The 56,474-nt window shown below is 69.1% G+C and carries 49 protein-coding genes (1 of these 49 running past the window's edge); 22 read left to right on the top strand and 27 right to left on the bottom strand.

Going from position 1 to position 56,474, the window contains the following annotated elements:
* The 11 genes in view from M0L44_RS05315 to M0L44_RS05260 are tightly spaced (at most 17 nt apart) and all read right to left on the bottom strand, a layout consistent with a single transcriptional unit that may run on beyond the window.
* Window positions 1-195, bottom strand: the 5' portion of a protein-coding gene (locus tag M0L44_RS05315) for a tetratricopeptide repeat protein (protein WP_252768626.1). It extends 3,000 nt beyond the left edge of the window; 195 of the gene's 3,195 nt are visible here — the first part of the coding sequence; the start codon lies at window positions 193-195; its stop codon lies off the left edge, out of view.
* Window positions 179-2,224: a hypothetical protein gene (locus M0L44_RS05310; protein WP_252768625.1), complete on the bottom strand. Its 2,046-nt coding sequence runs from the start codon at window positions 2,222-2,224 to the stop codon at window positions 179-181. Before M0L44_RS05310 ends, M0L44_RS05315 begins: the two co-directional genes overlap by 17 nt.
* A gap of 17 nt (window positions 2,225-2,241) precedes the next feature.
* Entirely contained in the window at window positions 2,242-2,838 is a 597-nt protein-coding gene (locus M0L44_RS05305) for an AraC family transcriptional regulator (RefSeq protein ID WP_252768624.1), read from the bottom strand.
* Window positions 2,838-3,989: a DUF3570 domain-containing protein gene (locus M0L44_RS05300; RefSeq protein ID WP_252768623.1), complete on the bottom strand. Its 1,152-nt coding sequence runs from the start codon at window positions 3,987-3,989 to the stop codon at window positions 2,838-2,840. Before M0L44_RS05300 ends, M0L44_RS05305 begins: the two co-directional genes overlap by 1 nt.
* On the bottom strand, window positions 3,976-4,221 hold the full coding sequence (locus M0L44_RS05295; protein ID WP_252768622.1) for a DUF4266 domain-containing protein: 246 nt from the start codon (window positions 4,219-4,221) through the stop codon (window positions 3,976-3,978). The genes M0L44_RS05300 and M0L44_RS05295 overlap by 14 nt, the downstream gene beginning before the upstream one ends.
* Window positions 4,222-4,224: 3 nt before the next feature.
* Window positions 4,225-4,731: a peroxiredoxin family protein gene (locus M0L44_RS05290; protein ID WP_151123926.1), complete on the bottom strand. Its 507-nt coding sequence runs from the start codon at window positions 4,729-4,731 to the stop codon at window positions 4,225-4,227.
* Window positions 4,732-4,734: 3 nt separating this feature from the next.
* Window positions 4,735-5,367 carry an outer membrane beta-barrel domain-containing protein gene (locus M0L44_RS05285; protein WP_252768621.1) on the bottom strand — a complete coding sequence of 211 codons (633 nt, stop codon included), beginning with the start codon at window positions 5,365-5,367 and terminating at the stop codon, window positions 4,735-4,737.
* 12 nt (window positions 5,368-5,379) lie between these two features.
* On the bottom strand, window positions 5,380-6,210 hold the full coding sequence (locus tag M0L44_RS05280; protein WP_252768620.1) for an SH3 domain-containing protein: 831 nt from the start codon (window positions 6,208-6,210) through the stop codon (window positions 5,380-5,382).
* Between the two features lie 5 nt (window positions 6,211-6,215).
* Window positions 6,216-6,815, bottom strand: a complete 600-nt coding sequence (locus M0L44_RS05275) for a hypothetical protein (RefSeq protein WP_252768619.1) — start codon at window positions 6,813-6,815, stop codon at window positions 6,216-6,218.
* Window positions 6,812-9,811 (bottom strand): HzsA-related protein, encoded by a 3,000-nt coding sequence (locus M0L44_RS22075; RefSeq protein ID WP_290429038.1) that lies wholly within the window; start codon window positions 9,809-9,811, stop codon window positions 6,812-6,814. The genes M0L44_RS05275 and M0L44_RS22075 overlap by 4 nt, the downstream gene beginning before the upstream one ends.
* A complete protein-coding gene (locus tag M0L44_RS05260; protein ID WP_252768618.1) occupies window positions 9,808-10,839 on the bottom strand; it encodes an FAD:protein FMN transferase in 1,032 nt (343 codons plus the stop codon). Before M0L44_RS05260 ends, M0L44_RS22075 begins: the two co-directional genes overlap by 4 nt.
* A 517-nt stretch (window positions 10,840-11,356) precedes the next feature.
* Here M0L44_RS05260 and alaS point away from each other — a divergent pair.
* On the top strand, window positions 11,357-13,996 hold the full coding sequence (gene alaS / locus M0L44_RS05255; RefSeq protein WP_252768617.1) for an alanine--tRNA ligase: 2,640 nt from the start codon (window positions 11,357-11,359) through the stop codon (window positions 13,994-13,996).
* Between the two features lie 92 nt (window positions 13,997-14,088).
* Complete coding sequence (locus M0L44_RS05250) at window positions 14,089-14,607, top strand: DUF1993 domain-containing protein (protein WP_252768616.1); 519 nt, start codon at window positions 14,089-14,091, stop codon at window positions 14,605-14,607.
* Window positions 14,608-14,619: 12 nt separating this feature from the next.
* Here the strand turns inward: M0L44_RS05250 and M0L44_RS05245 are convergent, their stop codons facing one another.
* Both M0L44_RS05245 and M0L44_RS05240 read right to left on the bottom strand, forming a co-directional pair.
* Window positions 14,620-15,900 carry an NAD(P)/FAD-dependent oxidoreductase gene (locus M0L44_RS05245; protein WP_252768615.1) on the bottom strand — a complete coding sequence of 427 codons (1,281 nt, stop codon included), beginning with the start codon at window positions 15,898-15,900 and terminating at the stop codon, window positions 14,620-14,622.
* Between the two features lie 62 nt (window positions 15,901-15,962).
* Entirely contained in the window at window positions 15,963-17,060 is a 1,098-nt protein-coding gene (locus M0L44_RS05240) for a mechanosensitive ion channel family protein (RefSeq protein ID WP_252768614.1), read from the bottom strand.
* 171 nt (window positions 17,061-17,231) lie between these two features.
* On the opposite strand from M0L44_RS05240, the gene M0L44_RS05235 reads away from it, so the two are divergent.
* The 3 genes from M0L44_RS05235 to dut are packed head-to-tail and all read left to right on the top strand — an operon-like array spanning window position 17,232 to window position 19,701.
* The gene (locus M0L44_RS05235; RefSeq protein ID WP_252768613.1) at window positions 17,232-17,990 is read left to right on the top strand and encodes a YecA/YgfB family protein; all 759 of its coding nucleotides are present in this window, start codon (window positions 17,232-17,234) and stop codon (window positions 17,988-17,990) included.
* Between the two features lie 44 nt (window positions 17,991-18,034).
* Entirely contained in the window at window positions 18,035-19,255 is a 1,221-nt protein-coding gene (gene coaBC / locus M0L44_RS05230) for a bifunctional phosphopantothenoylcysteine decarboxylase/phosphopantothenate--cysteine ligase CoaBC (protein WP_252768612.1), read from the top strand.
* Window positions 19,252-19,701 (top strand): dUTP diphosphatase, encoded by a 450-nt coding sequence (gene dut, locus M0L44_RS05225; protein WP_252768611.1) that lies wholly within the window; start codon window positions 19,252-19,254, stop codon window positions 19,699-19,701. The genes coaBC and dut overlap by 4 nt, the downstream gene beginning before the upstream one ends.
* Window positions 19,702-19,725: 24 nt before the next feature.
* On the opposite strand, the gene M0L44_RS05220 is transcribed toward dut, so the two are convergent.
* Complete coding sequence (locus tag M0L44_RS05220) at window positions 19,726-20,247, bottom strand: FKBP-type peptidyl-prolyl cis-trans isomerase (RefSeq protein WP_252768610.1); 522 nt, start codon at window positions 20,245-20,247, stop codon at window positions 19,726-19,728.
* A gap of 39 nt (window positions 20,248-20,286) precedes the next feature.
* On the opposite strand from M0L44_RS05220, the gene M0L44_RS05215 reads away from it, so the two are divergent.
* Window positions 20,287-21,414, top strand: a complete 1,128-nt coding sequence (locus tag M0L44_RS05215) for a JmjC domain-containing protein (RefSeq protein ID WP_252768609.1) — start codon at window positions 20,287-20,289, stop codon at window positions 21,412-21,414.
* A gap of 257 nt (window positions 21,415-21,671) precedes the next feature.
* Entirely contained in the window at window positions 21,672-21,863 is a 192-nt protein-coding gene (locus tag M0L44_RS05210) for a hypothetical protein (RefSeq protein WP_252768608.1), read from the top strand.
* A gap of 142 nt (window positions 21,864-22,005) precedes the next feature.
* Here the strand turns inward: M0L44_RS05210 and bamC are convergent, their stop codons facing one another.
* The 5 genes from bamC to M0L44_RS05185 all read right to left on the bottom strand — a co-directional run bounded on the left by bamC (window position 22,006) and on the right by M0L44_RS05185 (window position 26,135).
* Complete coding sequence (gene bamC, locus M0L44_RS05205) at window positions 22,006-23,166, bottom strand: NlpB/DapX family lipoprotein (protein WP_252768607.1); 1,161 nt, start codon at window positions 23,164-23,166, stop codon at window positions 22,006-22,008.
* 89 nt (window positions 23,167-23,255) lie between these two features.
* A complete protein-coding gene (gene dapA / locus M0L44_RS05200) occupies window positions 23,256-24,137 on the bottom strand; it encodes a 4-hydroxy-tetrahydrodipicolinate synthase (protein ID WP_252768606.1) in 882 nt (293 codons plus the stop codon).
* Window positions 24,138-24,165: 28 nt separating this feature from the next.
* The gene (locus M0L44_RS05195; RefSeq protein WP_252768605.1) at window positions 24,166-24,723 is read right to left on the bottom strand and encodes a class I SAM-dependent methyltransferase; all 558 of its coding nucleotides are present in this window, start codon (window positions 24,721-24,723) and stop codon (window positions 24,166-24,168) included.
* Between the two features lie 14 nt (window positions 24,724-24,737).
* Window positions 24,738-24,893: a hypothetical protein gene (locus M0L44_RS05190; protein ID WP_252768920.1), complete on the bottom strand. Its 156-nt coding sequence runs from the start codon at window positions 24,891-24,893 to the stop codon at window positions 24,738-24,740.
* A gap of 15 nt (window positions 24,894-24,908) precedes the next feature.
* Window positions 24,909-26,135: an MFS transporter gene (locus tag M0L44_RS05185; RefSeq protein ID WP_252768604.1), complete on the bottom strand. Its 1,227-nt coding sequence runs from the start codon at window positions 26,133-26,135 to the stop codon at window positions 24,909-24,911.
* Window positions 26,136-26,249: 114 nt separating this feature from the next.
* Here M0L44_RS05185 and M0L44_RS05180 point away from each other — a divergent pair, with 114 nt between their 5' ends.
* From M0L44_RS05180 to parC, 3 genes are all read left to right on the top strand, one after another.
* Window positions 26,250-28,244 carry a DNA topoisomerase IV subunit B gene (locus M0L44_RS05180; RefSeq protein ID WP_252768603.1) on the top strand — a complete coding sequence of 665 codons (1,995 nt, stop codon included), beginning with the start codon at window positions 26,250-26,252 and terminating at the stop codon, window positions 28,242-28,244.
* A 109-nt stretch (window positions 28,245-28,353) separates the two neighbouring features.
* Window positions 28,354-29,094: a lytic transglycosylase domain-containing protein gene (locus M0L44_RS05175; RefSeq protein ID WP_252768602.1), complete on the top strand. Its 741-nt coding sequence runs from the start codon at window positions 28,354-28,356 to the stop codon at window positions 29,092-29,094.
* Window positions 29,095-29,109: 15 nt separating this feature from the next.
* Window positions 29,110-31,425, top strand: coding sequence for a DNA topoisomerase IV subunit A (gene parC / locus M0L44_RS05170; protein ID WP_252768601.1), 2,316 nt, complete (start codon window positions 29,110-29,112; stop codon window positions 31,423-31,425).
* Window positions 31,426-31,443: 18 nt separating this feature from the next.
* Here the strand turns inward: parC and ubiM are convergent, their stop codons facing one another.
* The 3 genes from ubiM to M0L44_RS05155 all read right to left on the bottom strand — a co-directional run bounded on the left by ubiM (window position 31,444) and on the right by M0L44_RS05155 (window position 33,808).
* Window positions 31,444-32,778, bottom strand: coding sequence for a 5-demethoxyubiquinol-8 5-hydroxylase UbiM (ubiM, locus tag M0L44_RS05165; RefSeq protein WP_252768600.1), 1,335 nt, complete (start codon window positions 32,776-32,778; stop codon window positions 31,444-31,446).
* 80 nt (window positions 32,779-32,858) lie between these two features.
* Complete coding sequence (locus M0L44_RS05160) at window positions 32,859-33,350, bottom strand: disulfide bond formation protein B (RefSeq protein WP_252768599.1); 492 nt, start codon at window positions 33,348-33,350, stop codon at window positions 32,859-32,861.
* On the bottom strand, window positions 33,347-33,808 hold the full coding sequence (locus tag M0L44_RS05155; RefSeq protein ID WP_252768598.1) for a RidA family protein: 462 nt from the start codon (window positions 33,806-33,808) through the stop codon (window positions 33,347-33,349). The genes M0L44_RS05160 and M0L44_RS05155 overlap by 4 nt, the downstream gene beginning before the upstream one ends.
* A 58-nt stretch (window positions 33,809-33,866) precedes the next feature.
* Here M0L44_RS05155 and M0L44_RS05150 point away from each other — a divergent pair, with 58 nt between their 5' ends.
* From M0L44_RS05150 to M0L44_RS05120, 7 genes are all read left to right on the top strand, one after another.
* Window positions 33,867-36,374 (top strand): DNA internalization-related competence protein ComEC/Rec2, encoded by a 2,508-nt coding sequence (locus M0L44_RS05150; RefSeq protein ID WP_252768597.1) that lies wholly within the window; start codon window positions 33,867-33,869, stop codon window positions 36,372-36,374.
* Window positions 36,371-37,804, top strand: coding sequence for a circularly permuted type 2 ATP-grasp protein (locus tag M0L44_RS05145; RefSeq protein WP_252768596.1), 1,434 nt, complete (start codon window positions 36,371-36,373; stop codon window positions 37,802-37,804). Before M0L44_RS05150 ends, M0L44_RS05145 begins: the two co-directional genes overlap by 4 nt.
* A gap of 23 nt (window positions 37,805-37,827) precedes the next feature.
* Window positions 37,828-38,784, top strand: a complete 957-nt coding sequence (locus M0L44_RS05140) for an alpha-E domain-containing protein (RefSeq protein WP_252768595.1) — start codon at window positions 37,828-37,830, stop codon at window positions 38,782-38,784.
* Between the two features lie 120 nt (window positions 38,785-38,904).
* Window positions 38,905-42,396, top strand: a complete 3,492-nt coding sequence (locus tag M0L44_RS05135; protein ID WP_252768594.1) for a transglutaminase family protein — start codon at window positions 38,905-38,907, stop codon at window positions 42,394-42,396.
* A 91-nt stretch (window positions 42,397-42,487) separates the two neighbouring features.
* Window positions 42,488-45,121, top strand: a complete 2,634-nt coding sequence (locus M0L44_RS05130; protein ID WP_252768593.1) for a circularly permuted type 2 ATP-grasp protein — start codon at window positions 42,488-42,490, stop codon at window positions 45,119-45,121.
* A complete protein-coding gene (locus M0L44_RS05125; protein ID WP_252768592.1) occupies window positions 45,118-46,113 on the top strand; it encodes a transglutaminase family protein in 996 nt (331 codons plus the stop codon). Before M0L44_RS05130 ends, M0L44_RS05125 begins: the two co-directional genes overlap by 4 nt.
* Window positions 46,110-46,742, top strand: coding sequence for a hypothetical protein (locus tag M0L44_RS05120; RefSeq protein ID WP_252768591.1), 633 nt, complete (start codon window positions 46,110-46,112; stop codon window positions 46,740-46,742). The genes M0L44_RS05125 and M0L44_RS05120 overlap by 4 nt, the downstream gene beginning before the upstream one ends.
* A 15-nt stretch (window positions 46,743-46,757) precedes the next feature.
* On the opposite strand, the gene M0L44_RS05115 is transcribed toward M0L44_RS05120, so the two are convergent.
* On the bottom strand, window positions 46,758-47,744 hold the full coding sequence (locus M0L44_RS05115; protein ID WP_252768590.1) for a helix-turn-helix domain-containing protein: 987 nt from the start codon (window positions 47,742-47,744) through the stop codon (window positions 46,758-46,760).
* A 165-nt stretch (window positions 47,745-47,909) separates the two neighbouring features.
* Here M0L44_RS05115 and eat point away from each other — a divergent pair, with 165 nt between their 5' ends.
* The 4 genes from eat (at window position 47,910) to M0L44_RS05095 (ending at window position 51,922) form a co-directional block, all read left to right on the top strand.
* On the top strand, window positions 47,910-49,304 hold the full coding sequence (gene eat, locus M0L44_RS05110) for an ethanolamine permease (RefSeq protein ID WP_252768589.1): 1,395 nt from the start codon (window positions 47,910-47,912) through the stop codon (window positions 49,302-49,304).
* Window positions 49,305-49,320: 16 nt separating this feature from the next.
* Window positions 49,321-50,712, top strand: coding sequence for an ethanolamine ammonia-lyase subunit EutB (locus M0L44_RS05105; protein WP_252768588.1), 1,392 nt, complete (start codon window positions 49,321-49,323; stop codon window positions 50,710-50,712).
* 1 nt (window position 50,713) lies between these two features.
* Window positions 50,714-51,490, top strand: a complete 777-nt coding sequence (gene eutC / locus M0L44_RS05100; RefSeq protein ID WP_252768587.1) for an ethanolamine ammonia-lyase subunit EutC — start codon at window positions 50,714-50,716, stop codon at window positions 51,488-51,490.
* Between the two features lie 102 nt (window positions 51,491-51,592).
* Entirely contained in the window at window positions 51,593-51,922 is a 330-nt protein-coding gene (locus tag M0L44_RS05095; RefSeq protein WP_252768586.1) for a hypothetical protein, read from the top strand.
* On the opposite strand, the gene M0L44_RS05090 is transcribed toward M0L44_RS05095, so the two are convergent.
* Window positions 51,923-52,513: a GNAT family N-acetyltransferase gene (locus M0L44_RS05090; protein WP_252768585.1), complete on the bottom strand. Its 591-nt coding sequence runs from the start codon at window positions 52,511-52,513 to the stop codon at window positions 51,923-51,925.
* Between the two features lie 28 nt (window positions 52,514-52,541).
* Entirely contained in the window at window positions 52,542-52,886 is a 345-nt protein-coding gene (locus M0L44_RS05085) for a hypothetical protein (protein ID WP_252768584.1), read from the bottom strand.
* Between the two features lie 139 nt (window positions 52,887-53,025).
* Here M0L44_RS05085 and M0L44_RS05080 point away from each other — a divergent pair, with 139 nt between their 5' ends.
* A complete protein-coding gene (locus M0L44_RS05080) occupies window positions 53,026-54,102 on the top strand; it encodes an acyltransferase family protein (protein ID WP_252768583.1) in 1,077 nt (358 codons plus the stop codon).
* Between the two features lie 12 nt (window positions 54,103-54,114).
* Here the strand turns inward: M0L44_RS05080 and M0L44_RS05075 are convergent, their stop codons facing one another.
* Both M0L44_RS05075 and M0L44_RS05070 read right to left on the bottom strand, forming a co-directional pair.
* Window positions 54,115-56,241: an FUSC family protein gene (locus M0L44_RS05075; RefSeq protein WP_252768582.1), complete on the bottom strand. Its 2,127-nt coding sequence runs from the start codon at window positions 56,239-56,241 to the stop codon at window positions 54,115-54,117.
* Window positions 56,242-56,308: 67 nt separating this feature from the next.
* Window positions 56,309-56,474, bottom strand: a 166-nt coding sequence (locus M0L44_RS05070; protein ID WP_252768903.1) for a 4Fe-4S dicluster domain-containing protein, incomplete at its 5' end; no start/stop codon positions are given.

Below are 56,474 nucleotides of genomic sequence, written 5' to 3'. Positions count from 1 at the left end.
GGCCAGGGCCTGGTCCTCGGTGCTGCGCAGCTTCCCGGTCTGGATGGCCGGGGGCGTGCGCTCGGCCAGGGTGCGCAGGGTGGGCTCGTCGTCACCCGCCGGGCGGGACGACCACAGGCTGCAGCCGCCCAGCCAGGCCACCGAGACGGCAGCCGCCAGGACAGTCAGGTGGCGGGGCTCAGGGCGTCGGGGCATGCTCGGGTTCCGTCGATGCGTCACGGCCGCGGTCCAGCAACTGGGCCAGGGCGTAGCGGGCCTGCTGGGCGTAGCCGGCCAGGCGTTCCTGCTGTTGCCGCAGGCCGTCCTGGGCCAGCCGGCTCAGGGCTTGAGCCTGCTGGGTGCTGGCCGTGGCCAGCGGGGCCTGCAGGGCCTGGATGCGGCGGGACAGTTCGTCGATGCGCTGCTGGAACTGCACGAAGCGCTGGGCCTCGTCGCGCGCGGCCTGGTCCAGGGCCTGGCGGGCGGCCTGGGCCTGTTGCAGCCCCTGGGCGCTGTCCCCCAGGGCCTTGCGGGCGGCCCAGCGGCGTTCCGGGTAGGCCTGGCTCAGGTCCCAGGCCAGCAGGCCCTGCAGGATGCGCAGGCGCTCGGCGGCGTCCTGCAGTGTGGCGGTGGGCACGTCCTGGCCGGCGGGCGCGGCCTGCAGCCGGGCCAGGGTGTCGCGGGCGCGGTCGGCACGCTGCAGCAAGGCGCGCTGGGCCGGGTCGGCAAAGGCGCGGCCATCGGCGTCCGCCTCGGCCTGGGCCAGTTCGCCGTCGAGCTGCTGCTGGCGCGGCAGCAGCGCGGCCGAGTCCAGTTGCTGGCGCTGGCTGGCCACGTCGGGCAGGCGCTCCTGGAAGGCCTTGCGGCGTTCATCCAGCATGGTGCGGTAGACGGCCAGGGTCTCCTGCCAGGCGGCCAGGTTGTCCTGCAGGAAGCGCAGGTCGCGCCAGGTCTTGAAGCTCTCCTGGAAGGCGTGGCCGGCCAGGGCCGGGGCCAGCAGACGCAGGTGCGGCAGGTGGGGCACGTCCTCGGCGTCGCGGAACCAGGCCATCTCCACGCCCGGGTTGCGGGCCAGCAGCTCGTCCAGCCAGGCCGGGTCCTCCAGCGCGGCGATGGCCTCGCCCAGGCGCTGGTCCTCGTCCTGGTAGCTGCCCAGGGCCGACTGGTAGCCGTCGCGGGCCTGGGTGTCAGCCCCCAGCTCGGCCAGGGCGTAGGACACCGCCAGGCGGGCCTCCTGCACGGCAGGCTGGGACGGGTCGCGCTGGGCCAGTTCGGTCCACGAGACGAGCGCCAGCTTGGGCTGCTTCAGGCCCAGGGCGGCCCAGCCGTAGCCCAGCAGGGCCTTGTCCGAGCTGGGGCCCTTCAGGCGGATGCGTTCCAGGTACTGGCGGGCCTGCTCGGGCGCCTCGCGCTGCAGGGCGGCGTAGCCCAGGGCCAGGTTGGCCTGGTCGCGCAGGGCACGCTGCTCCTCGTTGGCCGCGGGCATCTGGCCCAGCGCGTCCAGCCAGCGGGTGCCGCCGGTCGCGTCGCCCTGGCGGATCAGGGCGATGCCCAGGTTGTAGCGGGCGAACAGCCGGGCGTCGGCATCGTTGGCGGCCAGCGGGTCCGGGCCGCTGAAGGGGGCCAGCACCAGAGATTTGAGGCGGGCCAGCAGGCCCGGGCGCGGCGGCGGGTTGTCCTCGTCCACCGGCGCGGGCGCTGGCGGGCGGGGTTGATCGGCGCTGGCCAGCGGGGTCAGGGCCTCGGCCGCCAGGGCGGGTTGGGCCAGGGCCAGCTTGACCTGGGCCTGCAGCAGGCGCCGGTCGTCGTCGAGTGCGCCGGGCAGTTCGCCCTGGATATGGGCCAGGGCGGCATCGGCGGCCTGCGGCTCACCCCGGGTGTAGCGCACCCGGGCCAGGTAGTACCAGGCGCGGTTGCGCACTTCGGGCGTGGCGCCGTGGTCGATCAGGCGCTCGAAGACCTGGCCGGCCTCGCGGTGCATGCCGTAGGACAGCAGCAGGCCGCCGCGCAGCACCTCGGCCTCGTCGGCGTGCACGCCCAGGCGGTCGAACTGCTGCGAGACCATCAGCGAGGTGAGCGCGGTGAAGGTCTGATCCTGGTGGAAGTGGAACAGCACTTCGCCATAGTGCGGGGCCCGCACCACGTGTTCGGGCTCGGGCGGGTCGGAGGCGGCGCGGGCGGGCCCGGCCAGCATCCATCCCGCGATCAGCAGGGGCGCGAGCAGGGGCAGCGGGCGCCGGGACAAGGCGGAACTCGGACGCGTCACGGCCAGACTTTGACGTCGAACTCGGGCTGCAGCTTGCCCAGGGCATCGCGCACCTTCAGCTCGATGTTGCGGGTCTCGCTGCCTTTGTCGAACTGCAGCGTGGTGCCGCGCTTGTAGTCGCGCTCATGCGGGCCCTGGCCGGTGAAGAAGGCGGTGATCTCGTGCGGGCCGCTGCGCAGGTTGCCGACGAACAGGCGCTGCACGCCGCCGCGGTGCAGGGCCTTGACCTCGGCCGGGGTGTAGAGGTGCTGGGCGACCAGCTTGTCGTCCACCTTGACCTGCACCGACTCCAGCATGAACAGCTTGCCCACGTCCATCGAGACGAAGACGTTGACCTGGGTGCTGGCCGGGTAGAGCAGCTCTTCCTCGAGCGCCAGCAGGTCGCGGTTGAGCGCAATGACCTCGCGCTTGAGGTCTTCGGCGCGGGCGTCGAGCGCGGCGTCGCTCGGCAGGGGGGCCGAGGCGCTGGCGGCCGGGGCCGGCGCGGCGGATGCGGCGGAGGCGGCATCGGCGGGCGGCGTCTGGGCCTGGGCGGACAGGCTCAGGCCCATGGCGAGCAGGGCGGTGCCCAGCAGGAGGTGGAGTCGTCGCATCAGAACTTCCCGGTGAGGAGCAGCTGCAGGTTCTGCCCGTTGAAGTGGTAGAGCTGCCCGGTGCGGATGTCGGTGAACTCGCTGTAGCGGAAGCTCAGCAGCTCGAGGTTGGCGCTCAGCTGCAGGCCGTAGCGCTGGGCGGTCTCGCCCGGCAGCGTGTAGCTGGCCTTGCCGGCCAACGCGTAGCTGTTGAAGGCACTGAGCTGGCGGTTGCGGGTGACGTAGAGGGTTTCGCTCTGGGCGTTGTCGCTGAAGAACAGGGCGGCTCCTTGGTGGTTCAGGCGCACGGCCACGTCGCCCAGCCAGTCCGGGCCGAAGTGCCGGGTGTAGCCCAGCTCGAGCGTGTGGGCCTGCACCGCCCAGGTGTCGCGGTAGTAGCGGTAGGAGGCCCGCACCGCGCTGCGGTCGCTGGCGCCTTCGTCGCTGATGTCGCCGATCACCCGCAACTGCAGCGCGCGGGCGGTGCGGGTGCGCGGCATGCGCTCGGGCACATAGGCGCCGAACACCCGTGCCACCCGGTAGGGGTTGCCCAGGTAGCCCTCGTCGGCGATGGCCTCGCCGTTGACCGAGGCGATCCAGCGCGGGCTGAGGATCTGGGTCAGGCCCAGGCGGTACTGCCAGTGGCGGGCGTGGTCGAAGTAGCCTGTTTCACCATGGCGGCCCACGTCGTCCTGGCCCAGCGTGAAGCCCAGGGCCACCGTGCTCATGCCGCCGAAGACGTCCTGCGAGACATCCAGGTTGGCGGCGCTGGCCACGTAGTCGGGCTCGGTGCTGCGCGAGACACCCAGGTGCATCAGCGTGTCCTGCTCGACATGGTCCACGCCCAGGCCCCATTCCACGCGGTTCTCGCGGAAGGGGCTGGCGGTGGTCACCACGTCGATCGAGGCGTTGCTGACCATGTCCACATAGACGCTGCCGGTCAGCGAGACCTTGTCGGCCACGTTCTTGCGCACCAGCAGGGCCGGGCCGTAGGCCTTGACGCCACCGCCGTTGTAGAGGTGGACGAGCGCTTCCTCGTGGTCCTGGGGCAGGTCCACCGCGCGGGCGGCCGGGGTGGCCAGCGCGGTCAGGCCCAGCAGCTTGAGCAGGGGGGCCAGCAGGCGCCAGGCGCTGCGGCCCCAGCGGGGCAGGCGATGCTCAGTTGCAGCCACAGCCACCTCCTTGCACGCCGGTGGCGCCGCGGGCGCCTTCGCGCACCGAGTAGACGTGGTCGCGCTGCTTGTCGGCCAGGACCTCGCGCGAGAACTGCATCATCGGGTCGGCCAGGCGCTCGCGCTCGTAGGGCTTGACCCAGGGCTCGGTGCTGCAGCCGCCGCAGAGGCCGGCCAGGGCCAGGCCCAGCAGCAGCAAGGCGCGCGGCGGGGAAGAGAAGGGCAGGGGCATGGCTCAGTCCTTCAGCAGCTCGCGGATCTGCTGTTCGTAGGTGGCGATGAAACCGTCGCGGTAGCCGCGGTGCAGGTAGCGCACGCGGCCGTCGCGGTCGATCAGCACGGTCGAGGGCATGGCGCTGAGGTCATAGGCCTTGCTGACCTGCTTGTCGCTGTCGAGCAGCACCGGGAAGGCCACGCCCAGCTTGTCGGCCATGGCGCCAGCGGCCTTGGGGTCGTCGTCCACGCTCACGCCCAACAGGGTGAAGCCGGCCGACTGGTACTTGCGGTAGAGCCGGTCGAGCTGGGGCATCTCTTCACGGCAAGGGCCGCACCAGCTGGCCCAGAAGTTCAGCAGTACGACCTGGCCACGCTGCTCCTTCAGGCGCAGGTTGGGGCCGTGCAGGGCGCGCAGGGTGAAATCCGGCGCGGTGCCGCCCGGGGCGGGTGTGGCCGCCTGAGCGGCGGTGAAGGACAGGAGACCCAGCGAGGACAGGACCAGGGCACGGCGCAACAACATGGGCATGGCTCAGAACAGGAAGGAGGCGCCGGCGGTCAGCTCGAGGTTGTGGGTGCTGTCGCGCTTGCCCAGCAGGTCCAGCGAGAAGACGTGGTCGCGCAGGTCCACCCGCAGCGCGAAGCTGTCGTTCCAGTACACCTTGGTGCCCAGGCCGAAGTTGAAGGTCTGCTGGCGCTGGCCGTTGAAGTGGGTGGTGCCGGCACCGGCGATCAGGTAGAGCTGCGAGGGCAGGGCATGGTCGCGACCCAGGAAGACCTCGCCGGGCAACACATTCACGCCCACCGACAGGTCGCTGTAGCTGAGCTTGTTCTCGCCCGGCGTGAAGACGCCGCCCGGCAGCACGCGCTTGAAGGCGTCGTCGCTCACCGTGGTGCGGCCGTAGGCGGCTTCGACGAAGAAGTCTTCGGTGATGTGGTAGCCCAGGCGTCCGCCCAGGGCGATGCTGCTGCCGAAGTTCTGCGTGGAATAGGGGCCGAAGAACAGACCCACCTCGAAATCGTTGGAAGGGAAGCGCGGCACCCGCACGTCGCGGCGGTCGATCTGCGGCTGCACGGGGGCTTCGCTGGCGGCGTCGGCCGCCTGGCTGACCAGGGGAGTGAGCAGGGGCGCGGCGAGCAGCAGGGGAAGGAGGGAGCGTCGCATGGTGAGGCGGGGTCAGAAGAAGAAGGAGAGGCCGGCGCTGTAGGCGCCGTAGTCGGAGGTCTTCTCGTCGGAGAGGAAGGCCGTGGTGAGTTCGTAGTCCAGCCGGGCGACGAAGCGCTCGCTGAGGTGGTACTTGACGCCCAGCGTGACCATGCCCAGGTTGGCGTCGGTGGTGTGGGCGTCGATCAGGCTCTTGTTGGGCACGTTGTGGAAGCGGCCGATGCCCACGCCGAAGAAGGGCGAGAGGCGCTGCTTGAACCAGGGCTCGGTCAGCAGGGCCACATGCCACAGGCTGGTGCCGGCATAGACGCCCTGCACCTGGCTGGAGGCCAGCTCCACGCTGAGCGTGTCGGACAGGCGGTAGCCGCCCCAGAGCTTGATGACCGGCTCGGAGTCGAAGCGGCCGAAGGTGGCGCCCATCTCGACGCGGCGGCGCAGGTAGTCGTCCAGCACCACCTCGCGGAAGGTCTTGCGGTCGCCCGAGGCGGTGAGCGTGCTGGCCAGCTGCTCGCGGCTGACCCAGCCGAGCTTGCCGTCCTCGGTGCGCACCTTGTACCAGTCGGTGTGGCGCAGCACGACGGTGATCCAGCCCTCGCGCTCGACCACATGGAACACCGGGTAGCCCCGGCCCGGGCCGGTGTGCAGCTCGACGAAGGGCGCGGTGACCTGCAGGCGCTCCAGCGCATCCAGGCCTTGGGGTTTGGGCGGGAACCAGCGGTCCAGGATGCCCGGGGCCGACGCCGTGTCGGCGGGGGGGGCGGTGGCGGCATCCTGCCCCCAGGCGGGCGCCACCAGCAACAGGGCCGGCAGCAGCGCGGCGGCAAGGGTGTGGGCGGTGCGCATGGGCTTCATTGGGTGTTGCAGCTGCCGGTGGCCGGGTCGGCCGGGGTGAACATGCTGTAGGTAGCGGTGCTGAACTCGTCCTGGCCTTCGGGGGCTGGGTGGTCGATCCAGTAGCGGATCAGCACGGCCACCGGGTCGTTCTCACTGGCCAGGATCTGGCCGCCGCCGTGCAGCACGCCCCGCACCAGCGGCTTGTTGAGCAAGCGGCTTTCGGCGGAGTTGCCTGGCACGCTGGCGCCCATGGCGGAGTAGAAGTTCTTGTAGATGTCGCTGGCGCGGATGGTGTCGGCCGAGGCGGAGAGGTCCACCACGCTGGCGGTCTCGATGATGCGCAGCGCACCGCCCGTGCCATTGGCATTGGAGTGGCAACCGCCTGCGGCGCAGGTGGCTGTGCCGCCGGACGGCGTGGCGATGGCCTGGACCAGCAGCGGCTCGATGCACTTCTGGTAGTAGGCGAAGGAGAGCTTTTCACCGCCGGTGCCCGCGGGGTTCTGCACATCCGAGGGATTGCCCAGCGGGTTGCCGCCGCCGCAGCCGCTCAGGCCCAGGGCCGCGCCCAGCGTCAGGCCGGCCAGCGCCAGAAGGAGAGGGTGTGACTTCATCATGGGGTGGGGCAGCCGGTGGCGATCCACTGGACGATGGTGGCGAAATCGGTGCTGCCGGCCGGCAGGACCGCGGTGGTCTGGCCGGTGGCGCCGCTGGGGTGGGGGCGGGTGGACGGCTTGCTCAGCAGGGTGTTGCTGGCAGGGTTGCAGGTGTCCGAGATCATCGTCAGCGTGACGTTGTAGTCGCCCTCCGGGTCGCCGGTCAGCACGAAGCGGTTGTCGATGAAGGACTTGCCTGCGCCGCTGCCCACGCCCATGTGGCAGTAGGTGGCGCAGGTGCTGTTCAAGATGGGCAGCACCTTGGCCTCGAAGCTCTCCTGGCTGAGCGTGCTGATCGTGCGCACGCCGGCGTTGGCATTGAAGGGGTCGTTGTAGTACTTGCCGCCCAGGTCCATCCACTCCGCCAGCAGGCGCTTCTCGGCCGCGTTGAGCATGGTGGCGTGGTTGACGCTGGTGGGCGTGGGATGGGTGGTCTGCGCGTCGGCCGAGGACATCAGCAACTGGCCGGCCAGGATCTCCATGAGTCGACTCTTGCGGGCCAGCCCCAGGGCATCACCCTCGCTGGCCCTGGTTTCCACCAGGGCAGGCTGACGCACCACCTCGGGCACGCCGTTCTTGAGCTGGGTCTTGGGCAGACCGGTGCTGGGGTCGATCACCGGGTCGCCGATCAGCAGCTCGTCATAGGAGGCCAGACGGCCGGAGCCGGCAACGGTGCCCAGCAGGTTCAGGCTGGCGCTGGCGTTGTGGCAACTGGTGCAGGTGTTGCTGCCCCGGTTGCGGGTCCACAGCGGCTGGATGTGGTCCGGGTAGTTGATGACGCCGTTGGTGGGCGCCGCCGTGGCCAGGTCCTGGCTGGGGTCGGCATTGCCGGTGTAGCGCAGGCTGATCGAGGGCCGGGCGGTCACGCCGGCCTGGGTGGTGTCGGCCCAGGCGTCCTGGTAGATCAGGTCGGAGACGAGCTTGAGCGCATTGGCATCCAGCCGGGTGCGGGTGGACGCCATGGTCTCGCCCGAGAGGTGGGCCGAGGCCAGGGCGCTGCGCAGCGCCGAGGGCATGGTGTCGACGATGCTGCCGCTGTTGAGCGAGGCGCCGCGGCGCGGGCTGTGGCAACCGTCGCAGGTGCGGCGCTCGCCCGGCCGGATCTGGATCCAGTTGGTGTGGGTCTGGAAGGCACGGCCTTCCGAATCGACCACGGCCAGCCCGATTGGGGTGTCGGCCGGCACCACCAGCTTGAAGGAGCCGTCGGGCTCGATCGGCGCATAGCCCAGGATCTGCTGCGGCTCGAAGTTGGTCTCGCCGATGGCCTCGCGCAGGTTCATCGTGTTGGCCGGCGGCGCGACCGCGCGCACCGCCCGCACGAAGCGGGCGGGCGAGCAGCCGTAGGCGCTGTCGGCCGGGTTCTTCATGCGGATCAGGTCGGCCACCTGGGCGCGGGTGTCCAGCGCGTCGGTGGGGGTGGTCTTGGCGATGGCGGTGGTGCAGCTGCCCTTCAGGTCGGCAGTGCCCAGCACCGCGTCGCCCATGCGGCCCAGGCCGTCGGTGTCGTAGACGCTGCGCACCTCCAGCAGCCCCAGGCCCTGGGCCGCCAGATCGGCGTCCACGTTGGTGGCCTCCACCGTGTGCGGCTCGGTGCGCGCCTGCAGGGCCACCGGGTCGATGTACATGAAGCCCGCGGGCGGGGCGGCCACCACCAGCCAGGTCTGCTGGGCCGGGTCGAACATGTAGATGGCGTAGTGCGGCGGCACGTTGTCCTGCACCGTGTCGGTCGCGATCTCGGCCTCGGTGCGATCGGTGGACTCCAGCCGGGCGATCTCATCGCTCGTGAGGTTGGCGCAGGGCACCACCTCGCCGCTGCGGGTCACCTCGCAGGGCTTGTAGGCCACCAGCAGCCGGTTGGTGCCGTCCCACAGCGGGTAGGGTGTGGTCACGCGGCCGTAGCGCGAGAAGCCGCGGTCCATGTTGAGTTCCTGCGCGGTCAGCTGCTGCTGTCCGCCGGTGGTGGGCACCGTGGAATTGGCCGGCGTGTTCTGCTCGGAGTAGTTGGCCGCGTCGATCAACAGCAGCGCACCACCTTCCTTCGAGCGCTGCAGGGGCATGGCATCGGTGGACAGGTAGCCGGCGTATTTGCCGGACGGGTCCATGTCGCGCGGATGCAGGTAGGTGTTGCCCTCGCTGTGGGCGCCGTAGAGCACGAACATGTCCGTGCCGTCGGGCTTCATGCGGAAGATCTTGAAGTGGTTGCGGTCGCCCACATGGTCCCAGCGCGAGAACATGATGTCGCCGTTGGGACGGATCACCGGGCTGCGGTCGTGGCTCTGGTTGAAGGAGATCTGGGTGATCGATTCGCCATCGGCATCCATGGTGTGCAGGTTGAACACGCGCTGGCGCTCGTACTCGTCCAGCGCGTAATAGCTGCGCCCCAGGGCCTGGTCCAGATGGGACTTGGTCTGGCGGTTGGACGTGAAGACGAAGCCGCGGTGACCCGGCAGGTAGACCGGGTCCACGTCGTCGTCGGTGGTGGAGGCGGTCAGCCGGCGGAAGCTGCCGCCGGTGAGCCCGCCGCTGCTCATGTCGTATTCCCAGAGGTTCCAGCGGCCGGTACAGGCGGCCGCGCCGTTGATCTTGGCCGTGTTGCTGCTGGGGCAGCGCATGGCGAACACCACCTTCTTGGCGTCGTAGGACACCTCGGGGCCGGACACATCACCCTTGCCCTGGGTGAACTGCTGGGTCAGGTTGTGCTCGGGGGCGCTGGGCGAGGACTTCTCGCGCAGCATCAGGTCCCCTCCGGGGGCGAAGGGGGCGCCGTCGGTCGGGTTGAGGTTCAGGGTGTCGGCACGCTTCACGTAGACCAGCGGCACATCGCCGGCCACCGTGGCGGTGCCGCCGCCGCTGGTGCTGCCGGAACAGCCGGCCAGGCCGGCCAGCAGGCCCAGTGCCGCCAGCAGACCGGCGGCGAGCGGGCGCCGGCCCGGGTTGGGAAGAAGGGTGTGCTTCATGGTGTGTGGTCTCCCCGGGATGGGGCGGCGACTGCCGCAGCCCCCTCGGCCAGCGGTTGGGCCAGGCCCTGGCTGACATGCATGGCGCCCTCGGCGTCGATCACGACGGCATCGACGTCGGGCAAGGTGTGGATCAGGGCCAGGCCCCGTGCCGGGCCCAGCACGAAGACCATCTTGGACAGGGCTTCGCACGTCAGGCCATCGGGGGCCAGGATGGTCACGCTGCGCACGCCGCGGGCGGATTCGCCCGTGCGCGGGTCCAGCAGGTGGTGGTGCCGCACGCCGTCGCGCTCGAAGAAGCGCTCGTAGTCGCCGGAGGTCGAGATCGACACGTCCTCCAGCGGCAGCACGGCCACCACGCCGCCCTCGCGGCGCGGATCGCGGATGGCCACGCTCCACGGTCGGCCACGCCGGTCGCCCAGCACATGGCTGTCGCCACCGGCCGAGACCATGGCATGGCGGATGCCCTGGGCCCGCAGCAGGGCCATGGCGTTGTCCACCGCATGGCCCTTGGCAAAGCCGCCCAGGTCGATGCGCATGCCCGGCCGGGCAAAGCGCAAGGTGCCCGCGGCGCGGTCCAGCAGCAGGCCGCGCCAGCCGATGGCCGCGCGGGCCTGGGCCAGGGTGGCCGCGTCCGGCGCCTGGCCGGTGCGGTAGTCGTAGTGCTGGCCCACCGCGGCAAAGCTGATGTCGAAGGCCCCCTCGGACAGGGCCGAGAAGGTCAGGGCCCGGTCGATCAGCCGGGCCATTTCCGGGCTCAGCGGCACCGGGTGCAACGCTGCCTCCCGGTTGATGCGGGAAAGCTCGGAGTCCGCCCGGTGCGGGCTCATGCAGCGGTCGATCCGGTGCATTTCGTCCATCACCAGTCCCAGGGCCTGCTCCGCCTGGGCCGGGCTGTCGGCCCAAAGCTCGGCGGTGATGGCCGTGCCCATGATCGCCTCTTCGCGACGGAACCAAGCCGGTCCGGCGGGTGTCGCAGGAGCCGGTGTGCGCCGAAAGGCCGCGGGCAGCCAGGCGAGCAGGGTCACGGGTTCACCCGGCAGGCAGGCGGCGGGTGGATACAGGCTGCCCGGGGGCGCCCGAGTCGCGTGGCATCGGTCGCGCGGAACTGGCGCGACTGGTGTGTGCGGCCCATGTGGCCCCTCCGAACGGCGTCGGCCCGGGGTGTGACCGGGGCCCGACAGTACTGCTGGTGGTGAACGCTGGGGTCCACCGCGTGGTGTCCCGCCTATCTCCTGGCAGGTGTCCGCCAATGTAAGGAAAGGCAGTGCTGGCCGCGGGGATGCTCGTAACAAGATGTGCCGCCGCCGTCCCTGGTGCCCCTGTGGTTTTCACAGGCGGACGCCGCGGTGCGATGTCGGGCGCTTGTTACAAATTGGGGTGGATGCGACACAGGGCGGCAGGGCTGCTGCCCAAAGGGCGCGGCGGCGGGCCCTGCCAGGGGCGGAACCTATAATGAAAGGTTCTATTCCATCCCCTCGGATGCACGGTCCTGTGAGGCCGCATGCACCCAGTCGGAGGGGGCCACTTTCTCGAAAGTTCCGGATGAAAGCCGCCGAGATCCGCCAGACCTACCTGAAGTTCTTCGAGAGCAAGGGTCACACCATCGTGTCGTCCAGCCCGGTGGTGCCGGGCGACGACCCCACGCTGCTGTTCACCAATGCCGGGATGAACCAGTTCAAGGACGTGTTCCTGGGCTTCGACAAGCGGCCCTACAGCCGGGCGACCACGGCGCAGAAGTGCATCCGCGCCGGCGGCAAGCACAACGACCTGGACAACGTCGGCTACACCGCGCGTCACCACACCTTCTTCGAGATGCTGGGCAACTTCTCGTTCGGTGACTACTTCAAGCACGACGCCATCAGCTATGCCTGGGAGCTGCTGACCCAGCACTTCAAGCTGCCGGCCGACAAGCTGTGGGTGACCGTCTATTCCGAGGACGACGAGGCCTACGAGATCTGGAACAAGGTGGTGGGCGTGCCCGCCGAGCGCATCGTGCGCATCGGTGACAACAAGGGCGGCCGCTACATGTCCGACAACTTCTGGATGATGGGCGACACCGGCCCCTGCGGCCCCTGCACCGAGATCTTCTTCGACCACGGTCCGGACGTGGCCGGCGGCCCTCCGGGCAGTCCCGATGAAGACGGCGACCGCTACATCGAGATCTGGAACAACGTGTTCATGCAGTTCAATCGCACCGAAGACGGTGTGATGCACAGGCTGCCCAAGCCCTCGGTGGACACCGGCATGGGCCTGGAGCGCATTGCCGCGGTGCTGCAGCATGTGCATTCGAACTACGAGATCGACCTCTTCGTCGCGCTGATCGCCGCGTCCAAGGCCGCAGTCGAGAGCGCTGGCGGCGTCGACATCGACCCGGCTTCGCCCAGCCTGAAGGTCATCGCCGACCACATCCGCGCCTGCTCGTTCACCATCGTCGATGGCGTGATCCCCGGCAACGAAGGCCGCGGCTATGTGCTGCGCCGCATCGCCCGCCGCGCCATCCGCCATGGCTACAAGCTGGGCGCACGCACCCCGTTCTTCCACAAGATCGTGGCCGAACTGGTGAACCAGATGGGCGAGGCCTATCCGGAGCTGCGCCAGGCCCAGGCCCGTGTGACCGAGGTGATCCAGCAGGAAGAAGAACGCTTCTTCCAGACCATCGAACGCGGCATGGAGATCCTGGAAGGCGCCCTGGCAGCGATGGAAGCTGCGGGCGCCAAGCAGCTGGACGGCGAGACCGCTTTCAAGCTGCACGACACCTTCGGCTTCCCGGTGGACCTGACCGCCGACGTCTGCCGCGAGCGTGGCGTGACGGTGGACCAGGCCGGCTTCGACGCCGCCATGGCCCGCCAGCGCGAGCAGGCACGCGCCGCTGGCAAGTTCAAGATGGCTGCTGGCCTGGAATACAGCGGCGTGCCCACCGCCTTCCATGGCTACGAGCACCTGGTCTGCGAAACCTCCAAGGTGGTGGCCGTCTATGTGGAAGGCACCTCGGTGCCCGAAGCCCAGGCCGGTGACGACGCCGTCATCGTGCTGGACCACACCCCCTTCTATGCCGAGTCCGGCGGCCAGGTGGGCGATGCGGGCGAGCTGCGCAACGGCAGCACGCGCGTGCTGGTCGAGGACACGATGAAGATCCAGGCCGACGTGTTCGGCCACCATGGCCGCGTCGTCGAGGGCGTGGTCAAGGTGGGCGATGCCTTCGTCGCCAAGGTGGACGCCGAGCGCCGCGCCAAGACCGTGCGCAACCACAGCGCCACCCACCTGATGCACAAGGCCCTGCGCGAGGTGCTGGGCGCCCATGTGCAGCAGAAGGGCTCGCTGGTGACACCCGAGCGCACCCGCTTCGACTTCGCCCACACCGCGCCGATGACGGCCGAGCAGATCCGCAAGGTCGAGACCCTCGTCAACGCCGAGATCCTGGCCAACGCCCAGGCCAAGGCCGAGGTGATGGGCATCGACGACGCCCAGAAGAGCGGCGCGATGATGCTGTTCGGCGAGAAGTACGGCGACACCGTGCGGGTGCTGAGCATCGGCAGCTCCAAGGAGCTGTGCGGCGGCACGCACGTCAAGGCGACCGGTGACATCGGCCTGTTCAAGGTGGTGGCCGAAAGCGGCGTGGCCGCCGGCATCCGCCGCATCGAGGCGGTGACTGGCGACAACGCGCTGGCCTATCTGCAGGGCCTGGAGAGCACCGTGGGCCAGGTGGCCAGCACGCTCAAGGCCGCGCCCAGCGAGCTGGAGCACCGCGTGAGCGCCGTGCTGGAGCAGGTGCGCACGCTGGAGAAGGAAGTGGCCGCGCTCAAGGGCAAGCTGGCTTCCGCCCAGGGTGACGAGCTGCTGTCGCAGGCAGTGGACGTCAAGGGCCTGAAGGTGCTGGCCGCGACGCTGGAAGGTGCCGACGCCAAGACCCTGCGCGAGACCATGGACAAGCTCAAGGACAAGCTCAAGACCGCGGCCATCGTGCTGGCGGCGGTGGACGGCGGCAAGGTGCAGCTGGCCGCGGGCGTCACGTCCGACAGCACGGGCAAGGTCAAGGCCGGCGAGCTGGTCAACTTCGTGGCCCAGCAGGTGGGCGGCAAGGGTGGCGGCAAGCCCGACATGGCCATGGCCGGCGGCACCGACGCTGCGGCCCTGCCGGCGGCGCTGGCCTCGGTGCAGGCCTGGGTGGCCGAACGCGTCTGAGCACGTCCGGGGGCGCAAGCCCCTGCGCCGGGCAGTCCTTGTGGGGGCGGCGTAGCATGCCGCCCGCCAACCACAACCTCCCGGAGACCGAGATGTCGATCACCCTGGGCGCCACCGCGCTGCCCGTCTTCACCACCGCGCTGACCAACCTGGGCCATCTGCTGGACAAGGCCCAGGCCAACGCGGAGGCCCGCAAGTTCAACCCAGATGTGTTCTGCGGCTTGCGCTTTGCGCCGGACATGCTGCCGTTCACGGCCCAGATCCGCATTGCCTGTGACGCCGCCAAGAACGGTACCGCCCGTCTTGCCGGCATTGAGGCGCCGAAGTTCGAGGACAACGAAACCACCTTCGCCGAGTTGCGCGAACGGGTGGCCAAGACCTTGGCCTGGCTCGCCACGGTGCAGCCTTCGCAGATCGATGGCCGTGAGGCCGCCGAGATCACCTTCCCGGTGGGCCGCGAGGCCACCCGCACCATGAGCGGCCAGGCCTACCTGCTGCACTGGGCCATCCCCAACCTGTTCTTCCACGTCACGACGGCCTACGACCTGCTGCGCCAGGCCGGCGTGCCGCTGGGCAAGGCCGACTACCTGGCCGGGCCCAACGCGGGCTGAGTCGGGGCTGGCTCAGTGCAGCTTGAGGCGGCCGGAGACGCGCCGCTGCAGCAGCCGCACCAGGGCCAGCACCATGGTGTCGATGGTGCCGATGATGGCGCGGTGGTGGTTCAGGTGCAGGGACATGTACATCCACTTCGCGATCAGCCCCTCGACGAAGAAGTTGCGGCCCGAGAGCCCGCCCATCAGGTTGCCCACGCCCTTGTTGTCGCCCAGCGAGACCAGTGAGCCGAAGTCGCGGTACTGGAAGGGCATGCTCACCGGGCGTTCCTTCAGCAGGCCCAGCAACACCTGCTTCAGGTAGCTGGCCTGCTGGTGGGCCGCCTGGGCGCGGGCCGGCACCAGGCGGCCGCTTTCCCATTCGCAGGCGGCGCAATCGCCCATGGCGTAGATGCCCTCGGCCGAGGTGCGCAACTGTGCATCCACCACGAACTGGTGGGAGCGGTTGGTGGTCAGCCCCAGGCGTTCGTTGCTGTCGGCGGCCTTGATGCCGGCCGCCCAGACGATCAGGTCGGCCGGGATGCGGCCCTTGTCGGTCGCCAGCGCATCGGCCTCGATGGCCTGCACGCGGGTGCCGGTCAGCACCTTGACCTGCTTGCGCTGCAGCGCCACCTGGGCCTGGTGGGAGATCTTCTCGGGCAGGCCCGCCAGGATGCGCGGCGCGGCCTCGACGATGGTGATGTCCAGGCGGAAGCGCTGCTCCTTGCTCAGCCCCTCGGTCAGCTCCTGGTGGGCCTCGATCAGCTCGGCGGAGAGCTCCACCCCGGTGGCGCCGGCGCCGACGATGGCCAGCGACAGCAGCTTGTCCTCGGAAAAGGCCGTCCGCACGAAGGCGGTGAGCAGTCGCTGGTGGAAGCGCTCGGCATCCAGCGTCTGCTCTAGCACGTAGGCGTGTTCGGCCCCCGGGGTGCCGAAGAAGTTCGATCCGCTGCCGATGGCCAGCACCAGCCAGCGGTAACTGATGTGCCGTTCTGGCACCAGCACCTGTCCCTGAATGTCCAGTACTGGCGCCAGGGTGATCTGGCGCTTCTGGCTGTCCAGGCCGCCCAGTTCGCCCAGCGTGAAGCTGAAGTGGTTGCGCCGCGCCAGGGTGGTGTAGGACAGGCCCTCCTGATGAGCATCGAGCGTGCCGGCGGCCACCTCGTGCAGGGTGGGCTTCCAGATGTGGAAGGACGCGCGGTCGATCAGCAGGACCTTTTCCTGGCCACTTTGGGGGCCCAGGGACCGACCCAGCGAGGCGGCCAGTTCCAGGCCGCCGGCGCCGCCGCCGACGATGACGATGTCGTAGTGCATGGTGTGGGTGGGGAGTGCCGGACGAGGGACTGCAAGTCTCGCACCATGTTGGGTCGGGTGGGTCAGGGGCCGGCTGAGGCGGGCGGCGCCATCGTCCGGTCCAGGCCTTGTGTGCGCCATTGCGGAAGGTATTCGGGGTACTGGCGCTGGATGAAGTCGATCAGGGCTTCGCGGACGGCGCAGCGCAGGTCCCAGGCCGCTGACGAATTGGCGGCCGAGACCAGGGCGCGCAGTTGTACGGCCCGCTCGCCCGCCTCCGTCACCTGCAGCAGGGCGAGCCGTCCGTCCCAGTGGGGCGAGGCCTGGCAGGCCTGCTGCAGCGCCTGTCGCAGGGGCTCCAGGGGCATGCGGTAGTCCACCCACAGGAAGACCGTGCCGATCAGCTCGGCGCTTTCCCGGGTCCAGTTCTGGAAGGGATGCTCGATCCACCACTGCAGCGGCACGATCAGCCGGCGCTGGTCCCAGATGCGCACGACCACGTAGGCGCTGTTGATCTCCTCGATCATGCCCCATTCGCCTTCGACGATGACCACGTCGTCCAGCCGGATCGGCTGGGTCAACCCGATCTGCAGGCCGGCGATCAGGTTGCCCAGCACCGGGCGCGCGGCAAAGCCGGCCACGATGCCGACCACGCCGGCCGAGGCCAGCAGGCTGGTGCCCACCTGACGCACGGTGGGAAAGGTCATCAGGGCCAGCGCGGTGCCCACCAGGATCACCAGACCAACCCCCGTGCGCGAGAGCACGCGGGTCTGGGTGTAGAGGCGGCGAGCCTCCAGGTTGTCGGTCTCCCGGATCGGCAGGCGGGCCAGGTAGGCGCCGCTGACGCGGTGGATGCCCCGCGCGATCAGCCAGGTGGCGCAGCCGACCATGGCCAGGGCGGTGATGCGCCGCAGGCCTTCCACGCCATGGAGATCGTCGGGCGCGCCGTGCCACACGACGTTCAAGGCCACCAAGGGCACGAGCCAGCGTGCGGGCAGCAGGGCGCTTTGGACGATGGCCTCGGCCGGATGGCGTCCACGTGTGGTGCGGGTCAGCAGGCGGCCACCGAGGCGGTAGGCGACGGCGGCGGCGATGAGGGCCAGCAGCGCGGCACCGAGCAGGGCGAGCCACTCGGCCACGGGGTCGGGCAGATTGTGGAACCAGGTGAACAGCGGCTGCATCGTGATGGCACCCCATGGTTTGGATAAAATGTTTGCACAAATATAACAAGCCTCCCGCTGCGCACCCCGATGGGCTCCTTCACCCTGCAGGCGGGCGGCTCGCCTGCCACGTTGGGACGTGCGACACTGCCGGGTCCCGAATTCCTGGAGAGACCGATGGCGGCGCCCCGCATGAGCACCGAACAAGAGATCGAGGCACTGGATGCGCTGTGCCAGCGCATGGCTGGCTTCGAAGAAGGCGTGTCGCTCGAGTGGCTCGATGGCTACATGACCGCCCTGATGGCCGGCCCGCGCCGACTCTTGCTGGACGAGTGGCTGCCGGTGATGGCCGAAGGCGTGTTCGAGCGGGCCTTTGCCGACCCGGCCGATGCCCAGGCGGCGCGCGAGGTCATCCAGGCCCGCTGGGATGTGCTGGCGAACCAGCTGGACCCTGAGGAGATCCTGGACGACGCCGATGTGCTGCGCCTGGCGCCCTTGATGATCGAGCTGACCGAAGAGGACAAGCAGCGCCTGGTCGAGGAAGGTCATGTGAAGGCCGATGAGCTGCACATGCTGGAGCAGACCGGCGAGGTCTGGGCCCTGGGCTTCGTCGATGCCACGCGCGACTTCCCGCAGGACTGGCCGGAGCCGGACGCCGAGACCGAGGAGGGGCAGCTCTTCGAGGAATGCATGACCCGGGTGGTCACGCTGACCATGACGCCCGAGGAGATCAAGGAAGTCTGCGACGAGCTCTACGAAGGCGAGGAACTCACCCGCGACGAGCTGATCCACGAGGCGCTGTATGCGGCGCAGGACATGCGCCTGTACTGGCTGGACCATGCCCCGAAGCCGCCGCAGCGCCGGGTGGGTGATCTGCCCGGCCGCAACGACCCGTGCCCCTGCGGCAGCGGCAAGAAGTTCAAGAAGTGCCACGGCGCGCAGATGCAATGAAGGCTGGCAATGAAGGCAGCCGTGCGCGGCGGGGACGTTGAGCGATGAGTGAGCGACAGGATCTGGCGGGCCGGCACATCGTGCTGGGCCTGTCCGGTGGCGTGGCCTGCTACAAGGCCGCCGAGCTGACCCGTGAGCTGGTGAAGGCTGGGGCCTCGGTGCAGGTGGTGATGACCGAAGGCGCTGAAGCCTTCATCACCCCGGTGACCATGCAGGCCCTGTCGGGCCGGCCGGTCTACACCAGCCAGTGGGATGCGCGCCCGGGCAACAACATGGCGCACATCAATCTCTCGCGCGAGGCCGACGCCATCCTGATCGCCCCGGCCAGCGCGGACTTCATCGCGCGCCTGGTGCAAGGACGGGCCGACGAGCTGCTCTCGCTGCTGTGCCTGGCGCGGCCCATCGAGCGGGTGCCGCTGCTGGTGGCGCCGGCGATGAACCGCGAGATGTGGGCCCATCCGGCCACGCAGCGCAATGTGGCGCAGCTGCGGGCCGATGGCGCCACCGTGCTGGGCCCGGCCGCGGGCGACCAGGCCTGCGGCGAGGTGGGCGATGGCCGCATGCTGGAGCCGGCCGAGCTGCGCGACGAGCTGATCGCCTTCTTCCAGCCCAAGCTGCTGGCTGGACGCAAGCTGCTGATCACCGCCGGCCCCACCTTCGAAGCCATCGACCCGGTGCGCGGCATCACCAACCACTCCAGTGGCAAGATGGGCTTTGCCATCGCCCGTGCGGCGCAGGAGGCCGGGGCCGAGGTGACCCTGGTGGCCGGCCCGGTGCACCTGCCCACGCCGCGGCATGTACGGCGCATCGACGTGCAGAGCGCCCAGCAGATGCACGACGCGGTGCTGCCCGCCGCGGCGCAGCATGAGGTCTTCATCGCCACCGCGGCGGTGGCCGATTGGCGGCCCGCGCAGATGAACGCCCACAAGATCAAGAAGGACGGCAAGAAGGTGGCGCCCACCTTCGAGCTGACCGAGAACCCGGACATCCTGGCCGCGGTGGCGGCGCTGCCGCAGGCGCCGTACTGCGTGGGCTTTGCCGCCGAGAGCGAACACCTGCTGCAGCATGCCCGCGAGAAGCTGCTGCGCAAGAAGGTGCCGCTGATCGTGGGCAACCTCGGCCCGGCCACCTTTGGTCGTGACGACAACACCCTGGTGTTGGTGGACGCCGACGGCCACCGTGAGCTGCCCACCGCTGACAAACTGAGCCTGGCCCGCGCCCTGGTGCGCGAGCTGGCCGAACGACTGAAGACCTCCGCCGAATGACGACGATCGACGTGAAAGTGCTGGACCCGCGCATGGCGGACCAGCTGCCCGCCTATGCCACACCCGGCAGCGCCGGCCTGGATTTGCGGGCCTGCCTGGACCAGCCGCTGGAACTGGCGCCCGGCCAATCTGCGCTGATTCCCACCGGCCTGGCCGTGCACATCGGTGACCCGGGCTTGGCCGCCATGCTGCTGCCGCGCTCGGGCCTGGGCCACAAGCACGGCATCGTGCTGGGCAATCTGGTGGGACTGATCGACTCCGACTACCAGGGCCCGCTGATGGTGAGCTGCTGGAACCGGGGCAGCACCGCCTTCACGGTGCAACCCATGGAGCGCATCGCCCAGATGGTGATCGTGCCGGTGGTGCAGGCGGCTTTCCGCCGCGTGGAGTCTTTCGAAGCCAGCGACCGCGGGACCGGCGGCTTCGGCTCGACCGGCCGGGACTGAGCCCGACCAGCGCACTGCGCTGGGTCAGTGCAGGGGCTCGCCGGGCGGCGAGCCGCTCACCACGGCAAAGGGCGACTCGCCCACCGAGGCGGCGCCAATCTCTTCGGTGCTGGCCGCTCGCACATCCAGCACCTTCAGCGCAATGCGCAGGGCGATGCCGGCCAGCGGATGGTTGGCGTCGAGCACGACGTGCTCGGGGTAGACCTCGGTGACGGTGTAGATCAGGTCCTCGGGCATGTCGGGGGTGACGGCGCCCTCGGGCAGGCCTTCGAAGCGCATGCCTGGCTCCACCCCCTCAGGGAAGAGCGCACGGGCTTCGTAGCAAAGCAGGTCCGCGTCATAGTCGCCGAAGGCATGCTCCGGTTCCAGATGCAACTCGGCCTCGAAGCCGACGGCCTGGCCCGCCAGAGCCTCCTCGACCTTGGGCAGCAGGTCGTCGCCACCGTAGAAGAACTCCACGGGTTCGTTCAGCTCGTCGATGAGCTGCCCCTGGCCGTCCGAAAGTCGCCAGGTCAGCGTCACCACACAGGGGGAAGTGATGTCCATCAGGGGATGATCGCACAAGGCCGGCCACAATCCGGCCCCATGACCGTGAACCCTCTGCAGAAACTCCCCTTGCTGGGCGGCATGTCGCCGGCCCAGTTCATGCGCCGCCATTGGCAAAAAAAACCCTGCCTGATTCGGCAGGCCGTGCCTGGTGTGGTGCCGCCGGTGACGCGCCCCGAGCTGCTGGCGCTGGCCGCGCGCGATGATGTCGAATCGCGCCTGGTCCAGCAGGCCAAGGGGGGTTGGCAACTGCGCCACGGCCCCTTCGAGCGGCGTCAGGTGCCGCCGTTCAGCCGCCCGGGCTGGACCTTGCTGGTGCAGGGGCTGGATCTGCACGTGCAGGCTGCAAACGAGCTGCTCAGCCAGTTTCGCTTCGTGCCCGAAGCCCGCCTGGATGATCTGATGATCAGTTACGCCAGTGATGGCGGTGGCGTGGGCCCGCACACCGATTCCTACGACGTTTTCCTGCTGCAGGTGTCCGGCCAGCGCCGCTGGCGGGTGGGGCCGGTCAAGGATGCCACCCTGGTGGAGGGCGTGCCGGTCAAGCTGCTGGCCAACTTCCAGCCCACCGAGGAATGGGTGTTGGAGCCGGGCGACATGCTCTACCTGCCACCGCGCTGGGGGCATGACGGCATCGCCGTGGGCAACGATTGCATGACCTGCTCGGTCGGCTTCCGCACGCCCACTCCGACCGAGACCGCCCGAGACGTGCTGCAGCGCATGATCGACGCCCTGGAAGCGCCGGACCAGGAACCTCACTACCGCGACCCGGCCCAGTCGGCCACCGACACCCCGGGCCTGATTCCCACGGCATTGCAGGAATTTGCGCAAAAAGCAGTGATTGCCGCGCTCAACGATGCCCACAGCCTGGCCTGCGCACTGGGCGAGTCGCTGACCGAACCCAAGGCCATCGTCTGGTTCGAGGGCGGTGAACCCCTGAAGAACGGGCAGGGCCTCAGCCTGGACCGCCGCACCCGTATGATGTACGACGAGCGGCACGTGTTCATCAACGGAGAATCCTTCCGCGCCGGTGGGCGAGATGCCCGTCTGATGCGTCAGCTGGCGGACCAGCGGGTGTTGGGCGCGCGTGAAGTGGCCCAGCTCAGCACGGATGCCCGTGAATTGGTGGCGGATTGGGCGGAGGCCGGCTGGCTCCACGGTGTCTGACCGGGATATGACGTTGGCAGGGCATGATGCGCGATGGCAACGTTTCGGCGCAGCCGCACTGACAGCTCCCCCATGTTGTACCGGGAACTTTCCCTGAGTCTGCGTATAATGTCAGTCTGGGCTCAGAAAACGGTTCTCGGAGCGAACGACCGCCCTTTGAACATTTCTGGACCTCGCGAGGAGGAGGCGCGCACGAACAGCGAGCTTCCAGAATGACCGGTATTTTTTGTTCGACTCTTTTCGATTCGAGGATATTCATGAACAAGTCGCTCCTGCTGGCTTCCCTGATCGCTGCTGCTGCCCTGACCGCTTGCGGCAAGAAGGAAGAGGCTCCCGCTCCGATGGACGCCGCTCCCTCGGCCGCCGCTACCGCTTCGGAAGTTGCTCCCGCCGCTTCGGAAGCCGCTTCGGAAGTTGCCGCTCCCGCTTCGGAAGCCGCTTCGAACTAAGCAGATTCCCGCGTTGCTGCGCTGCAGCGACGTGATGAAAGAAAGCCGCCTCTTGAAGGCGGCTTTTTTTATGCCCCGTCTGGCATGAGGGCATGAAAAAGGGCAGCCCATGCTGCCCTTTTGTGAATCAAGGTAAAGCGGCTCAGTATTTGAGTTCGTCCACCAATTGCTGGGCGATGCGCTGGGCGCTCTCGCTGTTGTCGGGCTCGCCATTGGGCTTTTGCACGGTGATCTGCGTGCTGGCACCGTTCGCCTTGAGCACGATCCGGTAGCGACCCAGGGCCAACTCCGCAGGTTCCTTCGCACCGAACATCTTCGAGATGAAATTGGGCGAATCCTGGGCGGCAATCTTGGGATCGACGTAGCGGACGGCGTAGGTGGCCAGGGCGCGGTCGCGTTCCTCCACCGTGAAGCCGGTGCGGTCGAGCGCCAGGCCGATGCGGCGCCAGGTCCGCTCCAGGCCGTCATCCACTTCCAGCGTGGCACCCGGCTGGCCGCTGAGCACGCGCGCCTTGGCGGCCACCTGCACCACGGGTGCCGAGGCATCGGCGCTCGATGCGCCACTGGCTGGGGTGGCTGCCGTCGCCACCGGCGAGAGCGCCTGCATCAGGCGGGTCAGCAGTTCGGTTTCGAGCGCCGGGTCTGCCGCGCGGTTGGTCCAGGTGGTGCTGCCATCGCGGCTGGTGTAGACCTCCTCGAGGCCATGGTGGGCGATGTAGATCTCGGAGCCCTTGCCGTCCGTGCCCCGCAGGACACGAACCGTGAAGCGGTCGCGCAGGCCGCTGTCGTAGAGGCGGTCCAGCACCTGGCCGATGGTCGAGCGGATCATGTCCTTGGGCAGGTTGGCCCGGTTCTCCACCCAGTCGGTTTCCAGCACGCCGGAGGCAGCATCTTCCTTTTGGAACTTGAAGTTGCGGTCCAGGAAGAACTGGCGCACGAGTGGCCACACTTCCTCGGGGCTGCGCGGGCTGACCAGCCATTGCTGCTGTCCCATGCGGGCCAGATAGGCGTCTCCGGCCTTGTTGACGGCCACCGTGGGGGTGGCTGCGCCGGAGGCGGCCGCGGGGCGGGCGGTGCCCAGAGTGGACGCAGACACCGCACCCGCCTGTGGCGCGTAGCGGTTGTCACGTGCGAGTTGGGTCAGGTCGGGCGGCACATCCAGCGGCTGCACCTTGCGGGAGGCCGTGCCGTAGTCGATCTTGTCGTCGGGCAGCACGCTGCTGAGCATGCCGCAACCGGCCAGGCTGGCGGCCAGGGCCAGGGTGGCGCCGCGCACGGCCGTGATCGAGAAGGCTTGTTTCACTTGGGAGATCTCCGGAGGGCGCATGCCGGGTCGGGGCGCCGCAGGGACAGGGAAAATTGCAGCGCCCGGTGGGGCGCTGCACAGGTCGCTCAGAGGATGCCGGATTCGCGCAGGGCCTGGCCCACGGTGGCTTGACCCGCCGGGGAGAGCTCGACGATCGGCAGGCGCAGCACGTTGCGGCAGCGGCCCATCTGCGACAGCGCCCACTTGGTGGGGGCGGGGCTGGATTCGCAGAACAGCTGCTTGTGCAGCGGCAGCAGGCGGAAGTGGATCTCGCAGGCCTTGGCGATGTCACCGGCCATGGCGGCCATGCACAGCTCGTGCATCAGCTTGGGCGCCACATTGGCAGTCACGCTGACATTGCCCTTGCCGCCCAGCAGCATCAGAGCGATGGCGGTGCTGTCGTCGCCCGAGTAGACGGAGAAACTGGATGGCACCTGCTTGAGCAGCCAGGCGGCGCGTTCGATGCTGCCAGTGGCTTCCTTGATGCCGAAGATACCGGGCACTTGGGTCAGACGCAGCACCGTTTCGGGCTGCATGTCCGCCACGGTGCGGCCGGGCACGTTGTAAAGCATCACCGGGATGTCGACCGCCTCTGCGATGGCGCGGAAGTGGCGGTAGATGCCTTCCTGGGACGGCTTGTTGTAGTAGGGCACGACCTGCAGCGTGCAGTCGGCGCCGACTTCCTTGGCGTACCTGGACAGCGAGATGGCTTCGGCGGTGCTGTTCGCGCCCGCACCGGCCAGAATGGGCACGCGCCCTTTGGCGTGCTCGACGGCCACGCGGATGATTTCGCAGTGCTCTTCCACGTCGACGGTGGCCGACTCACCCGTGGTACCCACCACGCCGATGCAGTCGGTGCCTTCGGCGATGTGCCAGTCGATGAGTGCCTTCAGCGCGTCGTAATCGACGCTGCCATCTTCGTGCATCGGCGTCACCAGCGCGACGATGCTGCCAACAATCGGTGTCATCAGGAGTTCCTTCGGGGAAGCGGTGATTCTAGCCCTGGGTCGAGGTCAGAACGGGCAGCCCATGGCGTTGCCCGGTCCCACCCGGCCGCACCGCCGCGATGCGCTGAACGAAGCGGTCCGGAGCCTGGAGGAACCCGTCCTCGTAGCCCAGCACCCGCCAGCCGCGGCAGAGTTCCAGCAACTCGCCATGGCGCAGCAGAAAGTCCGGACGCGAGGGCTTGCCGATGGAGGCCTGATCCTCGCCAAAAGTTTCGTAGATCAGCAGGCCGCCGGGGGCCACCGTGTCCGCCAGTTCGGCCCAGCGGGGTCGCCAGAGGTAGTTCGTCACCACCACCGCGTCGAACTGCCGGTCGGCCAGGGGCCAGGGGCCGGCTTCCAGGTCGGCCTGCAGCAGCTCGACCGGCAGGTCCAGGTCCGCCAGCCCCGAGAGGTCGCGGTCCACACCTGTCACCCGGTGGCCCCGCGCGGCCAGCCAGCGCAGGTGGCGGCCAGCGCCGCAGGCCAGGTCCAGCACCTGGCCGCCGGCGGGCAAGGCCTCGGCCCAGCGGGTCACCCAGTCCGAGGGGCGGGAGGCGCAGGTGAACATCAGGCCGCCGATGCTCAGAAGCAGGACCAGAGCCGGCCGGCCAGATCCAGAGCCAGCTCAGGACGCAGATAGGCCAGGAACACCAGGGCCAGCACGACCATCACCGCCAGCCAGCCGAGCCAGCGCCCCGGTCGGATCCGGTCGGCAGGGCGGGCTTCAGAGGTTGCCATGGGCTGTGGGAGGCCTCAGGCCGGGACCGCGGTGGGCCGCACGATCGGGGTCTCGCGCACGGGCTGGTTGGCCAGGCCGGCGAACACGCCCAGGGCCACGGCGATCCACCAGACCACGTCGTAGCTGCCCGTCAGGTCGTAGAGCCAGCCGCCCAGCCACACGCCCAGGAAGGAGCCGATCTGGTGGCTGAAGAAGACGATGCCGCCCAGCATGGACATGTACTGCACACCGAAGACCTGGGCCACGATGGCGTTGGTGGGCGGCACGGTGGACAGCCACAGAAAGCCCATCACGGCCGCGAACAGGTAGACGCTCAGCGGTGTCAGCGGCGCCCACAAAAAGAGCACGATGACCACCGAGCGCAGCAGGTAGATGCCCGACAGGATGTGGCGCTTGGCCATGCGCTGGCCCAGCAGCCCGGCGGTGTAGGTGCCGAAGACATTGAACAGGCCGATCAGCGCCAGGGCGGTGGTGGCCACCTGCGGGGCCAGTCCATGGTCCTTCAGGTAGCTGGGCATGTGCACGCCGATGAACACCACCTGGAAGCCGCAGACGAAGTAGCCCGCGGTCAGCCAGCGGAAGCTCGATGAGCCCAGCGCCTCGCGCAGGGCCGCGCCCACGCTCTGGCGCGGGCCGCTGTGGGCGGCGTGGGCCTGGTCGGGCTCCTTCAGGCCCAGGGCCAAGGGTGCGATCGCCAGCGCGGCGCAGCCCAGCACGAACAGGGCACTCTGCCAGCCCCAGTGGCCGATCAGCCAGCTCTCCACCGGCACCATCAGGAACTGGCCGAAGGAGCCGGCGGCGGCGGCCACGCCCATGGCCCAGGAGCGTTTCTCCGGTGCCACGTTGCGGCCAATGACACCGTAGATCACGGCATAGGTGGTGCCCGACTGGGCCATGCCCAGCAGCAGGCCGGCACTGCCGGTAAAGGCCAGGCCCGAGGTGGACAGGGCCATCAGCACCAGGCCGGCGGCGTAGAGCAGGGCGCCCACCAGCAGCACCCGGAAGGCGCCGAAACGGTCAGCCAGCATGCCGGCAAAGGGTCCGGCGACACCCCAGGCGATGTTCTGGATGGCCAGCGCGAAGGCGAAGGTCTCGCGGGTCCAGCCCCGGTCCATCGTGATGGGGGCCAGCCACAGGCCGAAACCGTGGCGGATGCCCATGGACAGGGTCACGATGGCGGCACCGCAGACCAGAACCTGGGTCATGGACAGCGTGCGTGCGGGCGGGGCGGCGGAAGACATCGGCGCACTGTAGCGGATGGTCCGCGGGCCCGCAGACCGCAGGGCCATCGTGGTCGGACGGGGCGTCACAGGGTTGTCGCGGGGCTGCAGTCGCCCTCCCTACAATCGCCCGCCATGGCGACACGTTCCTCTTCCGTCACGCCCGTCTATGGCGAGGCGTCCATCAAGGTGCTCAAGGGCCTGGAGCCGGTCAAGCAGCGCCCGGGCATGTACACCCGCACCGACAACCCCCTGCACATCGTGCAAGAGGCCATCGACAACGCCGCCGACGAGGCGCTGGCCGGCTTCGGCAAGCGCATCGCCGTCACCCTGCACGCTGACCATTCGGTCACGGTGGAGGATGACGGACGCGGCATCCCCTTCGGCCTGCACCCGGAAGAACAGGTGCCGGTGCTGGAGATTGTCTACACCCGCCTGCATGCGGGCGGCAAGTTCGACAAGGGCTCGGGCGGCGCCTACAGCTTCTCCGGCGGCCTGCACGGCGTGGGCGTGAGCGTGACCAACGCGCTGTCGACCCGGCTGCAGGTGACCGTCTGGCGCGAGGCCCAGGTGGCCACGCTGGCCTTCTCGGGCGGCGATGTGATCGAGCCGCTGGTGGTGCGCAAGGCCAGCAGCGGCGAGCGCAAGCAGGGCACCTCCGTGCGGGTCTGGCCCGATGCCAAGTACTTCGAGAGCCCGGACCTGCCGCGCCAGGAACTGATTCACCTGCTGCGTAGCAAGGCCGTGCTGATGCCTGGCGTCACCGTGACGCTGACCACCGAGAAGTCCGGCGGCAAGGAGGCCGAGACCCTGACCTGGCAGTTCAAGGGCGGCCTGCTGGACTATCTGCAGCAGTCGCTGTCGGTCGACCCGGTCATCCCGCTGTTCGAGGGCGAGCACTACGCCGTCGAGGGCGAGCACGACAGCTTTGCCGCTGGCGAAGGTGCGGCCTGGGCGGTGGCCTTCACCGAGGAAGGCTCCCTGCTGCGCGAGAGCTATGTCAACCTGATCCCCACGGTGGCTGGCGGCACCCACGAGGCCGGGCTGAAGGACGGCCTGTTCGGGGCGGTCAAGGGCTTCATCGAGCTGCATTCGCTGCTGCCCAAGGGCGTCAAGCTGATGCCCGAGGACGTGTTCAGCCGGGCCAGCTTCGTGCTGTCGACCAAGGTGCTGGACCCGCAGTTCCAGGGCCAGACCAAGGAGCGGCTGAACAGCCGCGACGCGCTGCGCCTGGTGTCGGCCTTCGTCAAGCCGGCGCTGGAGCTGTGGCTGTCCCAGCATGTGGACTATGGCAAGAGGCTCGCGGAGCTGGCCATCAAGGCCGCGCAGACCCGCCAGCGTGCTGGCCAGAAGGTGGAAAAGCGCAAGGGCTCGGGCGTGGCCGTGCTGCCGGGCAAGCTGACCGACTGCGAAAGTCGCGACCTGGCGCTCAACGAGCTCTTCCTGGTGGAGGGCGACTCGGCCGGCGGCAGTGCCAAGATGGGGCGCGACAAGGAAACCCAGGCCATCCTGCCGCTGCGCGGCAAGGTGCTCAATGCCTGGGAGGTGGAGCGCGACCTGCTGTTCAAGAACACCGAGATCCACGACATCTCGGTGGCCATCGGCGTGGACCCACATGGCCCGAGCGACAGCCCGGACCTCTCCGGCCTGCGCTACGGCAAGATCTGCATCCTGTCTGACGCGGACGTGGACGGCTCGCACATCCAGGTGCTGCTGCTCACGCTGTTCTTTCGGCATTTCCCCAAGCTGATCGAGACGGGCCATGTGTATGTGGCCAAGCCGCCGCTGTTCCGCATCGACGCTGCCGCGCGCGGCAAGAAGCCGGCGACCAAGTTCTATGCCCTGGACGATGGCGAGATGGACGTGGTGCTGGAGAAGCTGCGCAAGGAAGGCGCCCGGGAAGGCAGCTGGAGCATCAGCCGCTTCAAGGGCCTGGGCGAAATGAGCGCCGAGCAGCTGTGGGACACCACGCTGAATCCGGACACCCGGCGCTTGTTGCGGGTGGGTTATGGCGTCGTCGACTTTGAAGGCACGGTCAATTCCATGGGCAAGCTGATGGGCAAGGGCGAGGCCCAGGCGCGGCGCGAACTGATGGAGCTGCACGGTGATTCGGTGGAGATCGATGTCTGAGCGGGGGCGCGAGGGTGGCCGGCCGTCGGCAACCCCGGTTATCGGGCTTTTGGCGGGCGGGGCGATTCCTAGAATCTGTCGCGCCTGATCCCTTCCGGAGCCCCTGGCCATGTCCCGTCTTGCCACCCGTCTTTTCGTCCTTCGCCTGGCCTGTGTGTTGCTGGGCGTGAGCGGGTTGGGTCTGCCATGCCAGGCTCAGCAGCTCTGGGGCTATGTGGACGGCGCCGGGGTGGCGCACTTTGCCGACAGCGCCCTGGATTCCCGCTACCTGCCGGTGCTGCCGGAGCCGGGGCAGCTGAACATCCGTGTGCCGGGCAAGACGATGACCGGCAACGGCCTGCTGACCTGGCTGGACATCGCGCCCGAAGTGAAGCGCCTGCAACCGCTCCTGAAAGAAGCCGAGGAGGCCACCGGTGTGGATGCCGAGCTGCTCAAGGCCGTCATCACGGTGGAGTCGGGCTTCAACCCCGAACTGGTGTCACCCCGCGGTGCCATCGGCCTGATGCAGATGACGCCCGACACGGCGGATCGCTACGCGACCAAGGCCGAGGCCCAGGCCCCGGCCGAACAACGCATGCGCAACCCGCGGCTGAACATCCTGACCGGGGCGCGCATGCTGGCCGACCTGACCCGACGCTACGGCGGCGTGGACGTGGCGCTGGCCGCCTGGAACGCCGGCGAGGGCAATGTGCGCCGCGCTGGTGGCAAGATGCCGCCTTTCGACGAAACGCGGGCCCATGTGCACATGGTGCTCGAGCTTTACTGGACCCTGCTGCAGCAGCGCCTGCAGACGGGCGCCCGCCAGCTCAAGCTGGTGGGCTGGAACGAAGGGGCGCAGCCCGTGCGCTGAGCCCGACCGAGATCGATGGAACAGACTTCCCTGAGCTTTCAAGCCGGCGACGGCGACGGATCGAACGACATCGCCCTGGCGCACTACGCCGAGCGGGCCTACCTCGAGTACGCGCTGAGCGTCGTCAAGGGCCGGGCGCTGCCCGATGTCTGCGATGGCGCCAAGCCGGTGCAGCGGCGCATCCTCTACGCCATGCAGCGCATGGGCCTGGGCTGGGCCGGTGGCGCGCCCAAGCCGGTCAAGAGCGCCCGCGTGGTGGGCGATGTGCTGGGCCGCTTCCACCCGCACGGCGACCAGGCCGCTTACGACGCCCTGGTGCGCATGGCGCAGGACTTTTCGCAGCGCTACCCGCTGATCGACGGCCAGGGCAACTTCGGCAGCCGCGATGGCGACGGTGCCGCGGCCATGCGCTACACCGAGGCGCGCCTGTCGCCCATCGCCCGCCTGCTGCTCGATGAGATCGACGAGGGCACGGTGGAGTTCGTGCCCAACTACGACGGTTCCACCGAGGAGCCCAGGCAGCTGCCGGCGCGCCTGCCTTTCGTGCTGCTCAACGGCGCTTCGGGCATTGCCGTGGGCCTGGCCACCGAGATTCCCAGCCACAACCTGCGCGAGGTGGCCACAGCGGCAGTGGCGCTGATCCGCGACGATCAACTGCCCGACGACGCGCTGTTCGCCATGCTGCCGGGCCCGGACTTCCCGGGCGGCGGCCAGGTCATCTCCAGCGCGGCGGACATCCGCGCGGCCTACAGCAGCGGCCGCGGCAGCCTCAAGGTGCGCGCGGTCTGGAAGATCGAGGACCTGGCGCGCGGCCAGTGGCAGCTGGTGGTGACCGAGCTGCCGCCGGGCACCAGCGCGCAGAAGGTGCTCGAAGAGATCGAGGAGCTGACCAACCCCAAGGTCAAGGCCGGCAAGAAGGCGCTGAGCGCCGAGCAGACCCAGCTCAAGGGCGCGGTGCTGTCGGTGCTGGACGCGGTGCGCGACGAATCCAGCAAGGATGCGCCGGTGCGCCTGGTCTTCGAGCCCAAGAGCCGCACCGTGGAGCAGCAGGAGTTGATCACCACGCTGCTGGCCCACACCAGCCTGGAGACCAGCGCTTCCGTCAACCTGACCATGGTGGGCCTGGACGGCAAGCCGGTGCAGAAGAGCGTGCGCCAGATGCTGCTGGAGTGGATCAGCTTCCGCCAGACCACGGTGCAGCGGCGCACCCGCCACCGCCTGGACAAGGTGCTGGACCGCATCCACGTGCTGGAAGGCCGCCAGCTGGTGCTGCTGAACATCGACGAGGTGATCCGCATCATCCGCAACGCCGACGAGCCCAAGCCGGCACTGATCGAGCGCTTCCGCCTGAGCGACCGCCAGGCCGAGGACATCCTGGAGATCCGGCTGCGCCAACTGGCCCGGCTGGAGGCGCTCAAGATCGAACAGGAGCTGGCGGGCCTGCGCGAGGAGCAGACCAAGCTGGAGGACATCCTGGGCAACCCGGGCAGCCTGCGCCGCACCGTGATCAAGGAAATCGAGGCCGACGCCAAGCAGTTCGGCGACGACCGCCGCACCCTGATCCAGGAGGAGAAGCGGGCCGTGGCCGAGGTCAAGGTGGTGGATGAGCCTGTCACCGTGGTCATCAGCCAGATGGGCTGGGCCCGGGCCCTCAAGGGCCACGAGGTGGACGCGGCCACGCTGGGCTTCAAGTCCGGCGACACCCTGCACAGCCACTTCGCCTGCCGCAGCGTGGACACGCTGCTGGTCATCGGCAGCAATGGCCGGGTCTACAACATCGCCGTGGCCAGCCTGCCGGGCGGGCGTGGCGACGGTGTGCCCATCACCTCGCTGATCGACCTGGAACCGGGCAGCAAGGCGCTGCACTACTTCGCCGGCGCGGCCGACACCACGCTGCTGTTCGCCAACAGCGGCGGCTTCGGCCTGCTGGCCCGGGCGTCGGACCTCTTCACGCGCCAGCGCGCGGGCAAGAGCTTCCTGACGCTGGAAGACCAGGAAGAGCTGTTGCCGCCGGCGCCGGTGGCCATCGCCCATGGCCAGGTGGCCTGCTTGTCGGCCAGCGGTCGGTTGCTGGTCTATGCGCTGTCGGACCTGAAGCTGCAACCCAAGGGCGGCCGCGGCCTGACGCTGATGGACGTGGACGCCAAGGACCCGCTGCTGTCCGTCTGCAGCTTCGGCGACGTGCTGCGGGTGCTGGGCGCGGGCCGCGGTGGCAAGCTCCGGGACGAACTGGTCAAGGGCTCGGCCCTGGCCGGCCACATGGGTAAGCGCGCCCGCAAGGGTGCCAAGGTGGAGGCTGTGCTCAAGCCCAGCCAGGTGCTGCCGGGCTGATCGAGCCCCAGGCTCGAATCAGGTTCCCCGGCCGAAGGGGCCGCGCGCCCAGCGTGGCGGGCGCGGCAGGTCCGGAAGATCCGGCAAAGGGGGCAGCGGCGGCAGCAGGCTGCGCCAGAGCGGCTGCGTGGTGTCCCCGGTCAGCTGGCGGGTGATGGCCCGCTGCACCGGCGGTAGCCAGTTGGTGGCCCGCACCACGGCTTCGCGCACCAGCTTGGCCGGGCGGCTGTCGTTGGTGAAGAGCTTCACCACCACATTGGTGCCCAGGTAGATGGGCAGCGTCACCCGGCGGTGTTCCTCGGCATAGCGGGTCAGTGGCCCGGCTTCGCCCAGATCGCGGCCTTCGGCATGGGCCTGGGCCAGCTCGCGTGCCAGCACCTCCACCCCGTACAGGCCGAAGTTGTAGCCGTGGGCGGTGACCGGGTGCATGCCCACCGCCGAATCGCCCACCAGGACGAAGCGCTCGGCATGGAAGCGTTCGGCATAGACCGCCACCAGCGGGTAGCTGTGGCGCTCGCCTGCCAGCTCCAGGGCGCCCAGGCGGTGGCCAAAGGCTGCATCCACCCGCAGTGCGAACTCGGCCGGCGGCAGGGCCATCAGTTCGGCCGCACCGTCGCTGGTGACCGTCCAGACGGCCGAGGACTGGTGCCCGGCCATGGGCAGCATGGCCAGGGTGTGGCCGTGCAGAAAGCATTCATGGGCCGTGCCATCGTGGGCCTGTTCATGGCGCATGCGGCAGACGATGGCGGTGCGGCCGAAGTCCAGCATGCGCGCGCCGATGCCGGCCATGCGGCGCAGGCTGGAGAAGCGGCTGTCGGCGGCCACCACCAGGGGCGCCCGCAGCACGCGACCATCGGCCAGCGTGACCTGGGCCCCTTCGGCGTCGCGCTGCAGGGCGGTGACCCGGGCGTCGCCGGTGAGGGTGATTTTGTCGGCCCGTGATGCAGCGCCGGCGTAGCAGGCCTGGCGGATGCGGTGGTTGGGCACCAGCCAGCCCAGCTGTTCGTGCCCATCGGCCTGGCCGCTGAAGGGCAGCACCCTGGGTGAATCGCCGTTGGTGACCTGGGCGGCCTTCAGCGGCGCGATCTCGTCGGCCGGCAATTGGTCCCACAGCCCCAGGCGGTCGAAGATGTGCTGGGCACGGTGGGTGAGGGCGATGTCACGGCCGTCCTCAGGCGGTGCCACCAGGGTGTCCAGCGGGGCCTGCTCCAGCACCTGGGGGCGCAGGCCGGCGTCGGCCAGGGCGCAGGCCAGGGCCAGACCGGCCGGCCCGGCGCCCACGATCAGCACATCGGGCGAGGCCTTGGGAGAGGCATCGGAGGCAGTGTCAGGAGAAGCGGCGGTGTCGGTCATCAGGCATTCCCGCGGGGTGGCCCCGCTGATCAGGCGGGTGGCATCATCGCCAAGCCCGCCCGGGTTCGCCTTGACCGGGGTCAGTTCCGCCGGGTGCGCAAGGCCGGCACGCAGGCCGCACCGCACAGGGCGAACAGGGCCAGGCTCCACATGGCGAAGGGAATGCCCAGCAGGTTCACCGCCGCGTCGGCGCAAGAGGCCATCGGCGCGAAGACGTCCGGGGCGGCGTCGTACAGACCCAGGGCCTGCATGATGCGGTCGGCCATGGTCAAGGCGCAGCTGGCGCTGGACGAGGCCACGAAATGCAGCCACAGCGATGTGCCGATGCCGCAGGCGGCCAGCAGCACGCCCAGGCCCGCCAGCGGGCGCCGCAGCGGCGGCACCAGCGCGGCCAGCAGTGCCACCGCGGCCAGCACCAGAAAGATGAGCCGCTGCAGGGTGCACCAGGGGCAGGGCAGCATGTCGAAGCGGTACTGCCCGACCAGGGCGCCGCCCACGGCGGCCACGCAGGCCACGGCCACCCCCACCAACAGCAGCCGGGGCGAGCCCGTCACGCGGGAGGCGAAGCTCATGGCTTGAGTTCGACCACCAGCTCGATCTCGACGCAGGTGCCCATGGGCAGCTGGGCCACGCCAAAGGCGCTGCGGGCATGCGAGCCCACCTCGGGGCCGAAGACCGACACCAGCAGCTCAGAGCAACCGTTGGTCACCAGGTGCTGCTCGGTGTAGGTGGGGGCGGAGTTCACGAGGCTCACCACCTTGACGATGCGCGCGATGCGGTTCAGGTCGCCGGTGGCGGCCTGCAGGGTGCCCAGCAGGTCGATGGCCACGGCGCGGGCCGCCTGCTTGCCTTCCTCGGTGCCCATGGTGGCACCCAGCTGGCCGATCCAGGGCTTGCCGTCCTGCTTGGCGATGTGGCCCGAGATGAAGACCAGGTGGCCCGTCTGGACGAAGGGGACGTAGGCGGCGGCAGGAACGGCCAGGGGCGGCAGTTCGATGCCCAGGGTCTGCAGGCGCGCAGCGACGGACATGTCAACGTACTCCGAAGGAATGAGAGGGGGATTCCGGGGCGATCCTACACTGGCCTGCATGCTGTCCGGGATCGGCGGGGTCTTGTTGCTGAGCGTGCTGGCGGGGCTGTCCGGCGTGGCGCTGCAACTGGCCCAGCCGGCGTTGTGGCCGGCCTGGGTCGATGTCGCTCTTCTGGGCGCGGCATTCCTGACGGCCTGGCCCTTCCTGCGGGGTGGGCGCGCGCGCTGGGCCTGTGCACTGTGGGCTGCGGCTCTGCTGATGGCCGGCGCGGCCAGCACCAGTGAGCGGGCCCGCGAGCGGCTGGCCGAACGCCTGCCCGCTGCTTTGGAGGGCCAGGAGCTGCTGGTGCAGGGTCGGGTGCGGGGCCTGCCGCAGGCCGGCCCCGAAGGTCAGATGCTGGGCTTCGAGGTGGAACAGGCCTGGCGGCTGGATGCCGCCGCCTGGGCGCGCGGACGGGCCGAGCCCGCCGAGGCACTGGGCTTGCCGACGCTGATCCGCCTGAGTTGGCCCGAACCTGCTGCGGCGGCCGACCCGATGGGCAGCGGGCGGGCCGTGCCGCGTGCGGGGGAGGCCTGGCGTTTGCCCGTGCGCCTGCGCCAGCCGCACGGCCTGGTCAACCCGGGTGGCTTCGATGCCGAGTTGTGGCTGTTCGAGCAGGGCATCGGCGCGGTGGGCACGGTGCGTGGCACCTTGCCGGGGCAGGCCGTGCGGCTTGGCGGCCCCAGGCCCTGGCCCCCCCTGGAGTGGCTGGATCATCTGCGCCAGCGCTGGCGGGACCACATCCTGCTGTCCAGTCCTTCGCCTCAGGCGGCGGGCCTGCTGGCAGCGCTGGCGGTGGGCGACCAGGGCGCCATCGGCGAGCGGGACTGGGACCTCTACCGTCGCACCGGCGTGGCGCACCTGGTCAGCATCAGCGGCAGCCACATCACCTTGTTCGCCGCCCTGGCGATCGTGTTGGTGGGGCGGGCCTGGCGCGCCAGCCCGGCCTTGTCCCTGCGGGTACCGGCGCCGGTGGCCGGGCGCTGGGGTGGGCTGGGGCTGGCCACGCTGTATGCGCTGCTGGCCGGCTGGGGCGTGCCGGCACAGCGCACCGTCTGGATGCTGGGGGGCGCGGTGCTGCTGCGCAGCCTGGGGGCACCCTGGCCGGGCTGGGCCCTGTGTGCGGCGGCGGCGGCGGGCACGGTGGCGGTCGATCCGTGGGCCTTGCTGCAGCCGGGCTTCTGGCTGTCCTTTCTGGCGGTGCTGATGCTGCTGGGCATGGAGGACGGGAGCCCGGCCGCGGAGGAGGACGCTGAGGGCGTGTCACGGTCCGCCTGGCGTGGCCTGTGGCAGGCCTTGAGGATCCAGCTGCTCATCACCCTGGGTCTGGCGCCGTTGAGCCTGGTGCTGTTCGGTCAGGTGTCTCTGGTGGGACTGCCGGCCAATCTGCTGGCCGTGCCCTGGGTCACCTGGGTGGTCACGCCGCTGGCCCTGTTGGGCACCCTGTGGCCACCGCTGTGGCAGCTGGCGGTCTGGGCGATCGTGCCCCTGCAGGCCTGGCTGCAGTGGCTGGGTGGGTGGCCGCTGGCGGCGTGGTCCGGGCCTTCAGCCGGGGTGGGGCCCGTCGTGCTGGCGGTGCTGGGGGGCTTTGTGCTGAGCCTGCCGCTGCCGTGGCGGGCGCGTGCATGTGCGGTGCTGCTCTGGCTGCCGCTGCTGCTGGCGCCCGTGTCTCGTCCGGCGCCGGGGCGCTTTGAGCTGCTGGCGGCCGATGTGGGGCAGGGCAGTGCCGTGCTGATCCGCACCGCCCACCATCTGCTGATCCATGACGCCGGGCCGCGCTATGGTTCGGACAACGATGCGGGTCGCAAGGTCCTGGTGCCGCTGCTGCAGACGCTGAGCGAGCGCCAGGTCGATGAGCTGGCGCTCAGTCACCGGGACACCGACCATGTGGGCGGCGCCCAGGCCGTGATCGACGCGCTGCCGGTGGCCCGTTTGCGGGCCAGCCTCGTGCCGGGCCATCCGCTGCTCGCGCAGGTGACCGACACCCGGCTCTGCCTGGCCGGGCAGCAGTGGTCCTGGGACGGGGTCGACTTCCGTGTGCTGCATCCCTTTCATGTGGCCCGCCCCGACGAGGCGTCCAACACGCAGAGTTGTGTCATCCAGGTGCGCGATGCCCAGGGGCATAGCGCCCTGCTGACGGGCGACATCGAGTTGGCGCAGGAGGCTGCTCTGGTGCAGCGCTGGGGTGACAGCCTGCACAGCGAAGTGTTGGTGGTGCCCCATCACGGCAGTCACACGTCCTCCGGCGAGGCATTCCTGGCGGCGGTGGCACCGCGTGTGGCGGTCATGCAACTGGGTTACCGCAACCGATTCGGTCACCCCCACCCTGAAATATGGGATCGTTACATTCAAGATGGCATTGATGTGGTGCGAACGGACCACTGTGGTGCATGGTTGTGGGATGGGGATGGTGCAAGCTGCACGCGAAACGTGCGTCGCCACTACTGGCAGTGGATGCCGGAAAAACCGGTGCCCGTGGCTGGTGCGGTTGTTGCTTCTCCCCTGCAGGTAGGAGAGCGCGAATGAGACCCAGCTTCGACGAGATGCATGCCAACAGCGCCACCGTGCGCGAGCATTACCAGACCTACGACCGCTGGCTCGCCCAGCAGCCCCGCGACGTGATGAAGGCACGGCGCGAGGAGGCGGAGATGATCTTCCGCCGTGTCGGCATCACCTTTGCCGTGTACGGCGACAAGGACTCGGGGGAGGGCACCGAGCGCCTGATCCCCTTCGACCTGATCCCGCGGGTCATTCCCGCCGGGGAATGGTGCGAGATGGAGAAGGGCCTGCGGCAGCGGGTGACCGCACTCAACCGCTTCATCCACGACGTTTACCACGGCCAGGAGATCCTCAAGGCCGGCCTGATCCCGTCCGAGCAGATCACCCGCAACGCCCAGTTCCGGCCCGAGATGATGGGCGTGGACGTGCCGCGGGACCTCTACTCCCACATTGCCGGCATCGACATCGTGCGAGCCGCCAACCCCGATGGCTCCGGAAGCTACTACGTGCTGGAGGACAACCTGCGGGTGCCCAGCGGCGTGAGCTACATGCTCGAGAACCGCAAGATGATGATGCGGCTCTTCCCGGACCTGTTCTCGGACCACCGGGTGGCCCCGGTGGCGCATTACCCCGACCTGCTGCTGGAAACCCTGCGCAGCGTGGCCCCGGGTGGGGTGAACGATCCGACGGTGGTGGTGCTCACGCCGGGCATGCACAACTCAGCCTACTTCGAGCACGCCTTCCTGGCCCAGCAGATGGGGGTGGAACTGGTCGAGGGCCAGGACCTGTACATGAAGGACGGCTTCGTCTTCATGCGCACCACCCAGGGCCCCAAGCGGGTGGACGTGATCTACCGCCGCCTGGACGACGACTTCCTGGACCCGAAGGTCTTCCGCAAGGATTCCACCCTGGGCTGTGCCGGCCTGGTGGAGGCCTACAAGGCGGGCAACGTCACCCTGTCCAACGCCATCGGCACCGGGATCGCGGACGACAAGTCCATCTATCCCTATGTGCCCAAGATGATCGAGTTCTACCTGGGCGAGAAGCCGATCCTCAACAACGTGCCCACCTACCTGTGCCGGGTCGAGGACGACCTGAAGTACGTGCTGGACCACCTGGGCGAACTGGTGGTCAAGGAGGTGCACGGCGCGGGTGGCTACGGCATGCTGGTTGGCCCGGCTGCCACGAAGGCCGAGATCGAGGACTTCCGTGCCCACCTGGTCACCAACCCGAGCAACTACATCGCCCAGCCCACGCTGAGCCTGTCCACCTGCCCGACCTTCGTCGAATCGGGCGTCGCACCGCGCCACATCGACCTGCGCCCCTTCGTGCTCTCGGGCGCCGAGGTGCAGATGGTGCCGGGCGGCCTGACCCGCGTGGCCCTCAAGGAGGGCTCCCTGGTGGTCAATTCCAGCCAGGGCGGCGGCACCAAGGACACCTGGGTGCTGGAAGACTGAATCGAACGCGGAAAGCCAAGAACATGCTGTCAAGAACCGCCGACCATCTGTTCTGGATGTCGCGCTACATGGAGCGTGCAGAGAACACCGCGCGCATGCTGGACGTCAACTACCAGACCTCGCTGCTGCCGCAGTCCGCGGCCGTGGCCGAACAGGGCTGGCGCAGCCTGCTGAGCATCTCCGAGCTCACCCACGACTACCAGAGCCGCTACCAGGGCATCACCGCCCGCCAGGTGATGGACTTCATGGTGCGTGACGAGCGCAACCCCTCGTCCATCCTGCGCTGCCTGCGGGCGGCGCGTGAGAACGCCCGCGCCGTGCGCGGCTCGCTGACCACCGAGGTCTGGGAGACCACCAACCAGACCTGGCTGGAGTTCAACCGGGTGCTGGCCGACGGGCTGCTCGCACGCGATCCGGCCGCCGTCTTCGAATGGGTGAAGTTCCGCTCGCACCTGTCGCGCGGGGTGTCGGTGGGCACCATGCTGCAGGATGAGGCTTTTCACTTTCTGCGCATCGGCTCCTTCCTGGAGCGGGCCGACAACACCGCCCGGCTGCTGGACGTCAAGTTCCAGGCAGTGGAGAGCGACTTCTACGGCAACGCCGGCGAGAAGGACAGCGACTACGACTTCTACCACTGGTCGGCGATCCTGCGTTCGGTCTCCGCCTTCGAGATCTACCGCAAGGTCTACCGCAACGTGATCCTGCCGGAGAAGGTGGCCGAACTGCTGATCGTTCGCCCGGACATGCCGCGCTCGCTGTCCCACTGCATGCACGAAGTGGTGACCAACCTCAAGCTGGTGGCCAACCAGCAGTCGGGCGAAACGCTGCGCCGGGCCGGCCGCCTGAGCTGCGACCTGGAGTACGCCCGCATCGACGAGATCCTCTCCACGGGTCTGCATGCCTACCTGACCCAGTTCCTCGACCGCGTCGGGGACCTGGGTGCCGGGATTGCCCGCGATTTCCTGGTGGCCTGCGACTGAGGCCACGGCCGAGGTCCGGTTCGACGCTGTCACAAGGACCGGCGGTCTCCCATGGGAGCATCGCCCGTCCTGCCCGATTGATCCGATTCATGCGCCCCCCGGGGTGCCGAGGTAAGGCCCGTGTCCATCCACGTCGCGCTCAAACACGTCACCCACTACCGCTATGACCGGCTGGTGAACCTGTCGCCGCAGGTCGTTCGCCTGCGGCCGGCACCGCACTGCCGCACATCCATCCTGTCGTACTCGCTGCGGGTGGAGCCGGCCAAGCACTTCATCAACTGGCAGCAGGATCCGTTCTCCAACTACCTGGGCCGCCTGGTCTTCCCGGAGCCCACGACCGAGTTCAAGGTCACGGTGGATCTGGTGGCCGAGATGGCGGTCTACAACCCCTTCGACTTCTTCCTGGAGCCGGGGGCGGAGAACTTCCCGTTTGCCTACGAGCCCGGTCTGGCCGCCGAGTTGGCGCCGTACATGGTGACCGAGACGCCCACGCCGGCCTTCGCCAAGTTCCTGGCCAGCATCGACCGCCAGGAGATGCGCACCATCGACTTCCTGGTGGGACTGAACCAGCGGCTGCAGCACGACATCTCCTACCTGATTCGCATGGAGCCGGGTGTGCAGTCCCCGGAGGAGACGCTGACCAAGGCCTCGGGCTCCTGCCGTGACACCGGCTGGCTGCTGGTCGAGACCCTGCGCCACATGGGTCTGGCCGCACGCTTTGTGTCCGGCTACCTGATCCAGCTCACGCCGGACGTGAAGGCGCTCGACGGCCCCAGCGGCACCGAGGTCGACTTCACCGACCTGCACGCCTGGTGCGAGGTCTACCTGCCCGGCGCCGGCTGGATCGGTCTGGATCCGACCTCCGGCCTGATGGCCGGTGAAGGCCACATTCCGCTGGCCTGCACCCCCACACCGTCCAGCGCGGCGCCCATCACCGGCGCAGTGGACGAGTGCGAGGTCACCTTCAGCCACGAGATGGCGGTCACGCGCATCTTCGAGTCGCCGCGCGTCACCAAGCCCTACACCGAGGACCAGTGGGCCCAGGTGCTGCAACTGGGCGAGCGGGTGGATGCCCAACTGGCGGCCGGCGATGTGCGCCTGACCATGGGTGGCGAGCCCACCTTTGTCTCGGTGGACGACCGCGACGGCGCCGAATGGAACACCGACGCCCTGGGCCCGACCAAACGGGTCTACGCCCAGGATCTGGTGCAGCGCCTGCGCGACGAGTACGGGCAGGGCGGCTTCCTGCATTTCGGCCAGGGCAAGTGGTACCCCGGCGAACAGCTGCCGCGCTGGGCCCTGTCGATCTACTGGCGTGCCGACGGCCAGCCCTGCTGGAGCGACCCCTCGCTGTTCGCAGACGAGCGCGACCTGCATCAGTACACCAGTGCCGATGCCAAGCGTTTCATGAGCGCGCTGACCCGCCACCTGGGCGTGGGCGACCAGTACGTGCAGACCGGTTTCGAGGACACCTGGTACTACCTGTGGCGTGAGCGCCGCCTGCCGGTGAACGTTGATCCCTTCGATTCCCGCCTGGACGATGAACAGGAGCGGGTGCGCCTGCGCCGCATCTTCGACCAGGGGCTGGAGAGCGAGGTGGGCTATGTGCTGCCGATCAAGCGGGCCGAGGGCCCGACGCTGTCGGGCGGCAACTGGGAGACCGGCCCCTGGTTCTTCCGTGACGAACGCATGTACCTGATCCCTGGGGATTCGCCGATGGGCTACCGCCTGCCGCTGGATTCACTGCCCTGGGTGAAGGACAGCGACTATCCCTATCTGCACGACTACGACCCTTTTGCCCCGCGCGGTGAACTGCCGGCCCCGGCCGAACTGCGCCGGCAGATGCTGGGCCTGGGCGGCGGTGGGGCCGTGGGCGGTGGAGCCTATGCGGCTCACCAGATGGGCGGTGGCTTTGCCGAAGGCGGCACCGTGGCCTTGCAGAACAGCCCGCAGGGCAGCGCTGCGACTGGCGGCGAGGGGCTGCTGGCTGGCCAGGTGGCGTTCGACACCCACCCCGAGCGCTTCCAGTCGGCCCACTGGATCACCCGCACCGCGCTGTGCGTGGAGGTGCGCGACCCGCGCCGGGCCAACGGCCCCAAGGCCGAGAAGGTCGGGCAGGCCAGCGGCGTGCTCTACGTCTTCATGCCGCCGCTGGCCCACCTGGCAGACTATCTGGAGCTGCTGACCGCGGTGGAGGCCACGGCGGCCGAGCTGGGCATCAAGGTGGTGCTGGAAGGCTACCCGCCCCCGCGCGATCCGCGCCTGAAGCTGCTGCAGGTCACGCCCGATCCGGGCGTCATCGAGGTCAACATCCACCCGGCCCAAAACTGGAAGGAACTGGTGCAACACACCGAGTTCCTCTACGACGCGGCGTGGCGCTCGCGCCTGTCCACCGAGAAGTTCATGCTCGATGGCCGCCACACCGGCACCGGCGGTGGCAACCATTTCGTGATGGGTGGGGCCACGCCGGCCGATTCCCCCTTCCTGCGCCGGCCCGACCTGCTGGCCTCGCTGCTGGCCTACTGGCACAACCACCCGGCGCTGAGCTACCTGTTCTCGGGCCTGTTCATCGGCCCGACCAGCCAGGCCCCGCGGGTGGACGAGGCCCGCAACGACCAGTTGCGCGAGTTGGAGATCGCGCTGGGCGAGATCGAGCGCAACAAGGCCATCTACGGCGAGGACATGCCGCCGTGGTTGGTCGACCGCACGCTGCGCAACGTGCTCGTCGACGTGACCGGCAACACCCACCGCAGCGAGTTCTGCGTCGACAAGCTGTATTCGCCGGACTCGTCCAGTGGCCGCCTGGGTCTGCTGGAGCTGCGCGCCTTCGAGATGCCGCCGCACGCGCGCATGAGCATCGTGCAGCAGCTGCTGCTGCGCTCGCTGGTGGCCCGCTTCTGGAAGGAGCCCTACCGTGCGCCGCTGGTGCGCTGGGGCACCGAGCTGCACGACCGCTTCCTGCTGCCCACCTTCATCCAGATGGACTTCGAGGACGTGATCGAGGACATGCAGCGGGCGGGCCACGCCTTCGATGCCGCCTGGTTCGCGCCGCATTTCGAGTTCCGCTTCCCGAAGATCGGCGAGATCGCCGCCCGCGGTGTGCACATGGTGCTGCGCAATGCGCTGGAGCCCTGGCATGTGATGGGCGAGGAGGGGGCGGCCGGCGGCACGGTGCGCTTCGTCGATTCCTCGCTGGAGCGCATCGAGGTCAAGGTCAGCGGCTTGGTCGATCCGCGCCACCGCGTCACGGTCAATGGGGTCACGCTGCCGCTGCAGCCCACCGGACGGGTGGGCGAGTACGTGGCCGGCGTGCGCTTCCGCGCCTGGCAGCCGCCTTCGGCCCTGCATCCGACCATCGGCGTGCATGCCCCGCTGACGGTCGACCTGGTGGACACCTGGGCCCAGCGCTCGCTGGGCGGCGGGCGCTACCACGTCGCCCATCCGGGCGGGCGCAACCACAGCACCTTCCCGGTCAACGCTTACGAGGCCGAGAGCCGCCGTCTGGCGCGCTTCTTCCCCTTCGGGCACACGCCGGGCCAGATGGTGGTGGCCGAGGCCGAACGCAGTCTGGAGTTCCCGTTCACGCTGGACCTGCGCAAGGTCGGGCGTTGAGGGGCGGTTCGTGATGTTTCCGTGACACATGACCGAGCGGGAAGGGCCACCCCCGAGCCCGGGCGCTGGCCTGGCAAGGCATGATCGCGGGATGTCTTCTGGAGTACCCGCCATCGTTCCCATGCCGCCGCAGCAGACCAGCCTGCTGTCGGACGAGCCGCTGGACCCCGTGGCCCTGGCCCACGGGGCCCTGCAGCGCGGCGATGAGGGGCATTTCGACGAGCTGACCGGCCGGCTCAACGAGGGCGCGGCGCCAGCGGGAGCGCTGACCCCGACCTGGCAGCGCTTCTTCGAATCCACCGGTGCAGAGGGTTGGCAGGATCTGCCCAACCGCCAGGACCGCCTGCGCCATCGCGTGCGCGAAGATGGCGCCACCTACAACGTCTACGACGACCCGGATCAGCCCACGCGGCCTTGGCCACTGGAGCTGCTGCCCATGCTCATCGGCGCCGACGACTGGGCGGACATCGAGCAGGGGGTGGCCCAGCGGGCCCGGCTGCTCAATGCGGCCATGGCCGACATCTATGGTGAACGCAGCCTGCTGGACCTGGGCCTGCTGCCCACCTCGCTGGTGCTCGGTCACCCGCAGTACCTGCGCCCGTTGCACGGGGCCAAGCCCCTGGGGGGGGTGCACCTGCATGTGGCCGCCTTTGACCTGTCCCGGGGGCCCGATGGCAGCTGGCGGGTGCTGCAGCAGCGCACCCAGGCCCCCTCCGGCCTGGGCTACCTGGTCGAGAATCGGCTGATCGTCTCCCAGCAACTGCCCGAGGCCTTCCGCGACCTGCATGTGCAGCGTCTGGCGGCCAGTTTCCAGACCCTGATGGAAGGGCTGATGCGCATCTCGCCCGCGGGCGAGACCTCCCGCGCGGCGCTGCTCACGCCGGGGCCACGCAACGAGACCTATTTCGAGCATGTCTTCCTGGCCCGCTACCTCGGCATCACCCTGGTCGAAGGCGGCGACCTGACGGTGCGGGCCAACCGGCTCTACCTGAAGACCCTGCGTGGGCTGGAGCGCGTGCACATCCTGCTGCGGCGGGTGGACGACGAGTACCTGGACCCGCTGGAGCTGCGCCCCGACTCCGCGCTGGGCATCCCCGGCCTGGTGCAAGCCCTGCGGGCCGGCGAGGTGGTGGTGGCCAATGCGCCCGGCGCCGGCTGGCTGGAAAGCCCGGGCCTGGCCGCCTTCTGGCCCGGGGTGTCCCGCCACCTGCTGGGTGAAGAACTGCTGCTGCCCAGCGCCACCAGCTGGTGGTGTGGCGAACAGACCGTGTGGGACACCCACAAGGGCCGGCTGGAGGAGTTCGTGGTGGCGCCCACCTTCCCGGCCAGCGACACCACGCACAGCTTTGCCCCTGTGCTGGCCGCGACCCAGGCGCCCAGTGCGCGCGCCAGCTTGGCCGGGCGCATTGAGGCCGATCCGGCTGCTCACACGCTGCAGTCCCGCAGCCGCCCTTCGGAAATGCCGGTGTGGCACGACGGCCGGTTGGAGCCCCGCCCGGCGGTGATCCGCGTCTTCGCCATTTCTGATGGACAAGGGGGCTGGCAGGTCCTGCCCGGCGGCATGACCCGGGTGGCCACCCGGCGCGATGCCCTGCACGACCCCTGGCTGTCGATGCAGCGGGGCAGTGCGAGTGCAGACACCTGGGTGTTGACGGACGGGCCGGTGGATCCCACGACGCTGCTGCCCAAGCCGCTGAGCGCTGCCGACCTGTCTCAGATGCACCGCAGCGTGACCAGTCGCTCGGCCGAGAACCTGTTCTGGCTGGGGCGCTACACCGAGCGGGCCGAGAACTCGGTGCGCCTGGCCCGCCTGACCCTGGAGTCGCTCTCGGGCGCCGCGCTGCACGAGGCCACGCCTGCCGTGTTCACGGTGCTGGACCAACTGGCCCGCCGCCACGGTCTGGTGGGCGACAGCGTGCCCTCGCCGCTGCAATCGCAGCGCGTGTTCGAGCGCTCGCTGGTCCATGCGCTGGGGGACACGCGGGGTGCCACCAGCGTGTCCTTCAACCTGCAGGCCCTGCTGGGTTGTGCCCAGGCCCTGCGCGAGCGGCTGTCGACGGAGCACTGGCAGCTCATCCGCGAGGTGGGCGAGCAATTCCAGGATCGGCTCTCGGCCATCTTCGAGTCCGCCTCCATCGATCCGATCACCGAGGTCATTGGCGCCCTGACGCAGGCCGATGGCCACCTGGCGGCCATCACCGGCGGGCAGACCGACCGCATGACGCGCGACGACGGCTGGCGCCTGCTCAGCGTGGGGCGGCAGCTGGAGCGCCTGGATTTTCTCTCCCACGCCATGGCCTGCAGCTTCGAGCATGGCCTGCATCGCTGTGACGACGGCTTTGCGCTGATGCTGGGCTTCTTCGATTCCACCATCACCTACCGGGCCCACTTCCAGGCCCGGCGCGAAGTGCCTCCGCTGTTGCATCTGCTGGTGTTCGACACCGACAACCCCCGTTCCCTGGCCTGGGTGGGCCGCACCATGCGCGAGCGCCTGCTGAAGCTGGCCCGCCACGAGCCCGCCTGGGCTCAGGAAGTGGTGGAGAAGCTGCCCCGTCCCGAACAGTGGTCGCTCGAAGCCCTGAGTGCCGACCGCGGCGACCATGCCCATCCTGCGCTGGTCGAGGCCTTGCAGTCCTGCAGCGTGCAGGCGCAGGCGGTGTCCGATGCCATCGGTCGCAAGCTGTTCTCGCATGTGGGGCCGGTCGAACGCATGGTGTGGCAATGACGGCTTGGCGCTGGCTGCGGGTGCAGCATGAGACGAGTTACGACTATGACGCGCCGGTGGAACTGGCCCACCACGTGGCCCACCTGGAGCCACGGGCCACCGAGGTCCAGCAGGTGCGCGGCTGGACGCTGAGCATCAACCCCTTGCCCGACGAATGGATGGCGCTGCAGGAGGCGCGTGGCGAAGCCGCGGCCTGCGAGGAGGGGGGGCTGACGCTGCCCCTGGTCCAACGCAGCCTGGACAGCTGGGGCAACCAACGTCTGGCCTTCAGCCATTCCCGGGTGCATGAACGGCTGACGGTCCGCTCCACCTTCGAGGCTGGCCTGGCCGAGCCGGTGATGCCGGACACGGCCCGCAGCCCGGCCTGGGAGGACGTGGCCGAGTCGCTGCGCTACCACGCGGGGGCTGCGCACTCCGAGGCCGTGGAGTTCACGCTGCCGTCGCAGTTCGTGCCGCGCTCGGCGCAACTGGCCGCCTTCGGCCGCCTGGCCTTCACGCCCGGGCGCAGCGTGCTGGAAGGCGCGCTGGCGCTGATGAGTCTGGTGCACGAGCGCTTCGAATACCAACCCCTGGCCACCTCGGTCAACACCCGGGCGACCGAGGCGCTGAGCCTCTCGCGCGGGGTCTGCCAGGACTTTGCCCACGTGATGATCGGGGCCTGTCGCTCGCTGGGATTGGCCGCGCGCTATGTCAGTGGCTACCTGCTGACGCAGCCGCCCCCGGGCCAACCCCGGCTGGTGGGCGCGGATGCTTCTCATGCGTGGGCGGCCGTCTGGTGCCCGGACAACGGCTGGCTGGCGCTGGACCCGACCAACAACGTCCCGGTGGGTGTGGACCATGTCACCCTGGCCTGGGGCCGGGACTATGCCGATGTGGCGCCGCTGCGCGGTGTCATCCGCGGCGGGGGCCGGGCTCTGCCGCGGGTGGCCGTGACGGTGGCCCCCTTGGATGAATTGCCGCTGCTGCGCAGCGTGCCGAAGGAGACACGATGAGAGGCCGTCTGGCGCGGCGCGCCTGGCTGGCGTTGGCGGGTCTGGCGGGCATGGGCCTGGGATCAGCCGCTTCGGCGGCGGGCGCGTTTCAGCGGCTGGCCCAGTGGGACTTTGCCCAGGCCGATGCGGGCCGCCCATGGCGTACCACCGGGCAGCCGGCCTCAGCCGCCAGGGTGCGCGTCGAGGGCGGCTTGCTGGCCTTGGATGCCCAGGCCTATGACACGGCAGCGGGGCAGCCGGCCTGTCCGCTGGCCGCCGCCGAGGTGCTGCTGAGCGATCCTCGGCTGCACAAGGGGCAGTGGGCCGTGTTGGCGATCGACATTGAAGTGCAGCGCTGGGCCCTGGGGTTGGGACGCTTTGACGACGACGTTCCCCGCCTGGAGCTGGTCTACCGCGGCCAGCGCCATCAGCTCGGGCTCTCGGGTTTCAAGACCATGCCGGGCAAGGTGCGGGTGGAATGGACGGCTGCCACCGGCCTGGTGGCCAGCTATGACGGCGTGCGCAGTGCGCGGCCCAGCAAGGCCACGCCAGACGCCGGGGCACCGCTGTTGCGGCTGTGGATCGATGGCTGCTCCGAGGGCATGGGCCAGTCCCTGCGCATCGCGCGCATCACGCTCTGGGGGCGCTGAGCCCGTCGGCGCAGCTCAGTGCAGGGCGGCTTGGCCATGCAGCCGGCGCCAGGTCTGCGACGGCAGTTCGTCGTAGAGCTCCCGGTAGTCCTGCGCGAACAGGCCCAGATGCCAGAAGCCCCATTGGGTGGCGGCTTCGGCCACCGAACGGGCCGTCTTCAGCGCCCGCCGGGCACCGGCCAGGCGCACCGTGCGCAGGAATGCCGCCGGAGCCAGCCCGGTCACCTGCTGAAAAGCAGCCTGCAGAGTGCGGCGGCTCACCCCCAGGGCTTGGCACAGAGTGGCCACGGTGTGGGGGGTCTCCGGGTCGTCGCGTACAAAGGCCTGGGCCCGCGCCACCAGCTGGGCAGCGCGGTGGGGGGCGGTGGGCGCGTGGCTGCCGGGCAGCAGGGCCAGCACATTGGACATCAGCGCCTGCTGCAGTAGGGCGCAGGCGCGTTCGTCATCCAGCCGGGCGGGCAGCGCCGTGATGAGTTGCAGGGCGCCACTCAGCTGTTCCTGCAGGGCGCGCAGGCTAGCAGGATCCGCGCGGTGCAGCCCGGCCTGCATGGCCAGGCGCAGCAGGCCGGGGCGGTCTTCCTCGGTGGCCAGGGCCAACAGATCGCTCAGAGGCAGATCCAGCCCCGCCATCGACAGCCCCTCGGGGGTCATGAACTCGAAGCCATCGGTCCCGCTGAAGCTGCAGAAGTGGGCGTCGCGGCCTGGCCCCTCCTGCCAAGCCGTGTGGCCGCAGAAGCTGACCGGCCCCCAGCCCAGCGACAGGGGCACGCCCAAGGCCAGGCGATCGGACGGGCGTGCACCACGCTGCAGCAGGCGCCGGCTGGTGTCTTCCACAAACAGGTGCGTTTGCGCCAGCCGGGCTTCGACGAACCGGCCCTCGAACCCCCCCGAGGACAGCTGCACATAGTCCTGCTGCCAGCCCTGCAGCAGCGTGGCCTGCTCGTCCACATCGCGGGACGAACGCTGCTGCAACAGGGGGTGAGGGGAGGGCGCGTGGCTCATGGCGTGATGCGAGGGACTGCGTTCATCACCAGCAAGCCATGTGCCACCCGATCTGCCTGACCGGGGCGGGCCGGGCGCGTCGCGGCAAGCTTGCCGATTTGCGATAGACCGCCCCGGCCCGGATGCGGACCATCACGCCATTGCATCGAGCGAGGAGTGAACGCAATGAGTCAACCTGGGCAACTGAAGCCGGCGCTCAACGCCTGGCACCTGTGGGGCCTGGCCGTCGGTCTGGTCATCTCTGGCGAGTACTTCGGCTGGAGCTACGGCTGGGCCAGCGCCGGCACGCTGGGCTTCCTGGTGGCCACCATCCTGGTGGCGGCCATGTACACGACCTTCATCTTCAGCTTCACCGAGCTGACCACCGCCATCCCTCATGCGGGCGGCCCGTTCGCCTATGCGCAGCGCGCCTTCGGCCCCACCGGCGGCTTCATCGCTGGTTTCGCCACGCTGGTGGAATTCGTCTTCGCGCCGCCGGCCATTGCGCTGGCCATCGGCGCCTACCTGAATGTGCAGTTCCCGGCGCTGGACCCCAAATGGGTGGCGGTGGGGGCCTATCTGGTCTTCATGGCGCTGAACATCGTCGGCGTGAAGACGGCGGCCACCTTCGAGCTGTTCGTCACCATCCTGGCCATCTTCGAGCTGCTGGTCTTCATGGGCGTGGTGGCACCGGGCTTCTCGGTGGCCCACTTCGCGGCCAAGGGCTGGGCGGGTTCGGACACCTTCAGCCCTGCCGCCTGGTCGGGCATTTTCGCGGCCATCCCGTTCGCTATCTGGTTCTTCCTGGCCATCGAGGGCGTGGCCATGGCCGCGGAAGAGGCCAAGGACCCGCACCGCACCATCCCGCGTGCCTACATCGGCGGCATCCTGACCCTGGTGGTCCTGGCGGCCGGCGTGATGTTCCTGGCTGGCGGCGCGGGCGACTGGACCAAGCTCTCCAACATCAACGACCCGCTGCCGCAGGCCATGAAGATGATCGTGGGTGAGCACAGCGGCTGGCTGCACATGCTGGTGTGGATCGGCCTGTTCGGCCTGATCGCCTCCTTCCACGGCATCATCCTGGGCTACTCGCGCCAGATCTTCGCGCTGGCCCGCTCGGGCTACCTGCCGGGCTTCCTGGCGGCGGTGCACCCGCGCTTCGGTACCCCCTGGGTGGGCGTGCTGGCGGGCGGCGTGGTGGGCATCCTGGCCATCTTCAGCGACCAGCTGATCGTGATCGGCGGCCAGCCGCTGACGGCCAACATCGTCACCATGTCGGTTCTGGGCGCCATCGTCATGTACATCATGTCCATGGCCAGCCTGTTCGTGCTGCGCCGCAAGGAGCCGGGCCTGGCCCGTCCCTTCCCGGCCATCGGCTACCCGGTGCTGCCGGCCATCGCCCTGGTGCTGGCGGTGGGCTGCCTGATCACCATGGTCTGGTTCAACACGCTGCTGAGCGCCATTTTCCTGGGCGCCATGGCGGTGGCCTGGGTGTACTTCCACTTCTTCACCGCCCAGCGCCGCGCCGCGGTGGCCGAGCTGACCGTGGTCAGCGTCGAGGTGGTGCAGACCCAAGGCTGAGCGGATACTGGCTGGCATGGCATACACCCACACCCTGGGCGGGCAGGTCTGGTCCTTTGCGGACCTGAAGACCCTGCTCGCCAAGGCCAGCCCGTTGCGTTCGGGCGATGTGCTGGCCGGCCTGGCGGCCGCGAGCGCTGCCGAGCGCATGGCCGCCCGCATGGCGCTGGCCGAGCTGCCGCTGCGCACCTTCCTGAACGAGGCGCTGATCCCCTACGAGGCAGACGAGGTCACGCGCCTGATCCTGGACCGCCATGACGAGGCAGCCTTCGCGGAGATCGCCCACCTCACCGTGGGCGATTTCCGCGACTGGCTGCTGATCCAGGCGGTGGCACCGGATGGCGAAGCGGCGCTGAGCCGGGTACGCGCCGGCATCACGCCCGAGATGGCGGCGGCCGTCAGCAAGCTGATGCGCAACCAGGACCTGATCCTGGTCGCCCGGCGCTGCCGGGTCATCACCCGCTTTCGCAACACCCTGGGTCTGCCGGGGCGCATGGCCATGCGCCTGCAGCCCAACCACCCGACCGACGACGCCCGCGGCATCGCCATCTCCACGCTGGACGGGCTGCTCTACGGCGTGGGGGATGCGGTCATCGGCATCAACCCGGCCGGCGACGGGCTGGGCCCGCTGACCGGGCTGATGCAGCTGATGGACGAGGTGATCCGGCGCTTCGAGATCCCGACCCAGTCCTGCGTGCTCACCCACGTCACCAACCAGATCAAGGCGATGGAGCAGGGCGCGCCGGTGGACCTGGTGTTCCAGTCCATCGCCGGCACCGAGGCGGCCAACCGCAGCTTCGGCATCGACCTGGCGGTGCTGCGTGAGGCGCGCGAGGCGGCCCTGAGCCTGAAGCGCGGCACGCTGGGCGACAACGTCATGTACTTCGAGACGGGGCAGGGCTCGGCCCTGTCGGCCAATGCCCACCACGGTGTGGACCAGCAGACCTGCGAGGCCCGCGCCTACGGGGTGGCCCGCGCCTTCGAGCCGATGATCTGCAACACGGTGGTCGGCTTCATCGGGCCGGAATACCTCTACGACGGCAAGCAGATCATCCGTGCCGGGCTGGAGGACCACTTCTGCGGCAAGCTGCTGGGCCTGCCCATCGGCTGCGACGTCTGCTACACCAACCACGCCGAGGCCGATTCGGACGACATGGACACGCTGATGACCCTGCTGAGCGCGGCGGGCGTGACCTTCCTGATCGGCGTGCCGGGGGCGGACGACGTGATGCTCAACTACCAGAGCACCTCCTTCCACGACGCGCTGATGCTGCGCCAGGTGCTGGGCCTGAAGCGGGCCCCGGAATTCGAGGCCTGGCTGCAGCGCATGGGGCTGACCGACGAGGCGGGTCAGTTGCTGCCGGTGACACCGGCGCACCCGCTGCTGCAGCATTTTGGAGGGGTTTGAGATGGCCAACGACCTCGTCCGTCCCGACCCCTGGGCCGGGCTGCGCGCCCAGACGCCGGCGCGGGTGGGGCTGGGCCGCGCGGGGGGCAGCCTGCCCACGCGAGAGTTACTGGCCTTTGGCGCGGCCCACGCCCAGGCGCGCGACGCCGTGCATCTGCCCCTGGATGTGCCGGCCCTGAGCGCCCGTCTGGCCGTGCTGGGCGGCCCGCCGGTGCTCACGGTGCAGAGCGCGGCACCCGACCGCGCCACCTACCTGCTGCGGCCGGACCTGGGGCGCCGGCTGTCGGCCGCCAGCGCCCGGATGCTGGATCAGGGGGGCGTGGCGGCCCCCTGCGACTTGCTGCTGGTGATCGGCGATGGCCTGTCGGCCGCCGCCATCGAGCGCCAGGCGGCGCCCTTGGTGGCCGAGGTGCTGGCCCAACTGCCCGAGGGCTGGACGCTGGGCCCGCTGGTGGTGGCCACCCAGGCTCGCGTGGCGCTGGGCGACGACATCGGCGCCCGCCTGGGCGCGGCGCAGGTGGCCATGCTGATCGGCGAACGGCCGGGCCTCAGTTCGCCGGACAGCCTGGGTATCTACCTGACGCACGCCCCGCGCGTCGGTCGCACCGATGCTGAACGCAACTGCCTGTCCAATGTGCGACCGGAGGGCCTGCCCCCGGCAGAGGCAGCGCGCAAGCTGTGGTGGCTGGCCCAGGCTGCGCGCAAGCTGCAGCTGACGGGCGTGGGTTTGAAGGATTGCAGCGACGAACGATCTTTGCCTTACAGCCCTGTGCCTTAGGGGGCTTCCCTCCAAAGAAGGAAGTTCAAGTGCCATTGGCCCGATAGCATGGTCGTCGGCGGCCAAGCTCGCTTTTTGTCCAACACTCACAGGAGATGACACATGCTGCGTTGGGTTTCTTTGCCTCTGGTTCTGTTGGTGGGGGCATGCGCCAGCCCCGGTTGGAACAAGTTGGGCGCTTCGCCAGAAGCACTGGTGCAGGATCGTCAAGTCTGCGAACAGGCCGCCTTGCAGGCCTTGCCGCCCAAGTGGGTGAAGATGCCCGCCATCCGCAACGCTCCGCACACGGAATGTTCTGGATCAGGTGCATCGCGGCAGTGCACCAACACGCCGGGGCAGTTTGTTCCAGAATCCCAGCGTGACGACAACCTTCAGCCGCGAGAGGTAATAGTGGACAAATGCTTGACGGACAAGGGCTGGAGCAAGAACTGATCAGATCTTGCTGCACCAGCGCATCACCGGCCGCTCCGGCTTGCGCCGGGCCACTTCGGTGAAGCCGGCCTCGGCGTAGAGAGAAACCGGTCCAAACCAGAGGTTGTCGTCTTCCAGCGGGCCGGGCTTGTCGACCGGGTAGGCCTCCAGGGTCACGCCACGCCTTTGGGCCTCCTGCTTGGCGGCACGCAGCAGTGTGCGGGCCACGCCCAGGCCCCGGTGTGTGGGCCGCACGACGAAGCAGATCACCGACCAGACCGGTTGGTCGTCCACCGGTTTCATCACCGGAGAACGGGCCAGCTTGGCGAAGTCCTCACGCGGGCCGAGGGATAACCAGCCGACGACCAGAGGACCTTCGTAGGCCAGCAGGCCCGTGAAGGTGCCGGCAGCCACCAGGGCCTGGAACTCGTCGTGGTTCACATCGGCCTTGCGCCGGCCCTCCGGGACCACCGGTTCACCGCTGCGTCGGTAGTACATGCACCAGCAGGTGCGCGCCTGGGCGCAACCCCGGGCCTGGAAGAGATCTTCCAGATCAGACCAACGCTCCGGGTTGAGCGGCACAGTGCGGAGATGCGAGGCAGGATCGGCCATGACGCCATCCTGCCACGTTCATGGCCCCTCAGGCCACTGGCGGTCGGCCCGCACCCGCACGGATGGCACGGATCACGGCTGCTGCGCTCAACTCCGCATTGAGAGAGGCTTCCAACGGTGCCCGGCACAATCCCGCCTGTTCGTAGTGCAGGTTCTCGTACACCACCGCTGCGGCCGGGAAGGCCTGGAGCAGCTTGTCGAGGGCGTCGTCCATGCCAAGATCTGCCAGCTGTTGCTGCAATTGCTGCACCACCTGCCGGTACTGGGCCGGGCTCACCTGCAAAGGCGGGGCCTCCAGCCGCTGCAGCAGGGCCGCAGTCTCAGCCACCGGCTTCAGATGCGGAGGAAGGACAAAGGCGTGCATCGTGCTCATGTCATGACATTTGCGGACGAGCGCTGAGGTTTCAAGGGGGCGGGTCCGGATATGGTTGGCGCTCGGACCGATGGCGGGGATGCGCAACTTGCGCGGGCGCGATCGTCGGGGGCCACATCGCAGTCGCAGCAGGTACCGGATGTCAGAACAACAACGTTTGTCTTCGCTGGATACGCTGCGCGGCGTGGCCATCTCGCTGGTGGTCCTGTTCCATTCCAGCATTCCCTTCCAACTGCCCGGGCGGGTGGCGTCCTGGGTCCAGATCGGCAATCTTGGCGTCCAGCTGTTCTTCCTGATCAGCGCGTTCACCATGTCCTACATGTGGGCCGCCCGTGCGGGGGAAAGCCTCCCGTTCCGGAAGTTCTACCTCCGACGCGGCCTGCGTATTGCGCCCGTGTTCTGGCTGGCAATGCTGGGCTACGGTCTGCCGGTTCTGTGGTCAGGACAGAACCCCGCACAGATCAACGGCTGGGATGTGCTGCTCACGGCGCTCTTTCTCAATGGCTTTTCGGTGCACGCGATCAATCTGGTCGTGCCCGGGGGCTGGAGCATTGCAGTTGAGATGAGCTTCTACCTGTTCTTCCCGCTGCTGGCGACTCGCCTGAAGACCCCGCTGGCCTGCGTGTTGACGGCGTTCGGCTTCTACGCTGCCGGGGTCGGCGCCACGGCACTGCTGCGACCGTGGCTCCCGGATGCGGAGATGTTTTATTACTACAGCCTGCTGACCCAGGCGCCGATCTTTCCGCTCGGCATGGCGCTTTACCGGGTGGTGGTGGAACGCCAACGGGCGCATCTGCCTGTCATTGCGACGGTGTTGGCGCTGTGGCTGATGCTGGCCGTCCTCGGCAAATTCACATCGCTGACCACGCGACCCTTCTTCTGGCTGCCTGTCTTTCTGATGGGGGCCGGCATGGCCTGGGCGCTCCAACAGGGTTGGCACGTCAAGCTGCTGTCGCTGGCAGGGCGTCGCTCCTATTCGCTCTACCTGCTGCATTTCGCCGTCATCGATCTGGTGCTCAAGCCCCTGCTGCCATGGCTGCCGCAAGGCGTGGCGGGGTATCTCTGTGGTCTGGTGGTGGTGTTCGCGATCAGTCTGTTCCTGGCGGGACTGTCGTTCCGCTTTCTGGAAAGTCGGGTGGCCGGCTGGACACGCCATTGCATCGGGTGGCTGGATGCACGAAGTCCAGCGGGGGGCGACGTGGTGGCGGGCCGTTAGCGCGGTTGGGCTTCAAGGGCTGCGGCGCAGGGCGCGGGCCGCGCGGGCCAGTTCGTGGTTCACATGCGCCACCCGGCAGGCAGCCAGTTCGGCCAAGGTCAGACGCCGCAGCAGCCATTGGTTGAAGTCCGATGTGGGCTGGGGCTGGGCGGGGGCAGGCCAGGTCTGGGGCAGTTCGTCTTCCAGGTGGCTGCGCAGGATGCGGGCAATTTCGGCTCCGTGGGCTTGCAGAGCGGGCTCGACCTGGCTGCGATCGAGTTCGGCTTGCCGGTAGCTCAGCAGGCGCCGGATGCCCGACAACTGTGCCAGCAGCACATGGCATTGGGCCAGCAGGCCGGCCAGGGTGCGCAGGGGCAGACGCACTGTCTCGGGCTCCACCGCGGTGCGCCTGGCGGCCAGAGCCAGAGCGCCGATGGCGTCGTAGGCCTGGCGCCGCGCCAGGCGCATCGGCAGGTCCGAGTGCACGGCCTCCGGCCAGCGCAGGCCTTCTTCGGTCAACGCCGCCAGCGCCCGCCGGGCGCGCTGGGCCAGCATCGGGATGCTGCGGTATTCCCACCAGGGGAACAGGTAGCTGGCGCCCCAGGCCAGGGCAGCGCCGAGCACCGTGTCCAGCAGGCGTTCGGTGACGCCGAACCCACCCTCTGGCGCCATCAGATGGGCCTGCAGCAGCGCCATGACCGTGGCGGCCGTGGCGGTGATCAGATAGCGGCGGTTGACGAAGGCGTGGGCGGTGCCTGCTGCGAGCAGGAAGATGACATCGCTCAGCGCCGTGACATGGGTGACGGCCAAGGCCAGCACCAACAGGCAGCCCAGCACCGTCCCCAGGATCCGGGCATCCCGACGCGACAGGGTTTGTTCCAGGTTGCCGCGCAGCACCACCGCCACGCTCAGCACCAGCCAGTTCGGGTGTGAGGTCCAGGGCAGCCAGAGGGCCAGCACATAAGCCGCGGTCAGGGCCAGCGCACTGCGCACGGCATGTCGCAGGATGGGCGAATGCCAATGCAGCTGGGAAGCCAGCGAGGCCAGGGGCCAACCTTCGGCGCTGATGAAGCGCAGCAGTTCATCGCGCGGAGGCAGCGGTTGCCCTGAGCCTTCGACCAAGGCGGCGCGCAGTCGGGCCAAGTCCTTGAGCAGGTGTTCGCCACGCCCCAGAAGGATGTGCCCCAGGCGGTTGGGGGTCAGTCCTTCCAGCTGATTCAGGCTGTAGCGCAGGCGGGCCTGCAGGGCGTCGGCCTCCACTGGCGGTGGCGGCTCCGCCAGCTCCAGGGCCTGCGCCTGGCGCGCCAGGGCGTCGCCCAGAGATCCCAGCCAATCCCCCAGCGCCTGACGCGTTGCCTGGGCGGTGTCTTCCTTGCCCAGCCCCGCCAGGTCCAGTTCGCTCACCATCAGGGCGTCGCGCAGTTCGATGGCCTGGAGCAGGGCGTCGCTCAGGCGCAGGGCGGCAGGGCGGTGCTGGGCCTCGAACAGCAGGTCCCGGGCGGCCTGGATCTGCTCGTCCAGCGCGGCCTGGTGGATGATCCAGTGGGTGAGGGCGACCTGGGCATCCGGGGTGTCAGTCGCCGGCAGCGCCAGCAACTGGCCCCGGGCGCGCAGCAACTCGCCCAGGGCCCGGAAGGCGGAGGCCACGGCGAGTTGCCGCAGCCGGGGCTGCAGGCGGCGTGACACCCAGGGCGCCCAGCCCCAATAGAGCATGGCGCCAACCAGGGTCCACAGAGTGTGCCGGGCAATCTCATGGACATCCGCCGTCGGTGGGTGGGCCAGCGAGAAGACCAGGGCCAGGATGGGCACGAAGGTCAGCGGGCCGGCGCGGGCCCCCCAAGCCATGCCCATGGCCGACACACCGCCGATCATCGCCACCAGCACGGCCAGGCCAACGGGGTGCGTGCTCAAGCTCAGCGCCAGGACGCTGGAGAGCGTGCCCACCAGAGCGCCGGTGGCCACCCGCAGACGGGTGCGGGCCGGGGCCAGCGGGGTGTCGGGCAGGCTCGTGAAGATGGCCCCCGACACGGCGGCCAGGGATGCCGCGGGGCCACCCAGGGCCCAGCACACCAGGTGCACCAACCCGAGGCCTAGCAGGACCGATAGGCCATTGATGCCATGGGCCGGCAGGGCCAGGCTCCAGCGACGCAGAAACGACATGGCGCGCATTCTCACCGAGTGCGCGCCATGGTTGGGAGGGGCGTTCCCCTCGGGGAGCTGGCTGGGCTTACATGCCCGCGTAGTTCGGGCCGCCGCCGCCTTCCGGCGTCACCCAGACGATGTTCTGGGTCGGGTCCTTGATGTCGCAGGTCTTGCAGTGCACGCAGTTCTGGGCGTTGATCACCAGCTGGTCGGCGCCGTCCTTGTTGACGAACTCGTAGACCCCGGCCGGG

This window comes from Ideonella oryzae (genome assembly GCF_024055665.1).
Lineage (GTDB): Bacteria > Pseudomonadota > Gammaproteobacteria > Burkholderiales > Burkholderiaceae_C > Ideonella > Ideonella oryzae.
This window is presented reverse-complemented; position numbering and strand designations above follow the sequence as displayed.

Excerpts from the sequence above, each read along its gene's own strand:
- eat (WP_252768589.1), top strand. The coding sequence starts at position 47,910 with ATGAGTCAACCTGGGCAACTGAAGCCGGCGCTCAACGCCTGGCACCTG.
- M0L44_RS05080 (WP_252768583.1), top strand. The coding sequence starts at position 53,026 with ATGTCAGAACAACAACGTTTGTCTTCGCTGGATACGCTGCGCGGCGTG.
- M0L44_RS05115 (WP_252768590.1), bottom strand. The coding sequence starts at position 47,744 with ATGAGCCACGCGCCCTCCCCTCACCCCCTGTTGCAGCAGCGTTCGTCC.
- M0L44_RS05295 (WP_252768622.1), bottom strand. The coding sequence starts at position 4,221 with ATGCCCCTGCCCTTCTCTTCCCCGCCGCGCGCCTTGCTGCTGCTGGGC.
- ubiM (WP_252768600.1), bottom strand. The coding sequence starts at position 32,778 with ATGACCGACACCGCCGCTTCTCCTGACACTGCCTCCGATGCCTCTCCC.
- M0L44_RS05210 (WP_252768608.1), top strand. The coding sequence starts at position 21,672 with ATGAACAAGTCGCTCCTGCTGGCTTCCCTGATCGCTGCTGCTGCCCTG.
- coaBC (WP_252768612.1), top strand. The coding sequence starts at position 18,035 with ATGAGTGAGCGACAGGATCTGGCGGGCCGGCACATCGTGCTGGGCCTG.
- M0L44_RS05095 (WP_252768586.1), top strand. The coding sequence starts at position 51,593 with ATGCTGCGTTGGGTTTCTTTGCCTCTGGTTCTGTTGGTGGGGGCATGC.
- M0L44_RS05285 (WP_252768621.1), bottom strand. The coding sequence starts at position 5,367 with ATGCGACGCTCCCTCCTTCCCCTGCTGCTCGCCGCGCCCCTGCTCACT.
- M0L44_RS05275 (WP_252768619.1), bottom strand. The coding sequence starts at position 6,815 with ATGATGAAGTCACACCCTCTCCTTCTGGCGCTGGCCGGCCTGACGCTG.
- M0L44_RS05150 (WP_252768597.1), top strand. The coding sequence starts at position 33,867 with ATGCTGTCCGGGATCGGCGGGGTCTTGTTGCTGAGCGTGCTGGCGGGG.
- M0L44_RS05140 (WP_252768595.1), top strand. The coding sequence starts at position 37,828 with ATGCTGTCAAGAACCGCCGACCATCTGTTCTGGATGTCGCGCTACATG.
- M0L44_RS05185 (WP_252768604.1), bottom strand. The coding sequence starts at position 26,135 with ATGTCTTCCGCCGCCCCGCCCGCACGCACGCTGTCCATGACCCAGGTT.
- M0L44_RS05155 (WP_252768598.1), bottom strand. The coding sequence starts at position 33,808 with ATGTCCGTCGCTGCGCGCCTGCAGACCCTGGGCATCGAACTGCCGCCC.
- dapA (WP_252768606.1), bottom strand. The coding sequence starts at position 24,137 with ATGACACCGATTGTTGGCAGCATCGTCGCGCTGGTGACGCCGATGCAC.
- M0L44_RS05235 (WP_252768613.1), top strand. The coding sequence starts at position 17,232 with ATGAGCACCGAACAAGAGATCGAGGCACTGGATGCGCTGTGCCAGCGC.
- M0L44_RS05105 (WP_252768588.1), top strand. The coding sequence starts at position 49,321 with ATGGCATACACCCACACCCTGGGCGGGCAGGTCTGGTCCTTTGCGGAC.
- dut (WP_252768611.1), top strand. The coding sequence starts at position 19,252 with ATGACGACGATCGACGTGAAAGTGCTGGACCCGCGCATGGCGGACCAG.
- M0L44_RS05245 (WP_252768615.1), bottom strand. The coding sequence starts at position 15,900 with ATGCACTACGACATCGTCATCGTCGGCGGCGGCGCCGGCGGCCTGGAA.
- M0L44_RS05215 (WP_252768609.1), top strand. The coding sequence starts at position 20,287 with ATGACCGTGAACCCTCTGCAGAAACTCCCCTTGCTGGGCGGCATGTCG.
- M0L44_RS05280 (WP_252768620.1), bottom strand. The coding sequence starts at position 6,210 with ATGCGCACCGCCCACACCCTTGCCGCCGCGCTGCTGCCGGCCCTGTTG.
- M0L44_RS05305 (WP_252768624.1), bottom strand. The coding sequence starts at position 2,838 with ATGCGACGACTCCACCTCCTGCTGGGCACCGCCCTGCTCGCCATGGGC.
- M0L44_RS05180 (WP_252768603.1), top strand. The coding sequence starts at position 26,250 with ATGGCGACACGTTCCTCTTCCGTCACGCCCGTCTATGGCGAGGCGTCC.
- M0L44_RS05190 (WP_252768920.1), bottom strand. The coding sequence starts at position 24,893 with ATGGCAACCTCTGAAGCCCGCCCTGCCGACCGGATCCGACCGGGGCGC.
- alaS (WP_252768617.1), top strand. The coding sequence starts at position 11,357 with ATGAAAGCCGCCGAGATCCGCCAGACCTACCTGAAGTTCTTCGAGAGC.
- eutC (WP_252768587.1), top strand. The coding sequence starts at position 50,714 with ATGGCCAACGACCTCGTCCGTCCCGACCCCTGGGCCGGGCTGCGCGCC.
- M0L44_RS05085 (WP_252768584.1), bottom strand. The coding sequence starts at position 52,886 with ATGAGCACGATGCACGCCTTTGTCCTTCCTCCGCATCTGAAGCCGGTG.
- M0L44_RS05250 (WP_252768616.1), top strand. The coding sequence starts at position 14,089 with ATGTCGATCACCCTGGGCGCCACCGCGCTGCCCGTCTTCACCACCGCG.
- M0L44_RS05220 (WP_252768610.1), bottom strand. The coding sequence starts at position 20,247 with ATGGACATCACTTCCCCCTGTGTGGTGACGCTGACCTGGCGACTTTCG.
- M0L44_RS05175 (WP_252768602.1), top strand. The coding sequence starts at position 28,354 with ATGTCCCGTCTTGCCACCCGTCTTTTCGTCCTTCGCCTGGCCTGTGTG.
- M0L44_RS05120 (WP_252768591.1), top strand. The coding sequence starts at position 46,110 with ATGAGAGGCCGTCTGGCGCGGCGCGCCTGGCTGGCGTTGGCGGGTCTG.
- M0L44_RS05160 (WP_252768599.1), bottom strand. The coding sequence starts at position 33,350 with ATGAGCTTCGCCTCCCGCGTGACGGGCTCGCCCCGGCTGCTGTTGGTG.
- M0L44_RS05075 (WP_252768582.1), bottom strand. The coding sequence starts at position 56,241 with ATGTCGTTTCTGCGTCGCTGGAGCCTGGCCCTGCCGGCCCATGGCATC.
- M0L44_RS22075 (WP_290429038.1), bottom strand. The coding sequence starts at position 9,811 with ATGAAGCACACCCTTCTTCCCAACCCGGGCCGGCGCCCGCTCGCCGCC.
- parC (WP_252768601.1), top strand. The coding sequence starts at position 29,110 with ATGGAACAGACTTCCCTGAGCTTTCAAGCCGGCGACGGCGACGGATCG.
- M0L44_RS05240 (WP_252768614.1), bottom strand. The coding sequence starts at position 17,060 with ATGCAGCCGCTGTTCACCTGGTTCCACAATCTGCCCGACCCCGTGGCC.
- M0L44_RS05290 (WP_151123926.1), bottom strand. The coding sequence starts at position 4,731 with ATGCCCATGTTGTTGCGCCGTGCCCTGGTCCTGTCCTCGCTGGGTCTC.
- M0L44_RS05195 (WP_252768605.1), bottom strand. The coding sequence starts at position 24,723 with ATGTTCACCTGCGCCTCCCGCCCCTCGGACTGGGTGACCCGCTGGGCC.
- M0L44_RS05145 (WP_252768596.1), top strand. The coding sequence starts at position 36,371 with ATGAGACCCAGCTTCGACGAGATGCATGCCAACAGCGCCACCGTGCGC.
- M0L44_RS05090 (WP_252768585.1), bottom strand. The coding sequence starts at position 52,513 with ATGGCCGATCCTGCCTCGCATCTCCGCACTGTGCCGCTCAACCCGGAG.
- M0L44_RS05125 (WP_252768592.1), top strand. The coding sequence starts at position 45,118 with ATGACGGCTTGGCGCTGGCTGCGGGTGCAGCATGAGACGAGTTACGAC.
- M0L44_RS05130 (WP_252768593.1), top strand. The coding sequence starts at position 42,488 with ATGTCTTCTGGAGTACCCGCCATCGTTCCCATGCCGCCGCAGCAGACC.